This is a genomic window from Streptomyces rhizosphaerihabitans, from assembly GCF_025399795.1.
GTDB lineage: Bacteria > Actinomycetota > Actinomycetes > Streptomycetales > Streptomycetaceae > Streptomyces > Streptomyces rhizosphaerihabitans.
Map to the genome: position 1 here is coordinate 170016 of NZ_JAODTZ010000006.1, position 57671 is coordinate 227686.

Genomic DNA, 57671 nt, shown 5'->3' on the forward strand with positions numbered 1-57671 from the left:
GGCCCAGCCCAGCATGTTGGCCACGAGGTTGAGCGACTCGGAGGCGTTCTTGGTGAAGATCACCTCGTCGCGGCTCGGCGCGTTGATGAACGCGGCGACCTTGTCGCGCGCGCCCTCGTACAGCGCCGTGGCCTCCTCGGCGAGCACATGCACACCGCGGTGGACGTTGGCGTTGTAGCGCTCGTAGTAGCCACTGAGGGCGTCCAGTACCTGGCGCGGCTTCTGCGAGGTCGCCGCGTTGTCCAGGTACACCAGCTTCTTACCGTCGTGGACCTGGCGGTCCAGGATGGGGAAGTCCTTGCGGATCGCCTCGGTGTCGAGGAGGCCCGGCAGCTGTGTCACGCGGATACGCCACCCTTCGCGTCGAGTGCGTACGACTCGTACCCCTCGTTCTCCAGCTTGTCCGCGAGCTCGGCGCCGCCGGACTCGACGATGCGGCCGCCGGAGAAGACGTGCACGAAGTCGGGCTTGATGTAGCGCAGGATGCGCGTGTAGTGGGTGATGAGCAGGGTGCCCACCTCACCGGTCTCGCGGACGCGGTTGACGCCCTCGGAGACGACGCGCAGGGCGTCGACGTCCAGGCCGGAGTCGGTCTCGTCGAGGATCGCGATCTTCGGCTTGAGCAGCTCCAGCTGAAGGATCTCGTGGCGCTTCTTCTCACCGCCGGAGAAGCCCTCGTTGACGTTGCGCTCGGCGAAGGCCGGGTCCATGGAGAGGCGCGCCATGGTCTCCTTGACCTCCTTCACCCACGTACGCAGCTTGGGGGCCTCGCCGCGGACGGCGGTGGCGGAGGTGCGCAGGAAGTTGGAGACCGAGACGCCGGGGATCTCGACCGGGTACTGCATCGCCAGGAACAGGCCCGCGCGGGCGCGCTCGTCGACGGACATCTCCAGGACGTTCTCGCCGTCGAGGGTGACGGTGCCGCTGGTGATCGTGTACTTCGGGTGGCCCGCGAGCGAGTAGGCGAGGGTCGACTTGCCCGAGCCGTTGGGGCCCATGATGGCGTGTGTCTCGCCCTGCTTCACGGTCAGGTCGACGCCCTTGAGGATCTCCTTCGTGGCGTTGTCGGCCTCGACGGTGACGTGCAGGTCGTGGATTTCAAGCGTTGCCATGGGTTCCTCAGGACTCCTGGTTGAGGGAGACGAGCACGTCGTCCCCTTCGATCTGTACGGGGTATACGGGGACGGGGCGCGTCGCGGGAAGGCCGGACGGCTTGCCGGTGCGGAGGTCGAACGCGGAACCGTGCAGCCAGCATTCGATCTGACAGTCCTCCACCTCGCCCTCGGAGAGCGAGACGTTCGCGTGCGAGCAGATGTCGTTGATCGCGAACACCTCCCCCTCGGTCTTCACGACCGAGACCGGCGTGCCGTCGAGTTCCACCCTTTTCGGGGTGTTCTCCTCCAGCTCGCTCAGCCCACAGACGCGCACGAAGGTGCCGGGCATCAGAGCGACGCCTCCAGCTCCTCGTCGATCTTCACGAGAAGGCGCTCTTCGATGTCGTCGACGCCGATCTGCTGGACCAGCTCGGCGAAGAAGCCGCGGACCACCAGACGGCGGGCCTCGCCGGCCGGGATGCCGCGGGCCATCAGGTAGAAGAGCTGCTCGTCGTCGAAGCGGCCGGTCGCGGAGGCGTGGCCGGCGCCGACGATCTCGCCGGTCTCGATCTCCAGGTTCGGCACGGAGTCGACGCGGGCACCGTCGGTCAGAACCAGGTTGCGGTTCATCTCGTAGGTGTCCGTGCCCTCGGCCTTGGCCTCGATGAGGACGTCGCCGATCCAGACCGCGTGCGCCCCCTCGCCCTGGAGCGCGCCCTTGTAGGCGACGTTCGACTTGCAGTGCGGGGTGTTGTGGTCGACCAGGAGGCGGTGCTCCTGGTGCTGGCCCGCGTCCGTGAAGTACAGGCCGAAGAGCTCGGCCTCGCCACCGGTGCCCGCGTAGGTGACGCGCGGGTGGAGGCGTACGAGGTCGCCGCCGAAGGTGACCACGAACGACTTGAAGGTGGCGTCGCGGCCGATCAGCGCGTTGTGCTGGCCGACGTGGACCGCCTTGTCGTCCCAGTCCTGGACGGAGACGACGGTCAGCTTGGCGCCGTCGCCGAGGACGTAGTCGACGTTGGCGGCGAGGACCGCGTCACCGGTGTGGTCGATGACGACGACGGCCTCGGCGAAGGCTCCCAGTTCGACGACCTGGTGGCCGTAGGCGACCCCGCCCTGGCCGTGCACGGCGATCCGGATGGGCTCGGTGAGCACCGTCTCCTTGGGGACGGTGACGACACCGGCCTTCTCGAAGGCCGAGTACGCCTGGGCGGCGACGCGGTCCACCGGGGTGCCGGCCTTTCCGATCCGCACGTCGTCGCGGGTGACCGTCTCGACGGTGACGCCCTCGGGGGCCTCGACGTCGATCCGTACGCCTTCGCCGGTGGCGACGGCGGTGCCGTCGTGCAGCCCGCGCAGGCGCTCCAGCGGGGTGAAGCGCCATTCCTCCTCGCGGCCGTGGGGGACCGGGAAGTCCGCCACGTCGAAGGACGGGGGCGCGCTCATGCGCGTGGCGACGGTCGACTCGGCGGCCACCGCGATCTGGCCCGCGGTGGTGGAGCCCACGGGGATATTTTGAGCCTCAGCCATGGCTGTCGGTCTGCTCTCTTCCTACGTCAGAATTCGCTAGCTGCTGGTGCGGAGGACGGTTGTCAGCCGACCGCGCCTTCCATCTGCAGCTCGATCAGCCGGTTGAGCTCAAGGGCGTACTCCATGGGCAGCTCCTTGGCGATCGGCTCGACGAAGCCGCGCACGATCATCGCCATCGCCTCGAACTCGGTCAGACCGCGGCTCATCAGGTAGAAGAGCTGGTCGTCGGAGACCTTGGAGACGGTCGCCTCGTGGCCCATGGACACGTCGTCCTCGCGGACGTCCACGTACGGGTACGTGTCCGAGCGGGAGATGGTGTCGACGAGCAGCGCGTCGCACAGCACGTTCGACTTGGAGCCGTGGGCGCCCTCGCCGATCTCGACGAGACCGCGGTAGGACGTACGGCCGCCACCGCGTGCCACCGACTTCGACACGATGTTCGAGGAGGTGTTCGGCGCCATGTGGACCATCTTGGAGCCGGCGTCCTGGTGCTGCCCCTCGCCCGCGAAGGCGATGGACAGGGTCTCGCCCTTGGCGTGCTCGCCCATCAGGTAGACGGCCGGGTACTTCATGGTGACCTTGGAACCGATGTTGCCGTCGATCCACTCCATGGTCGCGCCCTCGTACGCCACGGCGCGCTTGGTGACCAGGTTGTAGACGTTGTTCGACCAGTTCTGGATCGTCGTGTAGCGGCAGCGGCCGCCCTTCTTCACGATGATCTCGACCACCGCGGAGTGCAGGGAGTCCGAGGAGTAGATCGGCGCCGTACAACCCTCGACGTAGTGCACGTAGGCACCCTCGTCGACGATGATCAGGGTCCGCTCGAACTGGCCCATGTTCTCCGTGTTGATACGGAAGTAGGCCTGGAGCGGAATCTCGACGTGCACACCCTTCGGCACGTAGATGAACGAGCCGCCGGACCACACCGCGGAGTTCAGCGAAGCGAACTTGTTGTCACCCACCGGGATGACGGTGCCGAAGTACTCCTTGAAGAGCTCCGGGTGCTCCTTGAGCGCCGTGTCGGTGTCCATGAAGATGACACCCTGCGCCTCGAGCTCTTCATTGATCTGGTGGTAGACGACCTCGGACTCGTACTGGGCCGCGACACCGGCGACGAGGCGCTGCTTCTCCGCCTCGGGGATGCCGAGCTTGTCGTACGTGTTCTTGATGTCCTCGGGCAGGTCCTCCCAGGACTCCGCCTGCTTCTCCGTGGAGCGCACGAAGTACTTGATGTTGTCGAAGTCGATGCCCGACAGGTCGGAACCCCAGTTGGGCATGGGCTTCTTCTCGAAGAGGCGCAGGCCCTTGAGACGGAGCTTGGTCATCCACTCCGGCTCGCTCTTCTTCCCGGAGATGTCGCGGACGACGTCCTCGTTGATGCCGCGCTTGGCAGAGGCACCGGCCGTGTCGGAGTCGGCCCAGCCGTATTCGTACTTGCCCAGGCCATCGAGTTCGGGGTGGGCAGTCTCCGTGGGGAGCGTCATGCGGGGTTCCTCCCGGCCGTGCTTGCAGATGCGTTATGGGTGGTTTGCGAAATCTTGGGGATGAACGTCGTGCACACCCCGTCGCCGTGGGCGATGGTGGCCAGCCGCTGGACATGCGTGCCGAGCAGCTGGGAGAAGAACTCCGTCTCCGCCTCGCACAGCTGCGGGAACCGCTCGGCGACATGCGCGACCGGGCAGTGGTGCTGGCAGAGCTGCTCGCCGACCGGTGCGCTGCGCGCCGTGGCAGCGTACCCGTCGGCACTCAGCGCCTTGGCCAGCGCTTCCGTGCGCTCCTCGGGGGTCGCGGCCTCGATGGCCTCGCGGTACGCCCCGGCCTGCGCGGCGATCCGGGCGCGGGCGAAGGAGAGGATCGCCTCGTCCCCGCCCTCGCGTTCGGCGATCCAGCGCAGGGCGTCCTCGGCGAGCTTGTCGTAGGACTGGTCGAAGGCGTCCCGGCCGCAGTCGGTCAGGGCGAACACCTTGGCGGGTCGGCCGCGCGTACGCGCTCCGTAGATCCGCTGCTCACGTGCCTCCACGACGTCGTCGGCGACGAGCGCGTCGAGATGGCGGCGCACGGCGGCCTGGGTCAGCCCCAGGCGGCCCGCCAGGTCGGCGACGGTCGACGGGCCGTGGTCCAGGACGGACCGCACGACCCGGTTGCGCGTCGAGCGCTCACCGGTCGCGAGTTCCTCCTGCGGGGCCCCCGTGGGGGTCTCCCGAGCCTCGCCAACGTATTTCACAACACCATTGTTGCGTAATTCCTCAGGGCCTGACAAGCCGCACCCTCCGGGGCGGGCGGTGCACTGCATCACTTAGGTATACCTAACGTGACCTGGGCGAACGATCTTTGATCGATCAACTCGGTGGCGTACGGACCGTCTCTCGGGGAGACTTCCGGACCATGCCCACACCCCCTCCGACCGGCCCACTCGTCACCCGGGACACCCTTGCCGGGGACGTTCGCGCCCTGGGCGTACGACCAGGAGAAACGCTTCTTGTGCACTCCTCGCTCAGCGCCCTCGGATGGGTCAACGGCGGCCCCGTGGCCGTCGTGCAAGGACTGCTCGACGCCCTCGGTCCGGACGGCACCCTGGTGGTCCCGACGCAGTCCGGCGACCTCTCCGACCCGGCGCTGTGGAGCCGCCCGCCGGTCCCCGAGGAGTGGTGGCCGGCCATTCGGGCCACCATGCCCGCCTACGACCCCCGTGTGACACCCTCCCGCGGGGTCGGCGTAATACCCGAGACCGTCCGCAACTGGCCCGGCGCCCTGCGCAGCGCGCACCCGGAGACCTCGTTCGCCGCGGTGGGCCCGGGTGCGGCGGCGGTCGTCGACGGGCACGCGGTCGACTGCCGGCTCGGCGAGCGCAGCCCGCTGGCCCGCCTGGAGGCCCGCGGCGCCCGCGTCCTGCTGCTCGGCGCGGGCTACGACACCTGCACCAGCTTCCACCTGGCCGAATACCGCGTCCCCTCGCCGGTCGTGGAGGTCGGACGACCGTCCCCGACGGGCTGGGTGAAGGTGCGGGAGGTGTCGATCAGCTCCGAGCTGTTCGAGGAGCTGGGCGCCGACTTCGAGCGGGACCGTCCCGTCGTACGGGGCACCGTGGGCGCGGCCGGGGTGCGGCTCTTCCCGGTGGCCGACGCGGTGGCGTACGCGGAGCGGTGGCTGCCGCTGCACCGGCCACGGGACCAGTACGTCGACGCGACCCCGGCCCCCGGCGGTTCCGGGACGCGCGGACGTCCCTAGACTTGCGCCTCATGCGAAGCGAGCCCGTGGTCCAGGTCCAGGCCCTGGTGAAGCGGTACGGCACGAAGACCGCGGTGGACGGCCTCGACCTGGTGGCCACGGCGGGCGTCACCGCCGTACTCGGACCCAACGGCGCGGGCAAGACGACCACGGTCGAGACCTGCGAGGGATACCGCAGGCCGGACTCCGGCACCGTGCGCGTCCTGGGCCTCGACCCGGCGAGACAGTCCGGTGAGCTGCACTCCCGTATCGGCGTGATGCTCCAGTCCGGAGGCGTCTACTCGGGCGCCCGCGCGGACGAGATGCTCCGCCATGTCGCGAAACTGCACGCCCATCCCCTGGACGTGGACACGCTCATCGAGCGGCTCGGCCTGGAGGGCTGCGGCCGGACGACGTACCGGCGGCTGTCCGGCGGCCAGCAGCAGCGCCTCGCGCTCGCCATGGCGGTCGTCGGCCGCCCCGAGCTGGTCTTCCTGGACGAGCCGACCGCCGGCCTCGACCCGCAGGCCCGCCGCGCGACCTGGGACCTGGTCCGCGACCTGCGTTCCGACGGTGTCTCGGTGATCCTCACCACGCACTACATGGACGAGGCCGAACAGCTCGCCGACGACGTCGCGATCATCGACGCGGGCCGGGTCGTCGCCCAGGGCTCCCCCGAGGAGCTGTGCCGCGGCGGCGCCGAGAACACCCTGCGCTTCACCGGCCGCCCCGGGCTCGACGTGGGCTCCCTGCTGAAGGCCCTGCCCGCGGACAGCACGGCGGCCGAGCTGACGCCGGGCGCCTACCGGGTCGGCGGCAAGGTCGACCCGCAGCTGCTGGCGACCGTGACGTCCTGGTGCGCCCAGCACGGTGTGATGCCGGAGAAGATCTCCGTCGAACGCCACACCCTGGAAGACGTCTTCTTGGAACTGACCGGCAAGGAACTGCGCTCATGAGCCAGGCACAGCTTGGAACAGACCGGCAAGGAGCCGCTTCCGTGACCACCGCCGGTACGTACGCCCCGAAGCCGGGCGCCGCCCCGCTGCCCCGCATGATCCGTGCGCAGGCCGCGCTGGAGACGAGGATGCTGCTCCGCAACGGCGAGCAGCTCCTCCTGACCGTCGTGATCCCGACGCTGCTGCTCGTCCTGTTCAGCTCGGTCGACATCATCGACACCGGCGCGGGCGAGGCGGTCGACTTCCTGGCGCCGGGCATTCTGGCGCTCGCCGTGATGTCGACGGCGTTCACCGGCCAGGCCATCGCCACGGGCTTCGAGCGCCGGTACGGCGTCCTGAAGCGACTGGCCGCCTCCCCGCTCCCCCGCTGGGGCCTGATGACCGCGAAGACGGCATCGGTCCTGGTCACGGAGATCCTTCAGGTGATCCTCCTCACCGTGATCGCCTTCGCGCTGGGCTGGTCGCCGCACGGCAACCCGCTCGCCGTCCTGCTCCTGCTGGCCCTCGGCACGGCGGCCTTCTCCGGGCTGGGCCTGCTCATGGCGGGCACGCTCAAGGCCGAGGCGACGCTGGCCGCCGCCAACCTCGTCTTCCTGCTGTTCCTGGTCGGCGGCGGGGTGATCGTGCCGATGGACAAGTTCCCCGCCGGCGCCCAGGACGTGCTCGGTCTGCTGCCGGTCTCGGCGCTCTCCGACGGCCTGCGGGACGTGCTCCAGCACGGCGCCGGGACGCCCTGGGCCGACCTCGGGATCCTGGCGGTCTGGGCGGTCGTGGGGCTCGGCGCGGCCGGGAGGTTCTTCCGCTGGGATTGAAACCTCCCCTTCCCTGACGGGAGGGGATTCCTGGCTCAGGCCGCCTCCTGGAGCAGCGCTCCAGGAGGTCTTGCGCCCTCAACACCAGCCGGGTCGAGACCAGCCCGGACGAGCATCACGCGTGCGGAGTTCTTGTCCCTGGGAGACACGGCTCCACACGCGGTGCAGCTATAGGTACGTTCGGACAGCGGCTGGGGGTCCCCCCACGTCCTTAAGGCAGTGGGGGAGCGTGCTTGGTTCTCGCTCCGCACTGTGCGCAGTCCATGGTGGTGTGCGCGGGGTGCACGAGGCGGACGTCCCGCCCGTGCTTGCGACCCATCTCCAATAGGGCCTGTTTGGTGGTGCCGATGGCGGCGTCGGCGGCCTTGCGGGCCATGGTGGTCCGGCTGAGGAACCTCGGCCGGACGTCCTCCACCGCGATGGCGTCGTGATCGCGCACGACCTTCTTCGCCCATTTGCGTCCGGTGTCCTGCCGCTGCCGCGCGATCTTCCGGTAGGTCTTCGCACGCAGCTTCGTCGCCTCGCGGTAGCCCCTCGACGCCGCCTGCCCCTTCTCAGGTCTGCGGCGGGCCGTCATCCGGTCGTACCGGGTCAGCTTCGCCTTGGCCTTCGTGCCGTGTTCGGCGTGGGGGAGGTCGTGGGCGTCCGAGGTGGTGGTGGCGGTCTGCTTCACACCCCAGTCGATCCCGATCACACGACCGGTGGCGGGCAGCGGCCGGACTTCGGCGGGGACGACGAACGAGGCGTGCCAGTGGCCGAGGCCGTCGCGGTACACGCGCACGCTGGACGGCTCGGCGGGCAGGTCCCGTGACCACACCACGGTCAGGACAATGTTCCCGGCCAGATGCAGGCGTCCGTCCTTGAGCCGAAAGCCGCGCCGGGTGTAGTTCAGCGTCGGATCACACCCGTGCTTCTTCTTGTGCCCGGGCATCCCGGCCCGGCGCCTGACCGGCAGTCGGTCCCTGATGTCCTTCAGCGCCTTGGCGCGAGACCTGCCGAAGTCCCGGACAAGCTGCTGCTGCGGCACCGACGAGCCCGCCGCCAGCCACGGCGTCACGGCACGGGCCCCGGTCAGCATCCTGTCCAAGACGGCGGGGCCGCACTTCTCCCCCTCGCGGTGGGCCTTCCTGTGAACGCGCGACGCACTCGTTCCAGATCCACCGGCACCGGTCCCACTCCGCCAGTAGCGCCGTACGAGCCGTCGACGACACCCGGAGTCGGTACGTATATCGGATATACCCGCACTCCCCGACCCCCTTCCCTCCCGACACCGCATCTCCCTCCCCACGCGTCCCGACCTCCATTCACCCGGAACCGGCTTTCACCACGAGACCGTACGTACGACATGCGCACACCCGTACCCGCATCACGACACAGCCACCACAACCAGCGAACATGGGCACACCCGTTCGCCCCGCTTGCGGGCAGGTCTGCCGGCGCTCCGCGCCCCAGATGACCAGACACAGCCACGCTGCCGTCACGGGACGTGATTCCTCTCTGGGGCGGGGACCCTCGTGAAAGCGTGCACAAGCGGCCCCCTACGATGGTGCGCGTGCAGAACCTGACCCGAGCCGACGCCCTCAGCGCGGTGCGCAACCCGCTCGCTTTCATCGCCGAACGCTGGACCCCGACATCCCGGACGGTGCAGCGCGCGGCCCTCGCCGCGCTCGTGATGGCGGTCGTCATCGTGGTCACCGGCGGTGCCGTGCGGCTGACCGGCTCCGGCCTCGGCTGCCCGACCTGGCCCAAGTGCACCGACGACTCGCTCACGGCGACGAGCGCGATGGGCCTGCACGGCGCCATCGAGTTCGGCAACCGCATGCTGACGTACGTGCTGTGCGCCGCCGTCGGGTGGGCCATCATCGCCGCCCGCTCGCAGAAGCCGTGGCGGCGCAGCCTCACCCGGCTCGGCTGGGCCCAGTTCTGGATCGTCATGAGCAACGCGATCCTCGGTGGCATCGTCGTCCTGGTCGGCCTCAACCCCTACACGGTCGCCGCCCACTTCCTGCTCTCCACCGCGCTCATCACCGTCGCCGCGTTCATGTGGCAGCGCACCCGCGAGGGCGACGCGGCCGCGCGGCCGCTCGTCGGCAAGTCGGTGCAGCAGCTCGTGTGGTTCCTGGTGGCCGCCGCCGTCCTGCTGATCGCGGTCGGCACGGTCGTCACCGGTGCAGGCCCGCACGCGGGTGACTCCAGCAAGGTCGACCGCATCCACGTCAGCTGGGAGAACGTCGCCAAGCTGCACGCCGTGCTGGCCTGGATCGTCGTCACGCTGACCTTCGCCCTGTGGTTCGTCCTCAAGGCGGTCGACGCTCCCCAGGGTCCCCTGCGGCGTACCCGCGACCTGTTCCTGATCCTCCTGTCCCAGGGCGTCATCGGCTACGTCCAGTACTTCACCAGCCTGCCCGAGGCCCTGGTCGCCCTGCACATGCTCGGCTCCTGCCTGGTGTGGATCGGGGTGCTGCGCGTCCTGCTGGCCCTGCGCGAACGTCCGGAGATCGTGGCGGATCTGCCGGGTCCCGCGACGCAATCGGCACTCACGCGCGCGTAGTCCCTTCGCGGGTCGCCCTCGCGGTGCCTTCGCGGGACACCGCTCGTGCGCGGCCCCTTCGCGGGGCGCCCTCGCCCACCGCTCCGTACACCGGACGCCTTCACGCGCGCGTGAACCCCTCGCGGACCTTCCTCACGCGCGCGTGGCTCCCCCGCGGACCTTCCTCCACCCGCTCGTGGAACCCTCGTACCTGGTCACCAGGCCGTCGATCGCGGGGCCGAGGAAGTCCCTCGTCAGTTCGGCCCGGCGCCGCGCCCACGCGCGGGTGGGTGGCGCCGCGTCCCCGTAGCGCCTGCGCCCGATGTCGTCGACGACCTCCGCCGGAGCCCCGAGCCCGGGGAGCAGGCCGAGGGCCTCCCCCTTGGAGATCAGCCGCCCGTCCCGCAGTGTCACCGTCGCCCGGGCGAAGGTGACCGTGCCCAGGTCGACCCACACGTCCCGGGTCCACAGCCTGGCCCTGTCCACCGTGGGGCGCCAGTACTCCTTCTGGTCCCGGACGACGAAGGCGCGCAGCTCCCCCTCCGGAACGGGTGGCAGCAGGTCCGCCGGGGGTACGCCGTGCAGGACGCGTCCGAACGCGTGCAGCTCACGACGGGTGACCGGGGTGACGGGCCGGTACATCGGGCCGTTGTGGGCCCAGGTGATGTACGACCGCTCGGCGCCGGCTGCCGTCCCGGGCGTGAGGTAGCTGCAGTGCAGCTTCCCGGCCAGCGGCTCGTCGGCACACAGCCGCCGGTGCAGCCGGATCAGTTCGCGTACGGTGCCGAACCGGACGGGGTCGTCCAGCACGGCGACCAGGTCGAGGTCGCTGCGCCTCTCCTGGTAGTCGCCACCGGCCAGCGAGCCGTGCGCCCACAGGGCGACCGGATCGAAGGCGCGCAGATCGGCGAGAAAGCGGTCGAGCAGCCGGACGGTGGCTTCGTCGGTCATCCGGACAGTCTGATGCCGCCCTGCGCCCCGGGGAAGAGCACGCGACCGCTTCCGGCGATCACACCCGCCGGGCTCACTCCACCGCGTACACCCGCCGGGCGTTACCCGCCGCGATCAGGGCCGCCACCCGCTGGGCGTCGGCCGGCGACCATGCCCCCTCGGCGACCCAGTTGCCGAGCACCCGTGCGAGTGCCTCGCGGAAGAGGTGTGCTCCGATCACATGGAGTTCGGGCAGACCGTGTGCTCCGCTGGAGAAGAGGAGTTTGCCGAAGGGGGCGAGTTCCAGGATCTCGGCGAGGACGGCCGCGGCCCGCGCGCCGGTGCGGACGAGGGCGGCGCCCAGGTCGGCGTACACATGCGGGAAAACCCCGGTGAGGTGGGCCGCGTGCCGGTGGTACGGGTAGCCGTGCAGCAGGACCAGGTCGGTGCCGAGACCTGCCGTGGCACGGGCGAAGTCGGTGAGCAGCACGGGATCGGTGCGGTCGATGCGCTGTCCGGGCTCTCCGAGTCCGGCGTGCAGCTGCAGAGGCAGGCCCGACGCGACCGCGATCCACAGCAGATGGCGGAGCAGGACGGGATCGGTGAGCGTGCCGCCCACCCGGCGGCCCGCGAGCCAGCGGCCCGCCGCGCCCCGTACCTCCCCCGGTCCCGGCGGTTCGGGCGCCAGTGCCAGACCGTGCCGCACGCCCGCCACGGAGGTGAAGGCCACCGCGTTCACGGCGGCTCCGTGGACGGACTCGGCGAGATTGGCGAGAAAGGACTCGACGGTTCCCGAGGTGTCGGCGACCTGTTCGGCGAGCAGCTCGAGACGGACGATCTCGTGCGCCCTGGCGGCTCCCGTGGAGGCCATCTCGCCCGGCCCGGTCAGGTCGCCGGGCAGCCCGGTGTCGACGAGATACGTGGTGATGCCGCTGCCGCGCAGCAGTCTGCGGCCCGATTCCAGTACGCCGAGTTCGCGGCGCCGGGCCAGATAGTGGGCGGGCGTGCAGTGCGGTTCGAGCCCGAGCAGGGGTGGACACCAGCGCCGTACGGCGAACCCGGTCTGGGTGTCGAAGAACGTGGTACCGGCGGCCGGTGGCCCCTCGGTTCTGGTGAGCTGGGCCTCGAACGTGCCGAGGCCCAGCTCCGTCCGCAGTACGCCGTGGCAGTACTGGTCCACCAGGGACGGCGTTTCGATCATCCGGACTCCCCGCGAATGGACCGTTGCTTTTCAGGTCCTAACGGCTGAGCCGGGTGTCAGGTGTTGGTCGCACACACCCCGTGCGAACCGCCGATGATTGTCGGCCGTCCGTGCGACGGGTGACCCGTCAGTCGTTGGAGGGGCCACCGAGCTGGATGCCGGCCATGCGCTTCCACTCGTACGGCCCGGTCTTCACCTTGGCCGCGAACTCTCCGTCGAAGGCCTCGTGCACGGTGATCCCGGCCTTCTTCACGGCGTCCTCGGCGATCTCGTAGCTCGTCGCCACGAGGTCGCCCCAGCCGCCGTCCTCGCCGACGAGCACGATGCGGGCGCCGCGCTGTCCGATGTACGCGACCTGCGCCTCGGCCCCGCCGTGCTGCTTGGAGAAGGCGGCGATCCGCTGCGCGAGCTTGGCGGCGGCACGCTCGGCCTTGGGGTCCTGGACGGTGCCGGGGGTCTCGTCGATCTGCTGGGTGTCTGCCATGGCCAGGATGCTACCGACGGGTAGATCGAACGGCGACGGGAGGGGTGCGTGGCCTTGGCCACGCACCCGGAGGCTGTCGGCTTCGAAGCCCTCGGCTCCACTCGGGCCGGGGACAGGGAGCAGAAAGCAGACGGTCTAGCGGAGGAAGGGGTCCACCGCGACGGCCACGAAGAGGATCGACACGTAGGTGATCGACCAGTGGAAGAGCCGCATCTCCTTGAGCTTGCCGCCGGTCACCTCGGACTTGGCCCGGTTCTGCAGGCCGTGCGCCTCCCACAGCCAGAACCCGCCCGCGCCGAGCGCGACCACGGTGTAGAACCAGCCCGTGTACCCGAGCGGGGTGAGCAGCAGCGAGACCGCGACCATCACCCAGCTGTAGATGACGATCTGGCGGGCGACGACCTTGTTGCTCGCGACGACGGGCAGCATCGGCACGCCCACACGCGCGTAGTCGTCCCGCACCTTCATGGACAGCGGCCAGTAGTGCGGCGGCGTCCAGAAGAACATGACGAGGAAGAGGACGACCGGCGCCCACGACAGGGAGTTCGTGACGGACGACCAGCCGATGAGCACGGGCAGGCAACCGGCGATGCCGCCCCACACGATGTTCTGCGAGGTACGGCGTTTGAGGATCATCGTGTAGACGACGACGTAGAAGAGGAGCGCTCCGAGCGACAGCCAGGCGGACAGCCAGTTGACGGCCAGACCGAACAGCAGGGTCGACACGACGGCCAGGGCGATGCCGAACGCGAGGCACTCGCGGGGGCTGACCATGCCGGTGACGAGCGGGCGCTGCGAGGTGCGCTCCATGAGGGCGTCGATGTCGCGGTCGATGTACATGTTCAGCGCGTTGGCGCCACCCGCGGACAGATAGCCGCCGAGGCAGGTGAGCAGGACCAGCTTCAGGTCGGGCACGCCCTGCTGGGCCAGGAACATCACCGGAACGGTGGTGATCAGCAGCAGTTCGATGATCCGCGGCTTGGTCAGCGCCACGAACGCCTTCAGACGGGCCCCGAATGGCCGCTGACCCCGGCTGCTGCTCGTCCCGAGCTCCCCCACAGCCTTAAAGGCGTGGGAGGTGCCCCCACCCGCTGGACGGGATTCGACGGCCGTCACGCACACCCCTGACAGAGACATCCCAGCAAGCCCCGGGAGTGAATTCCCCGTAAAGGCTCGCGCGTACCACGCCACTGTAGACGTTGCCCAGACCCCGGCATTCGCGGGGGTGCGCTCGTGTTGAGCGGTGCCGCTGGAAGAGCTGATCGACACTCGATTGAGCACTCGGACGAGCGGCTCCGTATTCACTTGCCTAACAAGGAACGCCCCAGTCGGGAGGCGGATCCCGATGAGTCCCGGCAGTCTGGAATGACTCGAAAAAACGCACGTACTCACGGGGGTAGGCTCGACAACGGCCGGGGCGCCCAGTGCACCGGCATATCGACATGTGTGACATGTGGAGAGGAGCCCTGACCCAGGGTGAGCACCAAGCCGACCACCACAGACCTCGAGTGGACCGAGCTGGACCAGCGGGCCGTCGACACCGCCCGCGTCCTGGCCGCCGATGCCGTACAGAAGGTCGGCAACGGCCATCCCGGTACGGCCATGAGCCTGGCGCCCGCCGCCTACACCCTCTTCCAGAAGGTGATGCGGCACGACCCGGCGGACACCGACTGGGTTGGACGCGACCGCTTCGTGCTGTCCGCCGGCCATTCTTCCCTGACCCTCTACACCCAGCTCTACCTGGCCGGGTTCGGCCTGGAGCTGGCGGACCTCGAGTCCTTCCGGACCTGGGGCAGCAGGACCCCCGGGCACCCCGAGTACGGTCACACGCCGGGCGTGGAGACCACGACCGGTCCGCTCGGCCAGGGTGTCGCCAACGCGGTGGGCATGGCGATGGCCGCCCGCTACGAGCGCGGTCTGTTCGACCCGGACGCGCCGCAGGGCGAGTCCCCGTTCGACCACTTCATCTACGCGATCGCCGGTGACGGCTGTCTCCAGGAGGGCATCTCCGCGGAGGCCTCCTCCATGGCAGGACACCAGCGGCTCGGCAACCTCGTCCTGCTGTGGGACGACAACCACATCTCGATCGAGGGCGACACCGAGACCGCGGTCTCCGAGGACACGGTCAAGCGCTACGAGGCGTACGGCTGGCATGTGCAGCGTGTCGCCCCGAAGCCGGACGGCGACCTCGACCCGCACGCCATCTACAACGCCATCGAGGCCGCGAAGAAGGTGACGGACAAGCCGTCGTTCATCGCGATGCGCTCGATCATCGCCTGGCCCGCCCCGAACGCGCAGAACACCGAGGCCGCGCACGGCTCGGCGCTCGGCGACGACGAGGTCGCGGCCACCAAGCGCATTCTCGGCTTCGACCCGGAGAAGTCCTTCGACGTCGCCGCCGAGGTGCTGGCCCACACCCGCCAGGCCCTCGACCGGGGTGCCCAGGCCAAGGCCGAGTGGGAGAAGGGCTACGCCGCCTGGCGTACCGCCAGCCCGGAGCGCGCCGCGGAGTACGACCGCATCGCCGCGACCGAGCTGCCGGCCGGCTGGGAGGAGAAGCTCCCGGTCTTCGAGGCGGGTACGGGTGTCGCCACCCGCGCCGCGTCCGGCAAGGTGCTGCAGGCCCTCGGCGCGGTCATCCCCGAGCTGTGGGGCGGCTCCGCCGACCTGGCCGGCTCGAACAACACCACGATCGACAAGAACAGCTCGTTCCTCCCGGCCGACAACCCGCTGCCGGAGGCCGACCCGTACGGCCGCACGATCCACTTCGGCATCCGCGAGCACTCCATGGCCGCGGAGATGAACGGCATCGCGCTGCACGGCAACACCCGCATCTACGGCGGCACCTTCCTGGTGTTCTCCGACTACATGCGCAACTCGGTCCGCCTGTCGGCCCTGATGCACCTGCCGGTGACGTACGTCTGGACGCACGACTCGATCGGCCTCGGCGAGGACGGCCCCACCCACCAGCCGGTCGAGCACCTCGCCTCGCTGCGCGCCATCCCCGGCCTCAACGTCGTCCGTCCCGCGGACGCCAACGAGACGGCGATCGCCTGGCGCGAGATCCTCAAGCGCTACACCAAGGTGTACGGCAAGGGCGCCCCGCACGGTCTCGCGCTGACCCGTCAGGGCGTGCCGACGTACGAGGCCGACGAGAACGCCGCCAAGGGTGGCTACGTGCTGTTCGAGGCCGAGGGCGGTTCGCCCGAGGTCATCCTGATCGGCACCGGCTCCGAGGTGCACGTGGCCGTCGAGGCGCGCGAGCAGCTCCAGGCCGCGGGCATCCCCACGCGGGTCGTGTCCATGCCGTGCGTGGAGTGGTTCGACGAGCAGGACCAGGGGTACCGGGACAGCGTCCTGCCGCCTTCGGTGAAGGCCCGTGTCTCGGTCGAGGCCGGAATCGGTCTCACCTGGCACCGATTCGTCGGGGACGCCGGACGCATTGTTTCGCTGGAGCACTTCGGTGCTTCGGCCGACGGCAAGGTGCTCTTCCGCGAATTCGGTTTCACTGCCGAGAACGTCGCCGAAGTCGCCCGGGAATCGATCGCCGCAGCCCAGCGCTGACGCCGACAAACGACACGTAGGAGATGCAATTTCCATGACAGACGCACTCAAGCGCCTCTCCGAGGAAGGCGTCGCGATCTGGCTGGACGACCTGTCGCGCAAGCGGATCACGTCCGGCAACCTTGCCGAAGTGATCGACCAGCAGCACGTCGTGGGCGTCACCACCAACCCGTCGATCTTCCAGAAGGCGATCAGCAGCGGAGACGGTTACGAGCAGCAGGTTTCCGAACTCGCCGCCCGCAAGGTCACCGTCGAGGAAGCCATCCGCATGATCACCACGGCGGACGTCCGCGACGCCGCCGACATCCTGCGCCCCGTCTTCGACGCCACCGGCGGCCAGGACGGCCGGGTCTCGATCGAGGTCGACCCGCGTCTGGCGCACAACACCACGGCGACCATCGCCGAGGCCAAGCAGCTGGCCTGGCTGGTGGACCGCCCCAACACCCTCATCAAGATCCCGGCCACCAAGGCGGGTCTGCCGGCGATCACCGAGGTCATCGGGCTCGGTATCAGCGTCAACGTCACGCTGATCTTCTCGCTGGAGCGCTACCGCGAGGTCATGGAGGCCTTCCTCGCCGGCCTGGAGAAGGCCAAGGAGCGCGGCCTGGACCTCTCGAAGATCCACTCCGTGGCGTCCTTCTTCGTGTCCCGCGTGGACACCGAGATCGACAAGCGGCTCGACGCCCTGGGCACGCCGGAGGCCAAGGCCGCCCGCGGCAAGGCGGGCGTCGCCAACGCCCGGCTCGCCTACGAGGCGTACGAGGAAGTCTTCTCCACCGACCGCTGGGCCGTCCTCGACCGGGCGCAGGCCAACAAGCAGCGTCCGCTGTGGGCCTCGACCGGCGTCAAGGACCCGGCGTACAAGGACACCCTGTACGTCGACGAGCTGGTCGCGCCGAACACCGTGAACACCATGCCGGAGGCCACGCTGCAGGCCACCGAGGACCACGGTCGGATCACCGGCAACACCATCGCCGGTACGTACGAGCAGTCCCGCGCCGAACTCGACGCCGTCGAGAAGCTCGGGATCGCGTACGACGACGTGGTCCAGCTCCTTGAGGACGAGGGCGTCGAGAAGTTCGAGTCCGCCTGGAACGACCTGCTCAAGTCGACCGAGGCGGAGCTCCAGCGCCTCGCCCCTTCGGAGGGCTGAAATCTTGTCGAGCAGCAACCCGCTGCGTGACCCCGCAGACCGACGGCTCCCGCGTATCGCGGGGCCGTCGGGCCTGGTCATCTTCGGCGTCACGGGCGATTTGTCACGTAAAAAGCTGATGCCCGCGGTGTATGACCTCGCCAACCGGGGACTGCTGCCGCCGGGCTTCTCCCTCGTCGGGTTCGCCCGTCGCGAGTGGGCCCACGAGGACTTCGCCCAGGAGGTCCACGACGCGGTCAAGGAGCATGCCCGAACGCCCTTCCGCGAGGAGGTCTGGCAGCAGCTCGTCCAGGGCATGCGTTTCGTCCAGGGCACCTTCGACGACGACGACTCCTTCGAGCGGCTGCGCTCCACCATCGACGAGCTGGACAAGGCACAGGGCACGGGCGGCAACTTCGCCTTCTACCTGTCCGTGCCGCCGTCCGCCTTCCCGGTGGTCATCCAGCAGCTGAAGAAGCACCGGCTGGCGGACCAGTCGAACGGCTCCTGGCGGCGCGCGGTCATCGAGAAGCCCTTCGGTCACGACCTCAAGTCGGCCGAGGAGCTCAACTCGATCGTGCACGAGGTCTTCGCCCCGGACCAGGTCTTCCGCATCGACCACTACCTGGGCAAGGAGACGGTCCAGAACATCCTGGCGCTGCGCTTCGCCAACACGATGTTCGAGCCGATCTGGAACCGGTCCTTCGTCGACCACGTGCAGATCACCATGGCCGAGGACATCGGTATCGGCGGCCGGGCCGGCTACTACGACGGCATCGGCGCCGCCCGTGACGTCATCCAGAACCACCTGCTCCAGCTGATGGCGCTGACCGCGATGGAGGAGCCCTCCTCCTTCGACGCGGACGCGCTCGCCGCGGAGAAGACCAAGGTGCTCGGCGCGACCAGGCTGCCGAAGGACCTGGGCAGGAGCACGGTCCGCGGCCAGTACGCGACGGGGTGGCAGGGCGGAGAGAAGGTCGTCGGCTACCTCCAGGAAGACGGCATCGACCCCAAGTCGAAGACCGACACCTTCGCCGCGATCAAGGTGGAGGTGGACAACCGCCGCTGGGCCGGGGTCCCGTTCTACCTGCGCACCGGCAAGCGTCTGGGCCGCCGTGTCACCGAGATCGCGGTCGTCTTCCAGCGCGCCCCGCACTCCCCCTTCGACCACACGGCGACGGAGGAGCTGGGCCAGAACGCGATCGTCTTCCGCGTCCAGCCCGACGAGGGCGTCACGGTCCGCTTCGGCTCCAAGGTTCCCGGCACCTCCATGGAGATCCGGGACGTCTCGATGGACTTCGCGTACGGCGAGTCCTTCACGGAGTCGAGCCCGGAGGCGTACGAGCGTCTGATCCTCGACGTGCTGCTCGGTGACTCGAACCTCTTCCCGCGCACCGAGGAGGTCGAGCTGTCCTGGAAGATCCTCGACCCGATCGAGCAGTACTGGGACAAGCACGGCAAGCCCGCGCAGTACCCCTCGGGCACCTGGGGTCCCGTCGAGGCGGACGAAATGCTCGAGCGAGACGGACGGAGCTGGCGTCGCCCATGAAGACCGATCTCACGGACACCACGGCCAGCAAGGTCAACAAGGCGCTCGTCCAGGGCCGCCGCGCCATCGGCACCCCCGCCGTCGGCATGGTGCTCACCCTCGTCATCGTCACCGACGAGGAGAACGCCTACGACGCCCTGAAGGCCGCCAACGAGGCCTCGCGCGAGCACCCCTCGCGCACCCTCGTGGTCATCAAGCGCGTCTCCCGCTCGCCCCGCGACCGCACGAAGTCGCGCCTCGACGCCGAGGTGCGGCTCGGGGCGGAGGCGGGCACCGGCGAGACGGTGGTGCTGCGCCTGTACGGCGAGGTGATCAACCACGCCCAGTCGGTGGTCCTGCCGCTGCTGCTGCCGGACGCGCCCGTCGTCGTCTGGTGGCCGGTGAACGCGCCGCTCGACCCGGCGAAGGACCCGCTCGGCTCGCTCGCCCAGCGCCGGGTGACCGACACCTACGCCGCCGAGGCTCCGGTACGGGAGCTCAACGCCCGCGCCGAGGCCTACACCCCGGGCGACACGGACCTGTCGTGGACCCGCATCACGCCCTGGCGTTCGATGCTGGCCGCGGCCCTGGACCAGGTCACCTGCGACGTGGACGCGGTCGAGGTGGAGGGCGAGGAGTTCAACCCGAGCTGCGAGCTGCTCGCGATGTGGCTCGCGGACCGGCTGGAGGTCCCCGTCAAGCGCTCGCTGTCCTCGGGCCCCGGTCTCACCGCGGTGCGGCTGGAGACGAGCTGTGGCCCGATCGTCCTGGACCGCGCCGACGGCACGCTCGCGACGCTGTCCATCCAGGGGCAGCCCGACCGTGCGGTGGCGCTCAAGCGCCGCGACACGGCCGAGCTGATGGCGGAGGAGCTGCGCCGCCTCGACCCGGACGACACCTACGCCTCGGCGCTGCGCTACGGGGTGAACCGGCTGAACACGGCGACGGACACGGCCGAGGCCGGGTCCTCGGGCGGTACCGCGACCGCCACGAAGGCGGCCCCGGCCGCCAAGGACTCCCCCGCCGGGGTGGCCGAGAAGGCGCTCGCCAAGAAGGCCGCGGCGGACCGGGCGGCCGCCGAGTGAACACCCCGCAGCTCGTCGTCCACCGCGACAAGGAACTGATGGCCCAGGCCGCGGCGGCGCGGCTGATCACGAAGATCGTGGACGCGCAGGCCTCGCGCGGCTACGCCTCGATCGTGCTCACCGGCGGGCGCAACGGCAACGGGCTCCTCGCGGCACTCGCGTCCGCGCCCGCTCGGGACGCGGTCGACTGGGCGCACCTCGACCTGTGGTGGGGCGACGAGCGGTACCTCCCCGAGGGCGACCCCGACCGCAATGACACGCAGGCCCGCGCGGCCCTGCTCGACGCGGTACCGCTGGACCCGGCGCGGGTGCACTCGATGCCCGTGTCCGACGGTCCGTTCGGCGCGGACGTGGAGGCGGCGGCGGAGGCGTACGCGGCGGAGCTCGCGAAGGCCGCCGGGCCGGAGAACCACGGCCCGGTCCCGTCCTTCGACGTCCTGATGCTGGGCGTCGGCCCGGACACCCATGTGGCCTCGCTCTTCCCGGAGCTGCCCGCGGTGCGGGAGACGGAGCGGACGGTGGTCGGTGTGCACGGAGCGCCCAAGCCGCCGCCGACCCGGATCTCGCTGACCCTGCCCGCGATCCGCTCCGCCCGCGAGGTGTGGCTGCTCGCGGCCGGCGAGGACAAGGCGCAGGCTGCCGCCATCGCCCTGTCCGGCGCGGGTGAGATCCAGGCCCCGGCCGCCGGGGCGTACGGCCGCTCACGCACCCTGTGGCTCCTGGACGCGGCGGCGGCATCCCAGCTGCCGCGGTCGCTCTATCCACCGGCTTCCGCCTGAGCAGGGGTGGGCGGGGTCGGTCCGACCCCGCCCACCCCTGCCCACCCGGTCCGGTCAGCGGGCCGCGTTGATGCGGTCCTGTCCGCCCTCCAGTCGGCCCTGCCGGTGCAGTTCCGCGATGTCGGCCGCCAGGCAGTCGCGGATGTCCTTGCCCGTGCGGCGCCAGCCGAAGAACTCGCACGCCTGCTTGATCAGCTCGTCCTCGGACATTCCAGGGCACTCGGCGGCCAGCTCGCACAGCGCGACGTGCCGCTCGGCGGGGGCGATGTGCACGACCTTGCGGATCGTGTCGCCGTCCTCGGGATGCCGAGCCCTGACCACGTCGTGGCCCTCCGTGTCGAAGAACGCTCCGTCCATCGAGACGAGACCCGAGCGGACCAGGGTGTGCGCCACCTCCCGGACGTTGTCCCGGATACGGCTGCCCGCCCGGGCGACGCCCCAGGCCTCGCGGGCACGCTGCACCAGCAGATCCTCGTGGATCGGCCCCTCGGCCTCGATGACCTGTGCCAGCAGCTTGCGCAGCGTGGGCCGGGCCTCTGGCGTGTGCAGTTCGTGGCGGGGCCGCACCACGACCGCCTCGGTCCGGTACGGGGTGCTCCACTCCCGTTCCGCGCCGCTGTCGACCGGCACACGTTCGTACTCCGGCTCCGCCGGTTCGGGCGTGCGCGGGAGAGGCGGCGCGGCCGACCGCGCTCCGGCGCCTTCCACGGAGACCGGCGCCGACTTCGGTTCGGTCCGTCCCCCGGAAGGCGCGCCTTCTCCGGACGGTGTCCGTTCCCCGGAGGGTGACGGCGGCGCGGCCGGCGTCGTGACCGACGTGGTGAGCGGCCCCTGGACGATCGCCTGTTCGACCGCCTCCCGCAACCGCAGCTCCGCGGCGGCGCGCCCGCGGTACCAGTCGGTGCCCCAGATGCGGTGGAGACGCCAGCCGAGCCCGTTCAGTACCTGCTCACGCAGCCGGTCCCGGTCCCGGGCCGCCTTCGAGGAGTGGTACATGGCACCGTCGCACTCGATACCGAGCGCGTAGGCGCCGGGCAGTTGCGGATGGCGCACGCCGAGGTCGATGCGGTAGCCGGCGACGCCGACCTGCGGCTGGACCCGGTAGCCCCAGTCCCGCAGGACCGCGAGGACGGACTCCTCGAACGGGCTGTCCGGCTCGGCGTCCGTCTGGACGACGTCGCGGGCGAGGACGGACGGCCCGTTCTCGGCGTACTCGAGATAGCGCTTCAGGTACTGCACGCTCTCGTTGGGGCTGTCGGCCAGGCTCGTACCCCGGAAGGACGAGACGACTTCCATGCGGTAGCGGGCGCGGGTCACCGCCACGTTGAGGCGGCGCCAGCCACCGCCCTTGTTGATCGGGCCGAAGTTCAGCCCCAGCTTGCCGTGTTCATCAGGGCCGTACCCCACGGACATGATCATCACATCGCGCTCGTCACCCTGGACGGATTCCAGGTTCTTGACGAAGAAGCCGTCGAGACGGTCCTCGGTGAAGCAGTGGTCGAGGTCGGGCCGCGCGAGCCGCGCCTGCTGCACGGCCTGGTCGATCGCCGACGCCTGGGCCTGGGAGAGCGCGACGACGCCGAGGGTTCTGCCGGGCCGGGTGTCGAAGTGGTGGAGGACGCGTCGGGCGACGAAGTCCGCTTCGAGGCGGTTGTCACGCCGCCCGCCCCTGTCGTACACACCGTCGGCCTTCAGGAAGGCGACACCGACGTCGTTGCCCTCGTCCAGCGCTCCGGGGAAGGTCACCATCGCGTTGCCGTAGAACTCGCGGTTGCTGAAGGTGATCAGGTTCTCGTGACGGCTGCGGTAGTGCCAGGACAGCGGCAGTTCGCGCATGGCGCCGGCCTTGCAGGCATGCAGCAGGGATTCGAAGGAGTCCGGTACGTCCTGCGCGTACTCGTCGGTGTCGTCGTCCACCGAGGAGTCGAAGAACGAGGTCGGCGGCAGCTGCTTGTCGTCACCGGCCACGACGAGGGTGCGTCCCCGGTAGACGCAGTTGACCGCGTCGCTGGGCCGGACCTGGGACGCCTCGTCGAAGACCACCACGTCGAAGTGGAAGTCCGGCGGCAGGAATTGACTGACCGTCAGCGGGCTCATCATGAAGCACGGCTTGATCGACTGAACGACGTCGCGAGTCCTGCCGAGCAGTTCCCGTACCGGCATGTGGCGGGTCTTCTTCTCCGCCTCCCGGACGATGACGGCGCCCGCTCCCCCGGCGAACCTGCGTGGGCGCCGCTTGTTGCAGGCCTCGATGACGGCGCCGCCCGCGGCGGCGATCAGCCTGCGGTCGGCCTCCTGGAAGTCGGTGACCCGCGCGTCGAGGTCGTCGGAGCGGGAACTGCGCAGGCGCTTGTCCGTGGCGAGGATGCCGTCGGCCCAGGCACGCAGCAGCGCCTGCTCGACGACATCGGCCAGCCGGCCGGGTTCGACACCCCGCTCGGCCGCGCTCACCACGAGGTCGTCCGCACTGTGCCGGGCGAGCACGGCGAGGCCGTCGACGTAGGCGTGCCACACCTGTGGGCCCTGCTCGTCGCCGCGGAGGACCGCGATCACCTGGTGGGCCTGGTCGAAGAGGCCCAGGAGGCCGGGCGAGAGCTGGGTGCGGCGGGCGGTGTCGAACAGATCGAGCAGGGTGTTGACGGACCGGGTCCAGCGATCGGCCCGAGCGCCGACCGTGGCACACCAGGCGCCGAGCGAGTGCCGGACGTTCTCGGCGAGCAGCTCCGGGAGCCGGTCCGCGTCGGCGTCGCAGGCGAGCCGCTCGGCGAGCAGGTCGCGGCGGTCGGCGTCCTGGCTCAGTACGGCGATACGGTCGGCCGTGGACAGCGCCAGGTCGAGATCCGCCAGGGCCTCCCGGGTGCGCGGGACATACCGGCCGAGGAGGGCGGTGTGACGGTCGGTCAGGCGGGCCAGCGCGGCCGCCGCGTCGCGCCACGCGAGCGCCTGCTCCAGCCGGCCCGGCAGCTGCTTGCCCCAGACACCGCTGCGCGTGAGCGCGGTCACGGCGTCGCGGTCGGCCTTGTACTGGGCCGAGAAGCGTCCCATCAGACCGCGGTGCCGATTCGCGAACCGGTCCACCAGGTCCGGCAGTTCGGCGCATGCGAGCACCTGCTCGCCGAAGACGTCCGAGGCCGTGCCACGGGCCGCGGCCTCGGCGTCCAGGGCTTGGCGCAGCTCCCCCGCCGCCGCGTGTGCCTGCCGCAGGACCTGGGCGTCGAACCATCCATGCGGCGGCCGGTGGGCGGCGCTCGTCAGATCGGCCAACTCGCACAGGGCGAAAGCCGTTTCGGCACGGTCCGCCTTCGGCAGGCCGAACAGGTCGGCGAGCTGGGCCACTTGTGCCGACACATCGTCGGGCAGGCCTCCGTCCACCGGTGCCGCCCCCTCCGGCGGGGTCTGCGAGTCCGGGAGACCCTCCCGCAAGGACCGCACCGCCTGCCGGACTTCGCGTACCGACCGGGGTTCGTCCTGCGTCGCCGCGAAGGGACGGCGGCCGGTCGCCGTCAGCAGGGCGTCCAGGGCGTCCGCGGCTTCGGAGACCACCTGATGCGCGCAGGCGCCGGTCAGTCCGCGCCAGGGGAAGGACTCCCCTTCGGCGGCCGGGCGCCAGGCGCGGCCGATCGTGCGGGAGGCCGTGGCGAGTTCCTGCAGGGCACCGGCGGTCAGACCGCGGACGACCTTGGCGTTCTCCGCGGCCAGCGGCAGCTTCGGAGTGCCGGACTGCTCCAGCAGGACCAGGCGCCCGAGCACGTCGTGCAGGCTGCGCCCCAGCGGTTCCCGGGTCTCGTTCATGGCGGCGGCGTACGCGGACAGTTCTTCGCGCAGCTTGCGGGCCCGCTCCAGTTCGTGCTCGGCGGCGCCGGTGACGCGGACCTCGGTGGTCAGCACCCGGGCGAGTTCGGTGGCCACCGCTTTCTTGCTCGTGTCACCGCTGTGCAGTGCCATCACGAAGTCGCCGAGGCCCACGCCGCGCAGCCGGTTGCGTACGACGTCGAGCGCCGCGGCCTTCTCGCTGACGAACAGCACGCTGCGTCCGGCGTGCATGAGCGCGGCGATCATGTTGGTGATGGTCTGGCTCTTGCCGGTGCCGGGCGGGCCGCTCATGACGAAGGACCGCTGGTCGAGGGCGGCGGCGATGCACTGCCGCTGCGAGGCGTCGGCGTCGAGGACCAGGGGTGTCCGCTCGGGCAGCTGGACGTCGTCGATGCGGTCCAGGTCCGCCGGTTCGAAGGCGATCAGGTCGTCGGGCAGGCCGGCGTCGGGGCCGAGCGCGACGGCCCGGACCAGCGGATGGCCGAGCACCTGCTCCTCGTTCTGCTGGAGATCCTGGTACATGGCCTCCCGGTGCGAGGCGAACAGCCCGAGCACCACCCGCTCGTCCACCGACCAGCCCTTCAGGCCGGCCGCGACCGACCGGGCGGCGGAGATCACGGCGCGCAGATCCGTGACATCCGTGGCGGTGACCGGGCTCCAGTCCACCCCGAGCCGCTCCAGCTTCACGGCGAGCGCCGGATTGTGGATACGGTCCTGGTCGTCGGCCAGGTGGAGGCGACAACGCCGGTTGCTGTCCCTGCGCAGTTCGACCGGGACGAGGAGCAGCGGAGCGGCGCTGCTCTGATCGGCGTCGGCCTCACGCCAGTCGAGCATGCCGACGCCGAGCCAGAGCACCCACAGGCCGTAGTCGTTGTACATCTGGCCGGACTTCTGGCGCAGTTGGTACAGCGAGCTGTCGAGCGAGGCCTGGGTGGCCTTCTGCGTGACCAGCCCCGTCCGGGGCCGTCGGCCGGCGGCCCCGGTTCCTTCGTCGGCCGTCCCCTCCTCGCCCGCCTCTTCGGCGTCCGCCGTCTCGTCGACGGCAGCGAAGTCCCAGCCCTTGGCGAGATCGGAGAGGAGAACGCCGGCGGAGGGCGTGGTGATCTCCAGGGTCGCCGTTCTGGTGTGCCGGAAGTTGAGCAGCCGGTTGCGCCCGCCCATGTCCAGCAGGGAGTTGCGCCAGCCGTCGAGAACGGCCTTCAGCCGGTCGAGACCGGGATCGCTGACAGAAGCGGACACGGTCCGGGACTGATCGGGCATACGGTGAATACCTCCTGAGCACCATGCACAGGGGTCGCCGCCGTCACAGGCCCCCCTGGAGGTATCTCCCTATCAGCTCATTTCTCCCGGCACACCGAAGATCACCAACACGGTATGTGTTTGTTGTGAAGAATTCGAACATGTGATGTGGGGGTGTACGGGATCGCCCCCGGTTCACTTGACAGAACCCGCCATCACCCCCTGGACGAAGTGCCGCTGGAAGGCGAAGAAGACCGCCACCGGGACCACCAGGGACAGGAACGCCCCCGGGGCCAGCACATCGATGTTGCTTCCGAACTGCCGGATCTGTGACTGGAGTTCGACCGTGAGCGGCTGTGCGGAGCTGTCGGCGAAGAGCAGGGCGACCAGCATGTCGTTCCAGACCCAGAGGAACTGGAAGATGGCGAGGCTGGCGATGGCCGGCCGTCCCACCGGGAGCACCAGCCGGGTGAAGATGCGCCACTCGCTTCCCCCGTCCATGCGCGCGGCCTCCAGCATCTCCTTCGGCATCTCCGCGAAGTAGTTGCGCAGCAGGAAGATCGCGAACGGCAGGCCGTACGAGACGTGGAACAGGACGACGCCGGGGATCGTGCCGAACAGCCCCAGCTGCCCGAAGAGTTTGGCCACCGGCAGCAGGCCGATCTGCACCGGCACCACCAACAGCGCGACCACCAGCAGGAAGACGGCGTCGCGCCCCGGGAAGTCCAGCCAGGCGAAGGCGTATCCGGCGAGCGCGGCGATGACGACGACGAGGACGGTCGCCGGGACGGAGATCAGGACGGTGTTCCAGAAGGCCTGTGTCATCCCCGCGTTGCCCAGCAGGGCGGAGTAGTTGTCGAAGGACAGCTGCCCGGGGCTCTTCAGCGCGGTCCACCAGCCGCCCTGCGCGGTGTCCTTGGCCGACCGCAGCGAGGACAGGAAGAGACCCGCGAGCGGGGTGAGCCACACCAGGCCCACGACGACGAGAAACGCCTGCACCAGGCTGCTGCCGAGTCCTCGCCTGAGCGCGTTCATCGTTGACTCCCTCGGAAACGGCGGACGTTGAAGATCATGGCGGGGATCACCAGGAGCAGAAGCAGGACACCGAGCGCGCTGCCGAGGCCCTGGTTGTTGCCGCCGCCGAAGGACACCAGCCACATCTGGGTGGCGAGTACGGTGGCGTCCTCCTGCACCGGGCCCGGCGCGATGATGTAGACGAGGTCGAAGACCTTCATCACGTTGATGACGAGGGTCACGAAGACGACGGTCAACACCGGGGCGAGCAGCGGGACCGTGATCCGGCGGAAGATCTGCCACTCGTTCGCCCCGTCCATCCGGGCCGCCTCCAGCGCGTCACGCGGCAGCGCGGCCAGCCCCGCGCCGATGAGCACCATGGCGAAGCCGGTCCAGATCCACAGGTAGGCGCCGATGACGGCCGGCGTGACGAGCGCGGGTCCCAGCCAGGACACGCCCTCGTACGGCGGGGCGAAGTTCGACGCGGGCAGCCGCACGGTGTACGGGCCCGGGCCGAGGTCCTTGAAGCGGAAGGAGCCGTCGGCCGCGGTGGTGGTGCTCGCGACCGCGTGACCGTCCCGTACCGCCTCGACCGTCATCTCGGGCAGTCCGCTCTCCTTCCGGTCGGCCTTGCCCTGCACCCCTCCCCCGCCACGGGTGAAGTCCAGGTAGACGGCACCGCGCAGCTCGCCGGACACCGCCGGGCGCCGGGCGGCGGCGTACGCGGGCCGCGCACCCTGCGGCAGGTCCTCGGGGAGTACGCCGACCAGGCCGAGGGCGATGGTGTGGCCCGGCGAGGTGGGATCGGTCGTGCCGTACGAGCCGTCGGCTCCCTTGGTGAGGCCCTGGCCCTCGCGGGCGCGGGCGGTCGGGTACGTCGAGGTTCCCGTGAAGGCGTCGTGCACGGAGACTGCGGCGGCGTTCAGCACGCCCTTGTCTGGGTCCTCGTCGTAGGCGAGCCGGAAGATGATGCCCGCGGCGAGGAAGGAGACCGCCATCGGCATGAACAGCAGCAGCTTGAACGCCGTCGCCCAGCGCACCTTCTCGACGAGGACGGCGAGGACGAGGCCGAGGCCCGTGAGCAGGGTCGGCGCGACGACGACCCAGATCGCCGTGTTGCGGACGGCCTTGATCGTGGCGGGGTCGCGGAACATCTCGGTGTAGTTGTCACCGCCCACGAACCGTGTGCCGGAGGCGTCGAAGAAGCTGCGGCCCACGGAGAACAGCACGGGGTAGACGACGAGCGCGCCGAGCAGGAGCAGTGCGGGCAGGACGAAGGCGAGGGCGACGACCCGGCCGCGGCGCCGGGCCCGCCGTCTGCGGTCGGCCGGGGCGACCGGCGGCGGGCTCGCCTCTTTCAGGAGCGTGGCGGTCATGTGCGATCAGCCCTTGTACGCCTTGGCCGCCGCGCTCTCCAGCTCGGCCGCGGTCCCCTTCGGGTCGGACGGGTCACGCAGGAAGTCCTGGAGGATCTTCCACTCACCGGCGCCCTTGGTGCCGCCGAACGCGGCCGGGGCCTGGTCGGACATGTCGAAGCGGACGGAATTCCCGGCCGCGACAAGGGACTTGGCGGTCTCACGGGTGACGTCGTCACCGTACGAGGAGAGGTCGAGCTTCTTGTTCGGGGACAGGAAGCCGCCCGCCTTGGCCCAGACCGCGGACGCCTCGGGGGTCGTCAGGTACTCCAGGAAGCGCATGGCGGCCTTCTGGTTCTTGCCGTCCTTGAGGACGACGGCCGCGTCGCCGCCGCTGACCACGGGGGCCTTGCCGCCGCCGACCGCCGGGAAGGGGAAGAAGTTCGCGTCCTCGCCGATCTTCCGGCCGAACTGGTCCTTGGCGACCCCGGCGACGAAGTCGCCCTCGAAGACCATGCCGGCCTGGGGCTTGGGCCCGAAGACCTTCTCGACGGAGCCCGGGAAGTCGGTGTTCAGGGCCCCCTTCTGGCCCCCGGCCATCAGCTGCTTGTCCTTGAAGAGCTTGCCGAGGGTGGTGAGGGCCTCGACCACGGTCGGGTCGGTCCACTTGATCCTGTGGGTGGCCAGGGCGTCGTACTTCTCGGGCCCGGCCTGGGAGAGGTAGATGTTCTCGAACCAGTCGGTGAGCGTCCAGCCGTCCTGTCCGGCGACGGAGAAGGCGGCGAGACCCGAGTCGGCGACCGTGTGCCCGGCCTTCAGCATCGCGTCGTAGGTCGTCGGCGGCTCGACGCCCGCCTGGTCGAGGGCATTGGGGCTGTACCAGACGGTGGACTTGTGCGCGGCCTTGAAGTAGAGGCCGTACAGCGTGCCGTCGACGCTGCCGTAGTTCTTCCACACGCTCGCGTAATTGGCGTCGACCGCCGCTCCGGCCGTCTTGGACAGCGGTTCGAGCCAGCCCTGCTTCGCGAACTGCTGGAGCACGCCGACCTGCGGGACCATCACCACGTCGGGGGCCTTGCCGCCCTCGATCTTGCTGCCGATGACGGTGGAGACGTTGTCGCCGGTGGAGACGAACTGCGTCTTGGCGCCGGTCTTCTCGGTGAAGGCGTCCAGCACCTTCTGGAAGTTCTTCTGCTCGCTGCCGGACCAGACACCGGCCACGGTGATCGTCTGGCCGTCGAGCGACTTGCCGCCGCCGCCTGCGGAGACGGGGCCGCCTCCGCAGGCGGTCGCGCCGAGCGCCAGGGCGAGGGCGGTGCAGCTCGCGAGCAGGGTCGTACGTCGTCGCATCATCGTTGATGTCCCTTCGGGGAAATGGGTGTTGACGGATCGTCAAGGAGTGGGGAGGAGCGGAGAGTGCGGCTCGGAGGGAAGGTCGTGGACCCGAACTCGGTCGGAGGGCTCAGGGGTTGGTGGAGTCGCTGATCCACCAGGCGGCCGTCGAGCCGGGCAGGACGCCGGGCGCGCAGGGGCCGCTGGAGAGCAGCGGGGTTCCGGAGACCGGCGCGGGCGTGGGTGACGAGCCGAAGTTGACGGCGCACACCAGGCCGTCGCCCCGGACGAAGCCGAGGACGCCGGGCTGGGTGTCCAGCCAGCGCAGCTCGCCCTCCCCCAACTGGGGGAGTCCGGAGCGCAGTTGGAGTCCGTCGCGGTACAGGTGCCAGAAGGAGCGGGTGTCGGCGAGGGCGCGGTCGGTCGCGTACTCGGCGAAGTAGGCGGGCTGCGGCAGCCACGGCTTGGCGCTCTCCGCACCCGAGGTGAAGCCGAACGGCGACGCGTGCCCCGACCACGGCAGCGGCACCCGGCAGCCGTCGCGGATGCGTGCGCGGCTTCCGGTGCGGCGGTATATCGGATCGGTGAGCACGTCGTCGGGAAGGTCGACGACCTCGGGCAGGCCGAGCTCCTCGCCCTGGTAGATGTACGCCGCTCCGGGCAGCGCCAGCATCAGCAGCGCGGCGGCACGGGCGCGGGCGGCACCCAGACCGCTGCCCTCGGTGCCCAGTTCGCCGTAGCGGGTGACCGTGCGGACCTGGTCGTGGTTGTTGAGCACCCAGGTGACCGTCGAGCCGGTGCCGGCGATGTCCTGCATGGCCTCGGAGATGACCTTGCGGAAGGCGTCGGCGCTCCAGGGCGCGCTCAGCAGGTCGAAGAAGAAGGCCTGGTGCAGCTCGTCGTGGCGTACGTACCGGGCGTGTTCGCGGGCGGTCGGCACGGAGACCTCGCCGACGAGCAGCCGTTCCCGGCCGTCCTCGGCGGTGTACTCCTCGCACACCGACCGCCAGTGGCGCCAGACATCGTGCACCTCCGGCTGGTTCCAGGCGAGCGGGTTGACCGAGTCGCGGGTGCGGGCGTCGGCCTCGGGGTCGGGCGAGTCCGGCAGGCCGGGGTGCTTGTAGAGCCCGGCGGCCACGTCGATGCGGAAGCCGTCGACGCCCCGGTCGAGCCAGAAGCGCAGTACGTGGTCGAAGTGGCTGCCGACCTCGGGGTTGCGCCAGTTCAGGTCGGGCTGCTCCGGCGTGAACATGTGCAGGTACCACTGTCCGGGGGTGCCGTCCCGCTCGGTGACCCTGCTCCAGGCGGGGCCGCCGAACATGGCGTGCCAGTTGTTGGGCGGTTCGGCGCCGTCCGGTCCCCGGCCGTCGGCGAAGTGGAAACGGGCGCGGGCGGTGCTGCCGGGCGCCGGGTCCAGCGCCTCACGGAACCACGGGTGCTCGCTGGAGCAGTGGTTGGGGACGATGTCCAGGAGCACCCGGACGCCGAGGCGCCGGGCGTCCGTCATCAGCAGGTCGAACTCGGCGAGGTCGCCGAACAGCGGGTCCACATCGCAGTAGTCGGCGACGTCGTAGCCGTGGTCGTGCTGCGGCGAGGGGTAGAAGGGGCTCAGCCAGATGCCGTCGACCCCGAGCTTCTTGAGATACGGCAGTCCGGCCCGGACGCCGGCGAGATCACCGATGCCGTCCCCGGTGCTGTCCAGAAAGCTCCGGACGTACACCTGGTAGATCACTGCGTCGCGCCACCAGCGGTGCGTGTTGAGCGTCACCCGTTGACCTGTCTGTGCGTGCTTCGGTTATGCATGCATGTTAGGTAGGCATGTCGAGGAGATGTCAACGAGTAGACAGGAGGTAGCGGGAAGCTGGCCCTTTAAATACGCATTTTTTGACCCACCCCATCCGAGATGAGACGGCGGCGTTACCTAACATGTAACTAGGAAGGGGTCGCTGGATGCGACGAAGAAGGGGCTCAGCCCCGATGCGAGATGTCGGCCAGTTCGCGCGCCAGCCGGCGCACGGCGGCCTCGGGCGTCTGGTGCCCGGTCATCGCGTCGTGCACCACGGCCTGCACGACGAGGCTCACCTGGTCGTAGCGGGGGCTCTTGGGGCGCGGCGCCGCGGCGAGCACACCGGCCCGCAGCGTCGGCAGGTACGGGAACTCCCGGACCAGTTCCGGATCCTGGTAGAGGTCGGCCCGTACGGGTGGCAGCGCGCCCTTGGTCAGGACTTGACGCTGCACCCGTTCACTCGTGAGATACGCGATCAGGCGGGCAGCGGAATCGGGGTGCCTGGCCTGCGCGTTGACCGCGAGGTTGGAGCCGCCGAGCACGCTCGTCCCCGGCCCGTCGGGGCCCGGCAGCGGAACCGCGCCGATCTTCCCCGCGACGGCCGATCCCGGGGCGGAGGCGCTGACATAGGCGTAGGGCCAGTTGCGCAGGAAGAGGAGACGGCCGTCCTGGAAGGCCTGTTTGGACTCCTGCTCCTTGTACGTCAGCGCCTTTTTCGGTATCCAGCCGTCGCGGACGCCGTCGGCGAGGAAGCCGATGCCCTCACGGGCCGCCGCGGAGTCCACCGTGACGCGCTCGCCCTCGTCACCGAGGATCGTGCCGCCCGCCGAATAGACCGCCTCGGCGGCGTTCACGGTGAGGCCCTCGTAGGGCAGGAACTGGCCCGCGTAACCGTCGAGTCCGTACTTCGGCGCGATGGTCTTCGCCTGTTTCTCCAGCTCGGCCCAGGTGCGCGGCGGCGCGACACCCTCCTTGGCCAGGATGTCCTTGCGATAGAGGAGCAGTCCGGCATTCGTGACGTACGGGACGGCGTACAGCTTGCCGTCGTACCTCGCCGTGTCGACCACCGGCGGCAGGAAGCCGTCGAGCGGGAAGCGGTCGCGGGGCAGCGGGGAGATCCAGCCCGCCGCGGCGAACTCCGAGGTCCACGCGACATCGATGTTGAGGACGTCGAAGCGCCTCCGGTCACCGCCGCGCAGGTCGGTGGTCATCTGCGCGTGGGTCTCGTCCGCGGAGTCCGGGAGTTCGACGAGGGTGACCTTCTCGCCGGGGTGCGCGCGGTTCCAGCCGTCGAGCAGCGGCCCGAGATAGTTGGTGAGGTCACCGGCGGTGGCCAGCGTCAGCGGACCGCGTCCGCCCCCGCGCGCCCCGTCGGCGGGCGAACCCGAGGCGACGTAACCGGACAGGACCACCGCGACGACCAGGAGGCCCCTACCGGCGGCGCGTATCCACCGCATAGGTTCCTCCCTGTACACCGGCACCGGGCACCTTCGCCCGGAGTCAGAGGCCATGTATACCTGTTAGGTATGGGCGATACTAGGGCCTGCGGCACATTGGCCTCCGGTTCATGGGTGTTCGGCACATGGGCCCGCAACACATGACGAGCATGCCGTGAGCGGCCGGGACGCCCCGGGGGCGAACCGAGAAAAAGAGAGAAGAGGGGGAGGAGAGCACGAGTGCGGCTGCCCCTCCTGGCCCTGCTGGCGCGCGGCCCGGCCCATGGCTACGAGCTCAAGCAGGACCTTGAGCAACTGCTGGGCTCCGCGTACCCTCAGCCGAACGTCGGCCAGATCTATGTGACACTCGGCCGCCTCGAGAAGTCGGGACTGATCGAGGGCGAGGAAGTCGAGCAGTCGAGCCGGCCCAACAAGAAGATCTATCACCTCACCGACGCCGGGCGTGAGGCGCTGCGCGCCTGGTACGAGGAGACGGCGGACGAACCGCGGGTACGGGACGAGTTCTTCATGAAGCTCGCGCTCGCGCCGCAGACCGGTCTCGCCGACCAGATCGCCCTGATCAACAAGCAGCGGCGCCGGTATCTGAACACCATGCGCGAACTGTCGAAGCTCGCCACGACCGAGAACCGGGACAACCGCATCTCCCAGCTGCTCATCGAGGGCGCCATGCTGCATCTGCAGGCCGACCTCGACTGGCTGGAACGCTGCCAGGAGGAGTTGGAGGAGCAGGAATGAGCCGCACCCCTCCCGCGCCGCGCGCCGAGAACCCGTCGCCGCGTGCCGGCGAGCCCGCTGTGCTGCGCGCGGAGGGCCTGGTCAAGACCCATTACGGCGAAGGGGCTCCCGCACACGCCGTGCGCGGCGTCGACCTCTCCGTACGGCGGGGCGAGTTCGTGGCCGTCACCGGCCCTTCCGGCGCCGGGAAGTCGACCCTGCTGCATCTGCTCGGCGGGCTCCAGAAGCCGGATTCCGGCAGCATCTGGCTGGACGGCGTCTGCACGGACGGATACGGCGAGGCCCGCTGGGCGATCGAGCGCCGGCGCCGCATCGGCATCGTGTTCCAGTTCTTCAACCTGGTGTCGAATCTGTCGGTGGCCGACAACGTCGAGCTGCCCGCCCTGCTCGCGGGGGTCTCCCCAAGGCAGGCGCGCGCCGAGCGCGAGCAGCTGCTCGCCGAGCTGGGACTTCAGGGCAAGGAGCGCAGCATGCCGGGCGAGCTGTCCGGCGGTGAGCAGCAGCGCGTCGCGCTGGCCAGGGCGCTGGTCAACCATCCGCCCCTGCTGCTCGCCGACGAGCCCGCGGGCAGCCTGGACAGCAAGGGCACCCGGGAGGTGACCCGGCTGTTGTCCCGTTTCCATCAGCGCGGCCAGACGATCGTGCTGGTCACCCACGACGCGCGGCTCGCGAGCGCCGCGGACCGGGTGATCAGCTTCTTCGACGGCCGTATCGCCGACGACGCGGAACTCGACGGCGCGCCGTCGCGGGGCCTGGGGATATCCGGCGTGCTGGAACTGAAGGACTGAGCGGCATGCGCAACCTCTTGTTCGCCTCCCTCGCACCGGCGCCCCCGCTTGCCCGCGCCACCACCCCGACACCCCCGGCCCCGCTTGCCCGCGCCACCACCCCGACACCCCCGGCCCCGCTTGCCCGCGCCACCTTCCTGATACCTGCGGCCCCCGTCGCCTCCCCCGCGTCCTCGACCTCCGTGCGCCCGGTCATTTCCCCTGCGCCCCGGGCCTGCGTCGCTCCCTCCGCCCGCGAACCGAGAGGCTGAGCGGGAATGCGTGCCACGTTGCGCTGGGCGCACGCCGATCTGCGCACCCACCGGGGTGAGGCGCTGTTCATCGTGCTCGCCACCGCCGGGATCGTCGCCTCGTTGCTGCTGGCCACCGCGCTCTTCGGCTACGCGACCAACCCGTGGCAGCGGGTGTTCACCCAGTCGCACGGCGCGCACGTGTGGATCCACACCGGACCGTCCTCGGACGCGCGCAGACTCGCCGAAGTGGACGGAGTGGACTCCGTCGCGGGGCCCTACCCCACCGCCTCGACCGCCGTCGAGTCGCGGGGAACCCGCGCCGTGGTCGAACTGCGCGGCGCCACCGAGCTGCCCGCCACGGGGCGCCCACTGCTCGCCTCCGGACGCTGGCTCGACCCCACCGAGGCGGACGGCGTGGTGCTGGACAGCAGCCTCGCCCGGGCGCTGTGGGCCGAACCGGGCGACACCCTCACCGTTCCCGGCACCACCCGGAAGCTGACCGTGCTGGGCGTGGCCGACAGCGCCGAGCCCCGGTACAGCCCGGGCGAGCGGCCGGGCCTGGTGTGGACCCTCCCGTCGGCGGTGCGAGGCACCGCCGGGCGCGCCGGACAGGTGATCGGACTGCGGCTGACCGATCCCGGCGACACCGACTACGCGGTCCAGCGGGCCGTCACCCTCCTCGGCGCCGGCGCCGTCACCGAGGTCTCCTCCTGGCAGCAGGCGCGTGCCGAGGCGCAGGGCGACGACCGTCTGCTCGGGCAGGTTCTCGGCCTGTTCGGCCTGGGCGCGCTCGTCGCCGCCGGGCTCGCCGTGCACGGTGCGATCGGCACCCGTATCCGTGGCCATCTGCGGGACATCTCGGTGCTGAAGGCGATCGGCTTCACGCCGGGCCAGGTGGTACGGATCTTCCTGTTGCAGCACGTGGCGTTCGCGCTGCTGGGCGCCGTGCTCGCGGGTGCGCTCACGCAGGCTCTGGGCAGCCGGGTCCCGGGGCGTCTCGGGGACGCGGTCGGTGTGTGGCAGGGACTGCCGGGACACACCGCGGCGCTCTTCTCGGTGCCCGCGGCCGCGGTGCTGTTCATCGCCGCGACGACCGTGCTCGCCGCGTGGCGGGCCGGACGGGTGTCACCCGTGCCGGGGCTGCGCGCCACGGCCCCGCTGGGTGGCGGGCTGCCGCGTCTGGCACGCGGGGCGCTGGGGCTGCGGCTGCCGTCCGCGTTGGTCCTGGGCTGGCACAAGGCGTTCACCCGTCGGCCGCGCTCGCTGGCCACGGTCGCCCGCCTCGCGCTGCCGCTGCTGCTGATCGTGGTGGCCATGAGCGCCTGGACGACCATCGACCGCTTCCACAGCAGGCCCGAGCAGCTCGGTCTCGCGGCCGCACTCACCGTCCGGCCGGACGGGAGTCTGAGCGATTCCGGCGTACGGGCCCTGCTCGACCGGAACCCGCAGGTCACCGGGGTCCACCCGGGCATCCAGGTGCCCGCCCTGGTCCCCGGCCAGACCGGCACCATCGCGCTGCGCGGGCTCGGCACACGCCAGGACCCCTACCCGTTCTCGCTGGCCGAGGGCCGCCCCGCGCGGGGCTCCGACGAGGCGGTGGCCGGTCAGGGCCTGCTCGACCTGCTGGACGTGCGGGTCGGCGACTGGGTGCGCATGACCGTGGGCGCTCAGCCGCAGATCCTGCACATCGTGGGCCGGAGCATCGAACCGGAGAACGGCGGCCGGGTCATCTCCACCTCGCTCGACACCCTCCGTGAGAACGACCCGGGACTCCGGCCGACCCTCTATCAGCTCCAGCTGCGCCCCGGCGCGGACCCGCACCGGGTGGCCACCGAGCTGGCCACTGCAGCGCACGGACGCTTCGACGTGCACGCCGTGACCAACCCGGCCGACGGGCTCTCGCCGCTGCGCGGAGTCGTCGTGGGACTGATCGCCGTACTGGCCCTGATCGGGCTCATCGAGCTGCTCACCGCGATCGGCGGCACGGTCCGCGAGGGCGAGCGGGATCTGCTGGCGCTGAAGGCGATCGGACTGACGCCGCGGCAGATCACCGCGATCACCGTGACGGCCACGGGGTGCACGGCTTTCGCGGCGGTCCTCGTCGGTACGGCTCTGGGGCTGCCACTCGCGCACTGGCTGATCGATGCCCAGGGAAGGTCGAGCGGCATCGGCGCGGGCGTCGCGCGGGGACCGTCCGCGCTGCTTCTGCTGCTGTTCGGCGGCGCCGCCGTGCTGGGCGCCGCCGCACTCGCCGCCCTGCCGGCCGCCCGAGCGGCCCGCCGCCGGCTGGCGGACACCCTCAGCACGGCGGCCTGATCCCGGTCAGGTCCCGTACGGTCCTTGCCCGTAGAGGTTCTGCCGCGCGCCCGGCCCGGGCGGGTGCCCCTGGGGGTGGCGGGCGTCCGGACCGCTCTGCGGATAGGGGCCCGACGGGCTGCCGTAGTGGTACGGGTTGTACCGGTTCCCGGGCGGGAAGGGCGTCGCCTGCGGGGGAACGAAACCGCCGGGCGGCGGGTAGGCGGGCGGAGCCACGGGACGCGGGATCGGCAGGGCCGCGGGATGTGCGCGCAGCCTGATCCCGTAGCGGCGGCGGAGCCTGTTCATCTCCAGGAAGGAGATGGCGGTCACCGTCACCGGCGCGCCCAGGATGAAGACGATGCCCAGGCTGAGGCTGAGCCCGTGCAGATCACCGGTGACCAGGTCGGGAACGGCCATCAGCCAGGTCGTCACCGAGGCCAGCAGCGGCGGCAGACAGCGGTGCACGGCCGCGGAACCGAAGTAGTTCCCGGACAGGTGCACCGCCGCGTAGACCAGGATCCCGGTGAGCCAGAGTGCCGCGAACCCCAGCAGCACCAGCGCGACGCCTCCGAGAGAGGTCGACAACTGCCAGAGGAACACCGTGACCACGACCAGGCCGACGAAGAGCAGCAGCAGCTTGAGCGAGTCGAGGAGCGGGCCCCGCAGCTGCCGGACGGTACCGGTGCGCCGCCACACGAAGAGCATCACGCCCACGGTCAGCGGCGTGATGAACAGCAGGACGGCGGACGCCGTCAGCATGTTCCCCAGCACTTCCGTGGTGTCGAACTTGTGCTGCACGAAGGTGTACACGCCGAAGGCCGCGACCGCTCCGGCGATGACCCGCACGCGCTTGAGCCGCTCCACCGACGGATCGGCCGACTCCGGAATCCACGCCGGGTGGAACACGGCCTTCGCCACCCGTTTGGGCCGCAGAAGGGTCCTGACCGTCAGTCTGTCGCTCGTCCATCTCCCCCGTGAACCGGCCAACTTCCGCTCCCCCGAACGATCGTCATCGTGACCACCGGGGACTGTACGGGAAGCGGGCGGACTCCCGCCGCCCGCTTCCCCGCATTCGGGACCTAACGGCCGCGCAGCGTCCGGTACTTGGCGACCAAGGCCTTGGTCGACTCGTCCAGTCCCGGCACGTCCGCGCCGTCGGTCAGGGCGGGCTCGACACGCTTGGCGAGCACCTTGCCGAGCTCGACGCCCCACTGGTCGAAGGAGTCGATGTTCCAGATCGCGCCCTGGACGAACACCTTGTGCTCGTAGAGGGCGATCAGCTGACCGAGGACCGAAGGGGTCAGCTCCCTCGCCAGGATCGTGGTCGTGGGGTGGTTGCCCTCGAACGTCTTGTGCGGAACCAGCTCCTCGGGCACCCCCTCGGCACGTACCTCGTCCGGGGTCTTGCCGAAGGCCAGCGCCTGCGTCTGCGCGAAGAAGTTCGCCATCAACAGGTCGTGCTGGGCGACCAGGCCCGGCAGCAGGTCGGCCACGGGCTCGGCGAAGCCGATGAAGTCGGCGGGGATCAGCTTCGTGCCCTGGTGGATCAACTGGTAGTACGCGTGCTGCCCGTTGGTGCCGGGTGTGCCCCACACCACCGGGCCGGTCTGCCACTCCACCGGATGTCCGTCACGGTCCACGGACTTGCCGTTGGACTCCATGTCCAGCTGCTGCAAGTAGGCGGTGAACTTGGACAGATAGTGCGAGTACGGCAGCACCGCGTGCGCCTGCGCGTCGTGGAAGTTGCCGTACCAGACACCCAACAGGCCGAGCAGCAAAGGGACGTTGGCATCGGCGGGCGCGGTACGGAAGTGCTCGTCGACCAGGTGGAACCCGTTGAGCATCTCGCGGAAGCGGTCCGGGCCGATCGCGATCATCAGCGAGAGGCCGATCGCCGAGTCGTAGGAGTAGCGGCCGCCGACCCAGTCCCAGAACTCGAACATGTTGGCCGTGTCGATCCCGAAGTCGGAGACCTTCTCCGCGTTCGTCGACAGCGCCACGAAGTGCCGCGCCACCGCCTCCTGCCCGGCCTTCAGACCGGTCAGCAGCCAGTCGCGCGCCGAGGTGGCGTTGGTGATCGTCTCGATCGTGGTGAACGTCTTCGAGGCGATGATGAACAGCGTCTCCGCCGGGTCCAGGTCCCGCACGGCCTCGTGCAGGTCCGCACCGTCCACGTTCGAAACGAAGCGGAGCGTGAGGTCGCGGTCGGTGAACGAGCGCAGCACCTCGTACGCCATCGCCGGACCGAGGTCGGAGCCGCCGATGCCGATGTTGACGACGTTCTTGATGCGCTTGCCGGTGCAACCGGTCCACTCGCCCGAACGGACCCGCTCGGCGAAGCCCGCCATCTTGTCGAGGACCGCGTGCACGGCCGGCACCACGTTCTCCCCGTCGACCTCGACGACCGCGTCCCGCGGCGCCCGCAGCGCGGTGTGCAGCACCGCCCGGTCCTCGGTCGTATTGATCTTCTCGCCCCGGAACATCGCGTCCCGCAGAGCGAAGACGCCGGTCGCCGCAGCCAGCTCGCGCAGCAGCCGCAGCGTCTCGTCGGTGACCAGGTGCTTGGAGTAGTCGACGTGCAGATCGCCGACCTGGAGCGAGTAGCCGGAGCCGCGAGCGGGATCGGCCGCGAACAGATCGCGCAGATGGGTGTCCGCGAGCTCCTCGCGGTGCTTGGCCAGAGCGGTCCACTCGGGTGTCTGGTTGAGCCGGGTACGGCTTTCTGCGTTCATCTCGGACTTCCGCCTTCTTTCCTGCCTGTGCTGCGTACCTTGCCCCGCTGCCGGTCCCAACCTAATTGATCAGGGCTGGACACGAGCTGTCGTAGTGCGTCCCCCGGCTCAACAACAGATACGTCCCGCTTGACCGCAGGTGTCAGCGGGAAGACGGCGAACGTGAAGAGCGCGGCCGCGAACCGTGCCGGTCCGTTCGGCCCGCGGGCCCCCGCGCCCGCGCCGCCCGGCAGGATCTCCGAGGGGGGCGCCCGAGGCCGCGACCGGGCGGAACGCCGGGCCGAGCGACCCGGCATGAATTCCGGGCCGCGCTGCTGCATCAGCGTGACCTGGCCGGCGCTCCCCGTGGTGTTCGTCGGGCCGGGCAGCAGCAAAGCCGCCTGACGGGTACACCGTCATCCCGCGCCGCTGGTCGCCCCGGCCGCCGGTACAGCACCGCGACTCGGGCGCGGCACAGGAATCCGTCCACGGTACGAAGCCCCGTCGACGGTACGAGGATCCGGGCGCGGCGGGACAATCGGCACGCGGCACGGGCATCCAGGCGCGGCGGACCCGGCGACTGGGCGGTGACCCGGCCGCGAAGCCGCCGCGAAACGGTTCCGGCCAGACACCTGTGGGTGCCCGGCCGGCTCTCAACTCCTAGATTTCGCCCCGCAGTTTGGCGAGCGCCTCGGCGAGGATCGCCTCGCCGTCCGCGTCGCTGCGTCGCTCCCGCACATACGCGAGGTGCGTCTTGTAGGGCTCGGTACGCGGCGGGTCCGGCGGATTGTCCCGGTCCTGTCCGGCGGGGAAGCCGCAGCGCGGGCAGTCCCAGGTGTCGGGAACCTGCGCGTCGCTGGCGAAGCTGGGCTGCGTCTCGTGCCCGTTGGAGCACCAGAAGGAGATGCGCAGCCGCGGCGCGGACTCGCCGCGCTCGGCCTCGCCCATCGGCCCCGCCCCGACCCGGCTTCCTCGGATCGCGTTGCCACTTGCCACGGTCGTAACTCCCTGCGTGATGGTGCCGCGAAGCGAGTCGGCGTGACGCTTCGCTGCGAGCGCCTCAGTCTACGTAAGGCCCAACGCGCGTCCAGTGATTGGAGTTACATCCCCACCCCTAGACGCAAGCCCCATGATAGGCGGCGCTTGGAGGCGCGTACCGGACATGGGGCCTTACGTGCGGAATGTGCTTGCGTAATGTGCAGGTGCGCTGCCGTACCGATGTCGATCGGTGATCAGTTGTTGATCTTCATCAGGACGCCGAGCACGACAATGCACGCGAACCAGAGCAGACCGATCATCAGGGTGATGCGGTCCAGGTTGCGCTCGGCGACCGAGGAGCCGCCGACGGACGACTGCATGCCGCCACCGAACATGTCGGACAGGCCGCCGCCCTTTCCCTTGTGCATCAGCACCAGCAGCATCAGCAGCAGGCTGAAGACGATCAGGGCGATCGAGAACCCCAAAACCACGGCTGGACCAACTTCCTCGGAACTGGATGGACGACGGGGGCCCGGTGCAACGGCACCAGACCCCCGCAAGGGTACGACGAATCGCCGCTACCGCATACTTACTGGTCGCGGAACCGGACGATCTTGACGAACTCGTCGGCGTCGAGCGCCGCGCCACCGACCAGAGCGCCGTCGATGTCCGGCTTCGCCATGATCTCGGCGACGTTTCCCGACTTGACCGAGCCGCCGTACTGGATACGGACCTTGTCGGCCAGTTCCTGGGAGTACAGCTCGGCGAGCTTGGCGCGGATCGCGGCGCAGACCTCCTGCGCGTCGTCGGCGCCGCAGACCTTGCCGGTGCCGATGGCCCAGACGGGCTCGTACGCGATCACGACGGACTCGGCCTGCTCGGCCGGGAGGTCCTTCAGACCGCCCTCGACCTGCGCGAGCGTGTGCGCGACGTGGTTGCCCGCCTCGCGGACGTCCAGCTCCTCGCCCACGCACAGGATCGGGGTCAGACCGTGCTTGTAGGCGGCCTTGACCTTGGCGTTCACGATGTCGTCGGTCTCGTTGTGGTACTGGCGGCGCTCGGAGTGGCCGACGGCCACGTACGTGCACTTCAGCTTGGCCAGCATCGAGCCGGAGATCTCGCCGGTGTAGGCACCGGAGTCCTGCGCCGAGAGGTCCTGGGCACCGTACTTGATCTTGAGCTTGTCGCCGTCGACCAAGGTCTGCACGGAGCGCAGGTCGGTGAAGGGCGGCAGGACGGCGACCTCGCAGGCCTCGTAATCCTTGTCCGCCAGGGCGAAGGCGAGTTTCTGGACGTGGGCGATGGCCTCGAGGTGGTTGAGGTTCATCTTCCAGTTGCCCGCCATCAGCGGCGTGCGCGTGCTCATCTAGGTCAGTCCTCCAGTGCGGCGAGGCCGGGGAGCGTCTTGCCCTCGAGGTATTCGAGGGAGGCGCCGCCACCGGTCGAGATGTGGCCGAATGCGGTCTCGTCGAAACCGAGGGTGCGCACCGCGGCGGCGGAGTCACCACCGCCGACGACGGTGAAGCCCTTGGACTCGACGAGGGCCTGGGCGACCGCCTTGGTGCCCTCGGCGTAGTCGGGGTGCTCGAAGACGCCCATGGGACCGTTCCAGAACACGGTCTCGGCGTCGGCGAGCTTGGTCGCGTACAGGGCGCCGGTCTTCGGGCCGATGTCCAGGCCGAGCTGCCCCTCGGGCATCCGGTCGGCGTCGACGGCGGTGTGCTCGCTGGGCGCCTTGGCCTTCAGGTCCGGGAATCCGGGGGAGACCACGACGTCGACCGGGAGCATCAGCTCGACGCCCAGCTTCTCGGCGCGCTCCATGTACTCGGTGACGGCCGGGATCTGGTCCTCCTGCAGCAGGGAGGCGCCGACCTCGTAGCCCTTGGCCTTGAGGAAGGTGAAGGCCATGCCGCCGCCGATCAGGATGCGGTCGGCCTTGCCGAGCAGCTGGTCGATGACGGCGAGCTTGTCGGAGACCTTGGAGCCGCCGAGCGCGACGACGTAGGGCCGCTTGACGTCCTCGGTGAGCTTCTTCAGGACGCCGACCTCGGTGGCGATGAGGTAGCCGGCGTAGTGCGGAAGACGGGCCGGGAGGTCGTACACCGAGGCGTGCTTGCGGTGCACGGCGCCGAAGCCGTCGCCCACGTAGACATCCGCAAGGGCCGCGAGCTGGTCGGCGAACTCGCCGCGCTCGGTGTCGTCCTTGGACGTCTCACCGGCGTTGAAGCGGAGGTTCTCGATGACCGCGACCTGGCCGGGCTCCAGGCCGTTCACCGCGTCGTGGGCGGCGGGGCCGACCGTGTCCTGCGCGAACGCGACCGGCGCGCCGAGCAGTTCACCGAGCCGCTCGGCGGGCTGGAGCAGCGAGAACGCCGGGTCCGGGGCGCCCTTGGGGCGGCCCAGGTGCGAGGCGACGATGACCTTGGCGCCCGCCTCGGCCAGGGCCTTGACGGTGGGCAGGACGGCGCGGATGCGGCCGTCGTCGGTGATGAGGCCATTGGCCAGCGGCACGTTGAGGTCGGCGCGGACGAAGACCCGCTTACCGGCCACGCCTTCGGCGAGAAGCTCGTCGATCGTCTTCATAAAGGGACTCCTAGGGAAGGCTCTTCAGATCCGAGAGGGCTGATCGATCACTACGTAGCGCAGGGCCCGGACAGCGCGGCGTCGCGCTGCCCGAGCCCTGGCTCACATCGAGGTGCCTGCTCTGGGAGTTAGAGCTGGCCGCCGACGAAGACCGTGAGGTCGACGAGGCGGTTGGAGTAACCCCACTCGTTGTCGTACCAGCCGAGGATCTTCACCGTGTTGCCCTCCTGGACCATGGTCAGGGAGGAGTCGAAGGTGCAGGAGGCCGGGTCGCCGACGATGTCCGAGGAGACGATCTGGTCCTCGGTGTACGTCAGGAAGCCCTTGAGGTCGCCGTCCTCGGAGGCCTTCTTGAACGCGGCGTTGACCTCGTCCTTGGTGACCTCACGCTGCAGCGTCACGACCAGGTCGGTGGCCGAACCGGTCGGGACCGGGACGCGCATGGCGATGCCGTCCAGCTTGCCCTTGAGCTGCGGGAGGACCAGGGCGGTGGCCTTGGCGGCACCGGTCGTGGTCGGGATGATGTTCTCGGCGGCGGCGCGGGCGCGGCGCAGGTCCGAGTGCGGGAAGTCCAGGATGCGCTGGTCGTTCGTGTACGCGTGAACCGTCGTCATCAGGCCCTTGACGATGCCGAAGTTCTCGTCGAGAACCTTGGCCATCGGCGCCACACAGTTGGTGGTGCAGGAGGCGTTGGAGATGATGTTGTGGTTCGCCGGGTCGTACTGGTCCTGGTTGACGCCCATCACGATGGTGATGTCCTCGTCCTTGGCCGGAGCCGAGATGAGGACCTTCTTGGCGCCGCCGGCGATGTGCTTCTCGGCGTCGGCCTTCTTCGTGAAGATGCCGGTCGACTCGATGACGATGTCGACGCCCAGCTCGCCCCACGGGATGTCGGCGGGGTTGCGCTCGGAAAGGACCTTGATCGTGTGCCCGTCGACGGTGATCGTGTCGGCGGTGTGCGACACCTCGGCCTTGAGGCGGCCCAGGATGGTGTCGTACTTGAGCAGGTGGGCGGTGGTCGCGGTGTCACCCAGGTCGTTGACAGCCACGATCTCGATGTCAGCACCCTGCTCCAGCAGCGCGCGGAAGTAGTTACGACCGATGCGGCCAAAGCCGTTGATGCCTACGCGGATCGTCACGAACCGATCTCCTCGTTAGGTACGCCGACTCAGATGTCGGCGAGTTGTATGGGATGTCCCCGACCGAGTCCGACCCTACCTCTCTGGAGCCCCCGGAGTGACATCGAGTAGGGCCATACACGGCAGGGCGATCCGTACCCGTCAGTAGGGTACGGATCGCCCGCGCTGTTCATGCGATTGTCACGCACAGTCAGCTGTTCAGTGCCGAGAGCGCCTTCCCGATCAGAGCCGCGCGGTCGGCCGCCGAACTGACGTGTTCCAGGCCGAAGCCCAGCAGTACGGAGTCGTCCGTGGTGACCGCTCCATACGTCTTGAACAGTTCTCCGGTGCGCGCCCAGTCCCGCAGGACGGCCGGGCTGCCCGCGGGCGGGCCGGCGACGCTCCAGGGACCGAGGGAGGACTCGAAGCCCTCCGTCTCGGTGGCGGTGCCGCCGACCACGAGGGAGGCGTCGTCGACGAGGAGGCCGTGGCCGCCCGAGCTCGGGTCCGTGATGTAACTGAACGAGACCTCGATCGACTTGCCGGCGTACGCGCTCAGGTCGAAGCCGACCTGCTGCCAGCCGCTGGAGGCGCCGGTGAAGCTGTTCCACGCACCGCTGGTACCCGTGGCGGTGCAGCCTGCCGCGCCGACGGTCAGGTAGTGCTTGATCCACGGGTGTTCCCGGGCGAGGAAGCCGGCCTCGCACTCGGTCGGGACCGTGGCCGAGGTGGCCCCGCCCGCCTCGGGAAGCGTGGTCCAGTCGTCGGCCCCGGTGGTGTGGACCTCGACGATCGCGTGGTCGTAGCCGGGCTCGGTGTCCCACAGGATCTGGGAACGGAGTGTCGGCTTGTCGGCGGCGGCGACCCCGGTGAGGTCGATGGTGCGGGTGAGGCGCTTGTAGGCGTCGTCGGTGTGGACCGCGGCGGCCATGTACGAGCCCGCGTACGGCCCGTACGGGTTGACGGTCCCGCTGAACTGGCCCGCTCCCGCGCTGGAGGAGAACTGGGGGTACTGCGCCGCGGTGAGCGAGTCCGAGGTGACGCCGTAGGTGCCCGCCGCGTTCAGCGGGTTGCCCGGGGCGGCGCCGAGCGTTCCCGTGGCGCCGGCGAGCTCGCCCGAGCCGGTGAAACCGCTCGCGCCGGGAGTGGACGTACGGGAGTAGGCGCCCAGGTAGTACTGGCTGAAGTCGTTCGAGAGGGTGCCGCCGCCGAGGTCGACGCTGCCGCCGGCCAGTTCGCCCGCCTCGACCAGCTTGCCGCCCTCGTTGAGGAACGCCCGCAGCTGGAGCTGGGTGGCGTTGCCGGGCCGCAGGGCGCCGGTGTAGTGGACGACGGTCCCGAAGTGACCGAGGACGCCGAGCGCGTCCGGCGCGCCCTGGGTGGCGACGTCCCAGACGAGGGCCTTCCTGCCGTCGGCCTTCAGCGCGTCGACGTAGGTCTGCGCCTGTGTGGCGGTCGCGCCCTCCTCGGCGACCACGAGCACGTCGGCCCGGGGCCGCTGGGCCACGGTGTACGTGAAGTGCGTGCTGGAGGTGGGCTTTCCGCTCCTGGTCTCGCCGGTGAACCAGACCTCGACCTTGTCGCCCGGGTCGCCGTCCTTGACCTTGGCGCGGTACTCGTCGAAGTAGAGGTTGTCCGTGCCGCCGTAGGTCTCGCCGCCCCGCCAGGGCCTGAGCGCCATGTCGAGCGTACGGCCGCCGTTGACGCGGTACTTGAGTTCCTTGTCGCGTACGGACTTGCGGACGACGACGGAGACTTCCTGGTCGGCGCCCCGGGAGTACGACGTGGCGAAGGCGGCGGGGGTGAAGTCGGGGGCGTCGAGGCCGACCGAGGAGGACGGCTGGTCGGGGTGGGCCGCGGTCTCGGCGACGGAGAGCGCGAACGGGACGTTCTTCTCGAACTCCTGCTCGATCAGCTTCTCGTCGTCCGGGAAGGTGAAGACGGAGGCGCAGTCCGCCGCGTTCCAGGCGTCGTTCGGATCGAGGCCGGACGCCGTCTGGCAGGTCGACATCTCAGGGGTGAACATCGCCATGCCGTTGACGTTGCCCGCGTGGCCGTCCGCCTCGCCGTTGGTGGTGTACAGCTCCGAGGAGACCTGCGGGTGGTAGCCCGGGATCGCGGAGTTCTCGGGGGTTCCCGCCAGCGCCTTGTAGAGCACGTCGTCAGGGGTGGGTGTCGCCACCTGCCAGCCCACTCCGTACAGCAGGAGTTCGGCGGCGGAGTGGTAGTTGATTCCGTACGTGAAGCCGACGCGCTTCTCGAAGGCGTCCAGCGCCCTGGTCTCGGGCTCGGAGCCGGGGCTCGCGCCGCGGTAGGTCTCACTGGTGGGGTTGGGGGACGAACCCTCGTCGTCGTAGCCCCACTTGTAGGCGAAGTTGCGGTTGAGGTCGACGCCGTCACCGGTGGAGATGACGCCGTCGCCGTTCACGTCCCGCAGGTTCTTGCGCCACTGGCGGGCGTCGGCGTCCTTGAACGTGTAGTCGTAGCCGTCGGGGTTGGCCGACAGGACGAACCACAGCTCGGTGGAGTCGACGATCTTCTTGATGCGTTTGTCCGTGGCGTAGTTGTCCAGGTAGTAGTGCATCAGCCGCCGCGTCATCTCGGGCGTGATCCACTCGCGCGCGTGCTGGTTGGACATGTACAGCACCGACGGCTTGGCGCCGTCCCTGGTCTTCTTCGCGCCCTTGGTCAGTTTGAGCGCGAGGATGTCCTGGCCGTTCAGGGTCTTGCCGATGGAGACGACCTTGGTCAGGCCGGGGTTGGCCTGACCCGTCCTGATGATCTCCTCCTGGAGGTTTCCCTTCCCGCTGTACGGGCGGAACACTCCCTGGGCTGCATCCTCGACCCGGTCCTCCGCCTTGGCGGAGAGCGTGTGCTCGGTGAGGTCGACGCCCTGCTTCTCCAGCTTCCTGGCCTGCTGGTCGGTGACGTAGACCTCGACCGTGCTCCTGCCGTTCTTCCAGGTCGTGTCGCCGAGCTCGTGACCGTCCTGGCCGGCCGCGAGCAGCAGGGGTACCTGCTGCTTCGTGACCTCGGCGCGGAACACCTTCACGGCGTTCGCGTCGGGCTTGGGTGAACTGTCATTCTGCGCCTGGGCGATCGGCGCCACGGCCGCACCGCCCAGCAGGAGCGCGCCGGTAGCGAGGATCGCGCTCGCTCTTCGTCTCATGAGCCCCCCTTGCACTGGTCCGCCACAGCAGCGAACAGATGCCAGGCTCATGACACTTCAAGGTCAAGTCAAGGGCGCCTCGCGGGCGGACGAACACCGATGCCGACGTCCCAAGTGGGCGTCGGCACCGGCATATTGAGCTTCTGTCAGGTAATCCCGCACGTTTTTCACGTCGCCCCGCGGGTCCAGGTCAGCCCGCGAGGTTGTCCGCCATCTCCTCGGACAGACACGACTCCGTCCCGGGGATCCCGAGGTCCTGCGCCCGCTTGTCGGCCATCGCCAGCAGCCGGCGGATACGGCCCGCGACGGCGTCCTTGGTCAGCGGCGGGTCGGCGAGGGCGCCCAGCTCCTCCAGGGAGGCCTGCTTGTGCTCCATGCGCAGCCGTCCGGCGGCGGCGAGATGCTCGGGCACCTCGTCCGCGAGGATCTCCAGGGCGCGCTGGACGCGGGCCCCGGCGGCGACGGCGGCGCGCGCCGAGCGGCGCAGATTGGCGTCGTCGAAGTTGGCGAGCCGGTTCGCCGTGGCGCGGACCTCGCGGCGCATCCGCCGCTCCTCCCAGGCCAGCACCGACTCGTGCGCGCCGAGACGGGTCAGCAGCGCGCCGATCGCGTCGCCGTCGCGAACGACCACCCGGTCCACTCCGCGCACCTCACGGGCCTTCGCCGCGATCGACAGCCGGCGGGCGGCGCCGACCAGCGCGAGCGCGGCCTCCGGTCCCGGGCAGGTCACCTCGAGAGACGAGGAACGGCCGGGCTCGGTGAGCGAGCCATGAGCCAGGAAGGCCCCTCGCCAGGCCGCCTCGGCGTCGCAGGTGGCCCCCGAGACCACCTGCGGCGGCAGCCCCCGGATCGGGCGGCCCCGCCCGTCCACGAGCCCGGTCTGGCGGGCCAGCTGATCACCGCCCGCGACGACGCGGACCACGTAGCGCGAGCCGCGGCGCAGCCCGCCGGGCGCCATCACGATCAGTTCGGAACTGTGGCCGAAAATCTCCAGAACGTCCCGCTTCAGGCGGCGCGCCGCCATGGCGGTGTCCAGCTCCGCCTCGATCACGATCCGGCCGCTCACCAGGTGAAGGCCGCCGGCGAACCGCAGAATCGCGGAGACCTCCGCCTTCCTGCAGCAGGTCCGGGTGACGGGGAGCCGGGAAATCTCATCCTTCACCGCTGCCGTCATCGCCATGGGCCGATCCTTCCATGCATCCGAAAAATACGGTCGTACGCGGCGGCCAACAGCTCCGGGTCGTGCCGCGGAGATCCGTCGGTCCGGGCCACCGGCGCCAGCTCGACCGCGGCACCGAACCGCTGGGCGGCGTCGGCGAGAGAGTCGCGGTCGGGCACGGCGGCCTCGTCGGCCAGCACCACGTCCAGGGCGAGTTTAGGGGCGTGTCGTCCCAAAACCTCCAAATGACGCTGCGGGGAGAAGCCTTCGGTTTCTCCGGGCTGCGGGGCGAGGTTCAGGGAGAGTACCCGGCGCGCCCTCGTCCGGCTGAGGGCGTCCAGGAGTTCGGGCACCAGAAGATGCGGGATCACCGACGAGAACCAGGAGCCGGGGCCGAGCACCACCCAGTCCGCGTCGAGGACCGCGGCCACGGCCTCGGGCACGGCCGGCGGATCGTGCGGTACGACGTGCACGGACTGGACCTCGCCGGGCGTGAGCGCCACATTCGCCTGGCCCCGGACCGTCTCGACCTCGTCGGGCCGGTCGGGGTCGTGCCCCTTGACCAGGGCCTGGAGCTCCAGGGGCACGGCGGACATGGGCAGCACCCGGCCGTGCGCGCCCAGCAGCCTGCCGACCAGGTCGAGAGCCTGGACATGGTCGCCGAGCTGCTCCCACAGGGCGACGATCAGCAGATTGCCGACCGCGTGTTCGTGCAGATCGCCCTTGGACTGGAAGCGGTGCTGGATCACGCGGGCCCAGGTCTGGCCCCAGGCGTCGTCGCCGCACAGCGCCGCCAGCGCCTTGCGCAGATCACCGGGCGGGAGGACACCCAGCTCGTCGCGCAGGCGGCCGCTGGAGCCGCCGTCGTCGGCCACGGTGACGACGGCGGTGAGGTCGCCGGTGATCCGGCGCAGCGCGGCGAGCGAGGCGGACAGCCCCCTGCCGCCGCCGAGGGCGACGACCTTGGGCTGGGAGCCGCGGCGGCGCGGCTTGGCGCCGCGCGCCACGACCGGCTGGTTGGCGCGGTCGCCGGGGATCTCCCGGCGCAGCCGGCTCAGCCGCAGGGCAGTACGTCCGGTCACTCGCGCCCCATGTCCCGATGCACGAGCACGGTCTCCACGCCCTGGGAGGCGAGGCGGGCAGCAAGCTTCTCGGCGGTCGCCACCGAGCGGTGCTTGCCGCCCGTACAGCCGACCGCGATGGTCACATAACGCTTGCCCTCGCGCCGGTATCCGGCGGCGATGAGCTGGAGCAGCTCGGCGTAGCGGTCGAGGAACTCCTTGGCGCCGGGCTGGTTGAAGACGTACGCCGAGACCTCTTCGTTCAGGCCGGTGAAGGGGCGCAGCTCGGGGACCCAGTGCGGGTTGGGCAGGAAGCGCATGTCCACGACCAGGTCGGCGTCGACCGGGAGGCCGTACTTGAAGCCGAAGGACATGACGGTGGCCCGCAGCTCGGGCTCCTCATCGCCCGCGAACTGGGCGTCCATCTTGGCGCGCAGCTCGTGCACGTTCAGGCTGGAGGTGTCGATGACCAGGTCGGCGTCGCCGCGCAGCTCGCGCAGCAGCTCGCGCTCGGCGTCGATCCCGTCCACGATGCGGCCGTCGCCCTGGAGGGGATGCGGTCGGCGCACGGACTCGAAGCGGCGCACCAGGGCCTCGTCGGAGGACTCCAGGAAGACGATCCGCCGGGTGACGCCCTTGGACTCCAGGTCGGCGAGGGATTCGCGGAGGTTGTCGAAGAACCGCCGGCCGCGTACGTCGACGACGACCGCGATCCGTGCCACATTGCCCTGGGAGCGGGCGCCGAGTTCCACCATGGTGGGGATCAGGGCGGGCGGCAGGTTGTCGACGACGAACCAGCCGAGGTCCTCCAGACACTTGGCGGCCGTGGACCGGCCGGCTCCGGACATACCGGAGATGATCACCAGCTCGGGAATGACGGCGTCCGGAACTCCCGTTCCTGCCGTCTCGATGCCCGTACCCACCTGTTCTCCGTCTTCCCGTGGTGCTTCCCGCTCCGTGCGGTCTTCGCTTGTTTCCGTGTGTTCGTCCTGGCCCTGCGCCGGACGTTCCTCTTCACGCGCGTCGTTCTCGGTCATGTCTCCTGCCCCCGTCGCTCGTCCGAGGCGCCCGCGGTCACGGGCTCCTCCGCGGGGCCCGCCGTCGTTTCGGGCGCCGCGTGTTCGTCGTCTTCCATGATCTCTCCGGTCGCCGTGTTCACGGCAGGTACGGCCGGAGCCGCCTCGGCGAGGGCCACGGCGATGGTCTCCGCCGTCTTTCGTCCTATACCGGGAACCTCGCAGATCTGGTCGATCGTCGCGGACCGGAGCTTCTTCACGGAACCGAAGTGTTTGATCAGTGCCTGCTTGCGCGACTCGCCCAGGCCCGGCACGTCGTCCAGGGGGCCCGCCCTGAAGCGCTTGGCCCGCTTGGCGCGCTGGTAGGTGATCGCGAAACGGTGGGCCTCGTCCCTGACCCGCTGGAGCAGATACAGGCCCTCGCTGGTGCGCGGCAGGACCACCGGGTCGTCCTCGTCCGGCAGCCACACCTCCTCCAGGCGCTTGGCGAGTCCGCATACGGCGATGTCGTCGATGCCCAGCTCGTCGAGGGCCCGCTGGGCGGCGGCGACCTGCGGCCGGCCACCGTCGACGACGACGAGCTGCGGGGGGTAGGCGAAGCGCTTGGGTCGGCCGTCGTCCTCGGAGAAGGCACTCACCGAGAGGGGGCTCTCGGGGAGAGTGGTCCCGGGGAGAGTGGTCTCGGGGTGAGGGACCCCTGGACGCGGGGTCCCGGAGGCGGGGGTCTCGGCGAGCGGGATCCTGGGAACAGCGGTCTCCGAGGCCTCCGCGGCGGTGTCCTCGCCGTCCGTCCACTCCCCCGTCTTCTCCTTCTCGACGAGATAGCGCTTGAAGCGTCGGGTGATCACCTCGTGCATGGAGCGGACGTCGTCCTGGCCGGCGAAGCCCTTGATCTGGAAGCGCCGGTACTCGCCCTTGCGCTGGAGCCCGTCCTCGAAGACGACCATCGAGGCCACCACGTCGTCGCCCTGGAGGTGCGAGATGTCGTAGCACTCGATCCGCAGCGGCGCGCTGTCCAGGTCGAGCGCCTCGGCGATCTCCTCCAGGGCCCGCGAGCGCGTGGTCAGGTCGGAGGCGCGCCTGGTCTTGTGAAGGGCGAGCGCCTGGAGCGCGTTGCGCTGCACGGTCTCCATGAGCGCCTTCTTGTCACCGCGCTGCGGGATGCGGAGCGACACGTTCGATCCGCGGCGCGCAGTGAGCCACTCCTGAACGGGCTCCACCGGCTCGGGCAGCGCCGGGACCAGCACTTCCTTGGGGACGGAGTCGCCCGTCTCCTCGCCGTAGAGCTGCTGGAGCGCGTGCTCGACGAGGTCACCCGTGGTGACCGCCTCCACCTTGTCCGTGATCCAGCCCCGCTGACCGCGCACGCGTCCGCCGCGCACATGGAAGATCTGTACCGCGGCTTCCAGCTCGTCCTCGGCGACGGCCATGAGGTCGGCGTCGGTCGCGTCGGCGAGGACGACCGCGCTCTTCTCCATGGCCTTCTTCAGGGCCTCGATGTCGTCACGCAGCCGGGCCGCGCGCTCGTACTCCATCTCCTCGGCCGCGTCCATCATCTGCTGTTCCTGCCGGCGGATGTACGTCCCCGTACGCCCCGCCATGAAGTCGCAGAACTCCTCGGCCAGGTCGCGGTGCTCCTCGGGCGAGACCCGGCCGACGCAGGGCGCGGAGCACTTGCCGATGTAACCGAGGAGGCAGGGCCGGCCGGTGCGGGAAGCGTTCTTGAAGACACCGGCGGAGCAGGTGCGGACCGGGAAGACGCGCAGCAGCAGGTCGACGGTGTCGCGGATGGCCCACGCGTGGCCGTAGGGACCGAAGTAACGCACGCCCTTCTTCTTGTGGCCGCGCATCACCTGCACGCGCGGGAACTCCTCGTTCATCGTCACGGCGAGGTAGGGGTAACTCTTGTCGTCGCGGTACTTGACGTTGAACCGGGGGTCGTACTCCTTGATCCAGGAGTACTCCAGCTGAAGGGCCTCGACCTCCGTGGACACGACCGTCCACTCCACCGACGCGGCCGTGGTGACCATGGTGCGGGTGCGCGGGTGGAGATTCGCCAGGTCCTGGAAGTAGCTCGCCAGGCGCTGGCGCAGGCTCTTCGCCTTTCCGACGTAGATCACCCGGCGGTGCTCGTCGCGGAATTTGTACACCCCGGGGGAGTCCGGGATCTGTCCCGGCTTGGGGCGGTAGCTGGAGGGGTCGGCCATGTCACACACCCTACTGGCGCGGGCCGACAGTGCGGTCGGCTCCCGGCCCGCCTGTGGACAGAACGCAAGGGACCACGCCGGTGCGGCTTCGGGAACATCGGCCGGTGGTGAAGGCGGCGATCGTCCCGGCCGCACGACGGTGATCGTCACGGCCCGCCGGGAGGCGGACTCCGCCCGGAACGCTCCGGCCCGGCTTCTCGACGGTTCCCTCGCAGGGTCAGCCGCGGCGTCGGCGCAGGGCCCGCGAGACGCTCAGGACGAGCGCGACGAGGGCGCCCACCCCGGCCGTCGCCGAGGCCACCACGACGAAGGGGTCGACCGGATCCGCACCACCGGTACGGGCACCTCCGCGCCTGGGTCCTCTGTCCCCGCCAGGGCCCCGGCCGTCCCCGTGCTCTCCGCGCTCCACCCGGGTTGCGCCGGACCCGGCCACCCGCGGTACGCCGGGTCCGGCCACCCGGAGTGCGTCGTGTCCGGCCATCCGGAGCCCGTCGTGTCCCGCAGCGGCGCCGAGGCGCGTGAACGCGGACCCCGGAAGTCCGCCCGCGTGCACGGACGTGCCCAAGTGGGCGGCCGCGCGCCCGACCGCCGCGGTCGCCGGGATGGCGCCCAGGGCGGCCAGAACCGCGGCGAGGGCGACGAATCGTCGTCTGTGGCGCATCGTGTTTGCTCCCGAGTGGGGGTCGAGGAGGGAAGGAGCGCGTCCGGGGGGCTGCGGTGAGCCATGTTGAGCATCAGGTGTTGTCGGGACTTGGTCAACACGCTTCAATGCGGGGGAACTCGGGGCGTGAACGGCGAAACCCGCCTGTGAACAGCCCCCGCGTGCCCAGCGGGCAGCGCCGACGAACCGCTCGAACGGCCTGACCAGCCGTAGTGAACATCCACAGAAAGGCCCCTGCATGCCGCACGGCACACAGCACGCGGACGTCGCCACGGCGGAACTGGAAACGGCCCTGCGGGGCGGCCCCTTCCATGTCGCTCTGCGCGCCGCGATCACCGCCCGCGGGCTGCCGCTGCAACGCGTCCAGCACCATCTGTCGCGGTACGGCGTCAAGGTCGGGGTGACGAGCCTGAGTTACTGGCAGCAAGGCGCCCGGCGCCCCCAACGCCCCGAGTCGCTGCGGGCCGTCCGCGCCCTGGAGGAGATACTCCAGCTGCCCGACGAGTCCCTGATCAGGCTGCTGGCCGAGGCCGAGGAGCGCTCGGATCCGGAGCGCCCCACGGGGCGTTCCTACCGCTCCCTGGTGGAGGCCTCCGGTGTCCTGGAAAGGCTGCTGGCCGAACTGGAGTCCCCGCTCGACGGCGGACTGCACACGATCGGCCATCACGAACAGGTCCGCATCGGCGCCCATCGTGAACTGCTGGGCCGCGAATCGCACCACATAGTGCGCGCCCACAAGGACGGCGTGGACCGCTATGTGGCCATCCACCACGGCGACCCCGGGTGCGCACCGGAGCGGACGGCGGTCCGGGCTCTGGAGAACTGCCGTACGGGCCGGGTGCGCTGGCACCGCGACACCGGCGTGCTCGTCGCCGAACTGCTCTTCGACACCCGACTGCGGGCAGGCGATACGTTCCTCTTCCGCTATGCGTTCGAGGACGGCACCGCCGGGGCGTCGAGCGAGTACGTCCGCGGGTTCGGCTTCGCGGGCGGACAGTACGCGCTCCAGGTGCACTTCACCGAGAACGCGCTGCCCGTGCGCTGCCACCGCTTCACCCAGCACTCGGCGGCCGCGCCGCGCAGTGGCCGCCAGGAACTGACGCTGAGCGGCCACCACCGCTCGGTGCATCTGGTCGAGCCGCGTGTGCGGTCGGGGATCGTGGGGATCGGATGGGACTGGGAGTGACCGCACGCACGGGTGCGGTCCCCGGGCCGGTCCGGCCCGCACTCGGACTTGACGCACCCGGCCCGCACCTGAGCTCAGGCACCCGGCCCGGCGACGATCTTCCCGTTCCTCTCCTCGACGGACAGCTCGTGGAGCGGCACGGTGGCCGGTGCCCGCAGCACCTTGCCCGTCGAGGCCTCGAACTCGCTGCCGTGACACGGGCACACGAGCGTCGTGCCCTCCAGCTTGTTGATGGCGCACCCGGCATGGGTGCAGATCGAGCTGAACGCCTTGAGCGAACCGTTCTCGGCACGGCTGACCACGACGTTCTGGTCCTGGTACAGCTGAGCACCACCCTTGGCGACCTCGCTGTCCGCGCCCAGCACGACGGGAGCGGTCGGTGTCGCGGGGGTTCCGCCGCCACTGCCACCGGAACACGCGGCGAGGCCGAGTCCGGCGACCGGGGTGAGCGCCGCTCCCCGCAGGACGGTACGACGGCTCGCGGACGGACGGCCGGACATGGCATCTCCACTGGTCGAGGGTGCTGGCGGACGCTCCGCCGAGCGCGACGAGGGGGCCGAACACGGCAAAGGGTGTCGCGCACCGACGATACCGGCACAGATCGTTCCGCCCGATGCGGGGCGGGCCGACGCGAGGAGACCCGTAAACGCCTGACGTAAACGCATGCGTAAGCGTTTACGTCAAGCGCCGACTGGGGTACGTTCGCCCTCGGACGACCGGGTTCCGTTCGCGGGCCGGCACCCATGTTTTGTTCACGGACCAGCGCCCAGGTTCCGTTCGCGGGCCGGCACCCCGTTTTGTTCTCGGGCGAGCGCCCAGATTTTGCTCACGGGCGGGCACCACGGTTCCAGGGGAGGGGAGCGCCATGGCGACGATGGTCGATGTGGCCCGGCGGGCGGGCGTGTCCATCGCGACCGTCTCGCACGTCCTCAACAACACCCGTCCGGTCCTGCCCGGGACACGCCAGGCCGTTCTCGACGCGATCGACGAACTGGGCTACACGCCCAACACCCTCGCCCGTTCGCTCGTCACCTCACGTACGCGGTCCATCGGGCTCGCGGTGTCGGCGATCAGCAACCCGTACTTCACGGAGATCCTCCAGGGCGTCGAGGCCGGAGCCCTGGAACACGGCTACGGCCTGCTGCTCGCCGATCCGCACGACGACCCCGAGCACGAGCGCAAAGTCGTCCAACTGCTGCACGAACGACGGGTGGACGGAATGATCATCGCGCCGTCGGCGACCCCGGACGCCCTCCTGCGCCACCTCGGGCAGCACGGCGTACCCACCGTCTTCCTGGACCGGCTCGTGGACCCTCCCGCCGGGAGCGGTTTCCGCCACGACCAGGTCTGCGCCGAGAGCACCGGCCCCATGGCGAGCCTGGTCGCGCACCTCGCCGAGCGAGGACACCGGCGTATCGGACTGGTCGCGGGACTGCCCGGACTCAGCACCACGGCCGAGCGGATCACCGGCTACCGGCACGGCCTCGCGCACGCCGGACTCCCCTACGACGAACGGCTCGTGGCGCACGGCCACTCCCGCACGGAGACGGCCGAGGAGGCCACCCACCGGCTGTTGTCCCTCGGGGCGCCGCCCGGCGCGCTCGTCACCGCCAACAACGCCATGACCATCGGGGTGCTGCGGGCCCTGCGCGAACGGGGTCTGTCCGTGCCCGACGACATCGCGCTCTGCTGCTTCGACGACTTCTCCTGGGCGGACCTGTTCACGCCCCGGCTCACCGTGATCGCCCAGCCCAGCAAGGAGCTCGGTGCCACGGCCGTCCGGCTGCTCCTGGAACGGCTGGCGTCGCCGCACCTGGAGAGCCGCACCGTCCGGCTTCCCTCCGCCTTCGTCCACCGCACCTCGTGCGGCTGCCCCGAGAGCGCCGTACACCCCGAAACCCTTGGGACACCGAGGAAAGGACCCGAGTCGTGATCGTCGTCGCCGGTGAGGCCCTGATCGATCTGGTGCCGCAGGACGCGGGCGCGCTGGCGGGCCTGCTGCCTCGTCTCGGCGGCGGGCCCTACAACACGGCGGTGGCACTCGGCCGCCTCGGCTCCCCCACCGCCTTCTGCTCCCGCGTCTCACGCGACGCGTTCGGCGAGGCCCTCCTGGCCGGACTGGGCGACGCGGGCGTCGACGTGTCGTCCGTGCAGCGCGGCGGCGAACCGACGGCCCTGGCCGTCGCCACGATCGGCGCGGACGGCTCGGCCGCGTACTCCTTCTACGTCGAGGGCACGGCGGACCGCCTCTTCGCGGCCCCGGACCGACTCCCCGACGCGGCGCGGGCGGTGTCCTTCGGTACCTGTTCACTCGTTCTGGAACCGGGCGCGAGCGCGTACGAGGAGCTGATGCGGACCGCCGCCGCGCAGGGCGTGTTCACGGCCCTCGACCCGAACATCCGCGCCGGCCTGATCCCCGACCCGGACGCCTACCGCGCCCGGTTCAGGAGCTGGCTGCCGTCGGTGTCCCTGCTCAAGCTGTCCGAGGAGGACGCCCGGTGGCTCGACGGCACACCGCGCGAGTGGCTGGCCGCCGGCCCCGCTGCCGTGGTGATCACCCAGGGCGGCGACGGTCTCACCGCGTTCACCCGGGACGGTTCGGTCCATTCCGTGCCCGGCGAACCCGTCGACGTCGTGGACACCATCGGCGCCGGCGACACCGTGAACGCGGCCCTGCTGCACGGCCTGGCCGCCCAAAATGCCCTGTCCCCGGCCGCACTTGCGGAGCTGGACCCCCAGGGCTGGACCGAACTCCTGCGCTTCGCGGCCCGCGCGGCGGCCATCACCTGCTCCCGCGCCGGAGCCGAGCCACCGTACGCCCGCGAACTCGGCGACCTGTAGGAACGCCCCGGCCGTCACCCGCCGTCCTCGAACCGTGATGGCGGGCGGCCGACTTCACACCACACGGCACCCCGCGGGGAGTTCCCGCGGGGTGCCGTG

At 70.2% G+C, this 57671-nt stretch carries 45 protein-coding genes and 1 pseudogene (1 of these 46 only partly in view); 15 read left to right on the plus strand and 31 right to left on the minus strand.

Annotated elements, in window-relative coordinates; translation table 11 throughout:
- The 6 genes from N4G66_RS08430 to N4G66_RS08455 all read right to left on the minus strand — a co-directional run.
- Positions 1-342, minus strand: partial view of a cysteine desulfurase gene (locus N4G66_RS08430; RefSeq protein ID WP_261703356.1) — the start only. The gene continues 915 nt to the left of window position 1, outside the view; the window shows 342 of its 1257 coding nt (coding positions 1-342); it begins with the start codon at positions 340-342; its stop codon lies off the left edge, out of view.
- Positions 339-1112, minus strand: a complete 774-nt coding sequence (sufC, locus tag N4G66_RS08435) for a Fe-S cluster assembly ATPase SufC (protein ID WP_261703357.1) — start codon at positions 1110-1112, stop codon at positions 339-341. Before sufC ends, N4G66_RS08430 begins: the two co-directional genes overlap by 4 nt.
- 7 nt (positions 1113-1119) lie before the next feature.
- Positions 1120-1443: a bifunctional 3-phenylpropionate/cinnamic acid dioxygenase ferredoxin subunit gene (locus tag N4G66_RS08440; RefSeq protein ID WP_261703358.1), complete on the minus strand. Its 324-nt coding sequence runs from the start codon at positions 1441-1443 to the stop codon at positions 1120-1122.
- Positions 1443-2624, minus strand: a complete 1182-nt coding sequence (gene sufD, locus N4G66_RS08445) for a Fe-S cluster assembly protein SufD (RefSeq protein WP_261703359.1) — start codon at positions 2622-2624, stop codon at positions 1443-1445. The genes N4G66_RS08440 and sufD overlap by 1 nt, the downstream gene beginning before the upstream one ends.
- A 62-nt stretch (positions 2625-2686) precedes the next feature.
- On the minus strand, positions 2687-4108 hold the full coding sequence (gene sufB, locus N4G66_RS08450; RefSeq protein ID WP_261703360.1) for a Fe-S cluster assembly protein SufB: 1422 nt from the start codon (positions 4106-4108) through the stop codon (positions 2687-2689).
- Positions 4105-4848: a helix-turn-helix transcriptional regulator gene (locus N4G66_RS08455; protein WP_261703361.1), complete on the minus strand. Its 744-nt coding sequence runs from the start codon at positions 4846-4848 to the stop codon at positions 4105-4107. Before N4G66_RS08455 ends, sufB begins: the two co-directional genes overlap by 4 nt.
- A gap of 161 nt (positions 4849-5009) precedes the next feature.
- On the opposite strand from N4G66_RS08455, the gene N4G66_RS08460 reads away from it, so the two are divergent.
- The 3 genes from N4G66_RS08460 to N4G66_RS08470 are packed head-to-tail and all read left to right on the plus strand — an operon-like array spanning position 5010 to position 7599.
- On the plus strand, positions 5010-5852 hold the full coding sequence (locus N4G66_RS08460; RefSeq protein WP_261703362.1) for an aminoglycoside N(3)-acetyltransferase: 843 nt from the start codon (positions 5010-5012) through the stop codon (positions 5850-5852).
- A gap of 11 nt (positions 5853-5863) precedes the next feature.
- Complete coding sequence (locus N4G66_RS08465) at positions 5864-6787, plus strand: ABC transporter ATP-binding protein (protein ID WP_261703363.1); 924 nt, start codon at positions 5864-5866, stop codon at positions 6785-6787.
- Complete coding sequence (locus N4G66_RS08470; RefSeq protein WP_391858776.1) at positions 6784-7599, plus strand: ABC transporter permease; 816 nt, start codon at positions 6784-6786, stop codon at positions 7597-7599. The genes N4G66_RS08465 and N4G66_RS08470 overlap by 4 nt, the downstream gene beginning before the upstream one ends.
- Positions 7600-7634: 35 nt before the next feature.
- Here N4G66_RS08470 and N4G66_RS08475 read toward each other — a convergent pair.
- Positions 7635-8903 (minus strand): annotated as a pseudogene (locus N4G66_RS08475) (RNA-guided endonuclease InsQ/TnpB family protein).
- Between the two features lie 239 nt (positions 8904-9142).
- On the opposite strand from N4G66_RS08475, the gene N4G66_RS08480 reads away from it, so the two are divergent.
- Complete coding sequence (locus tag N4G66_RS08480) at positions 9143-10150, plus strand: COX15/CtaA family protein (protein WP_261703364.1); 1008 nt, start codon at positions 9143-9145, stop codon at positions 10148-10150.
- Between the two features lie 132 nt (positions 10151-10282).
- Here N4G66_RS08480 and N4G66_RS08485 read toward each other — a convergent pair whose 3' ends face one another.
- From N4G66_RS08485 to N4G66_RS08500, 4 genes are all read right to left on the minus strand, one after another.
- On the minus strand, positions 10283-11080 hold the full coding sequence (locus tag N4G66_RS08485) for a nucleotidyltransferase domain-containing protein (RefSeq protein ID WP_261703365.1): 798 nt from the start codon (positions 11078-11080) through the stop codon (positions 10283-10285).
- Between the two features lie 73 nt (positions 11081-11153).
- Positions 11154-12260, minus strand: a complete 1107-nt coding sequence (locus N4G66_RS08490; RefSeq protein WP_261703366.1) for an amidohydrolase — start codon at positions 12258-12260, stop codon at positions 11154-11156.
- A gap of 127 nt (positions 12261-12387) precedes the next feature.
- Positions 12388-12744 carry a hypothetical protein gene (locus tag N4G66_RS08495; protein WP_261703367.1) on the minus strand — a complete coding sequence of 119 codons (357 nt, stop codon included), beginning with the start codon at positions 12742-12744 and terminating at the stop codon, positions 12388-12390.
- A gap of 135 nt (positions 12745-12879) precedes the next feature.
- Positions 12880-13866 (minus strand): heme o synthase, encoded by a 987-nt coding sequence (locus N4G66_RS08500; RefSeq protein ID WP_391858779.1) that lies wholly within the window; start codon positions 13864-13866, stop codon positions 12880-12882.
- A 354-nt stretch (positions 13867-14220) separates the two neighbouring features.
- Here N4G66_RS08500 and tkt point away from each other — a divergent pair, with 354 nt between their 5' ends.
- The 5 genes from tkt to pgl are packed head-to-tail and all read left to right on the plus strand — an operon-like array spanning position 14221 to position 20832.
- Positions 14221-16308, plus strand: a complete 2088-nt coding sequence (tkt, locus tag N4G66_RS08505) for a transketolase (protein ID WP_261703369.1) — start codon at positions 14221-14223, stop codon at positions 16306-16308.
- 34 nt (positions 16309-16342) lie between these two features.
- Positions 16343-17461 carry a transaldolase gene (gene tal, locus N4G66_RS08510; RefSeq protein ID WP_261703370.1) on the plus strand — a complete coding sequence of 373 codons (1119 nt, stop codon included), beginning with the start codon at positions 16343-16345 and terminating at the stop codon, positions 17459-17461.
- Between the two features lies 1 nt (position 17462).
- Complete coding sequence (gene zwf / locus N4G66_RS08515; RefSeq protein ID WP_315903622.1) at positions 17463-18989, plus strand: glucose-6-phosphate dehydrogenase; 1527 nt, start codon at positions 17463-17465, stop codon at positions 18987-18989.
- The gene (gene opcA / locus N4G66_RS08520) at positions 18986-20053 is read left to right on the plus strand and encodes a glucose-6-phosphate dehydrogenase assembly protein OpcA (RefSeq protein WP_261703372.1); all 1068 of its coding nucleotides are present in this window, start codon (positions 18986-18988) and stop codon (positions 20051-20053) included. Before zwf ends, opcA begins: the two co-directional genes overlap by 4 nt.
- A complete protein-coding gene (pgl, locus tag N4G66_RS08525) occupies positions 20050-20832 on the plus strand; it encodes a 6-phosphogluconolactonase (protein ID WP_261703373.1) in 783 nt (260 codons plus the stop codon). The genes opcA and pgl overlap by 4 nt, the downstream gene beginning before the upstream one ends.
- 54 nt (positions 20833-20886) lie before the next feature.
- Here the strand turns inward: pgl and N4G66_RS08530 are convergent, their stop codons facing one another.
- The 6 genes from N4G66_RS08530 to N4G66_RS08555 all read right to left on the minus strand — a co-directional run bounded on the left by N4G66_RS08530 (position 20887) and on the right by N4G66_RS08555 (position 32828).
- A complete protein-coding gene (locus tag N4G66_RS08530; protein WP_261703374.1) occupies positions 20887-25905 on the minus strand; it encodes a DUF3320 domain-containing protein in 5019 nt (1672 codons plus the stop codon).
- A gap of 174 nt (positions 25906-26079) precedes the next feature.
- The gene (locus tag N4G66_RS08535) at positions 26080-26919 is read right to left on the minus strand and encodes a carbohydrate ABC transporter permease (protein ID WP_261703375.1); all 840 of its coding nucleotides are present in this window, start codon (positions 26917-26919) and stop codon (positions 26080-26082) included.
- A complete protein-coding gene (locus N4G66_RS08540; RefSeq protein ID WP_261703376.1) occupies positions 26916-28274 on the minus strand; it encodes an ABC transporter permease subunit in 1359 nt (452 codons plus the stop codon). The genes N4G66_RS08535 and N4G66_RS08540 overlap by 4 nt, the downstream gene beginning before the upstream one ends.
- 6 nt (positions 28275-28280) lie before the next feature.
- Complete coding sequence (locus N4G66_RS08545) at positions 28281-29606, minus strand: ABC transporter substrate-binding protein (RefSeq protein WP_261703377.1); 1326 nt, start codon at positions 29604-29606, stop codon at positions 28281-28283.
- Between the two features lie 109 nt (positions 29607-29715).
- Positions 29716-31353 (minus strand): glycoside hydrolase family 13 protein, encoded by a 1638-nt coding sequence (locus N4G66_RS08550; protein ID WP_261703378.1) that lies wholly within the window; start codon positions 31351-31353, stop codon positions 29716-29718.
- A 200-nt stretch (positions 31354-31553) separates the two neighbouring features.
- Entirely contained in the window at positions 31554-32828 is a 1275-nt protein-coding gene (locus tag N4G66_RS08555) for an ABC transporter substrate-binding protein (RefSeq protein ID WP_261703379.1), read from the minus strand.
- Positions 32829-33047: 219 nt separating this feature from the next.
- On the opposite strand from N4G66_RS08555, the gene N4G66_RS08560 reads away from it, so the two are divergent.
- From N4G66_RS08560 to N4G66_RS08570, 3 genes are all read left to right on the plus strand, one after another.
- Positions 33048-33563, plus strand: coding sequence for a PadR family transcriptional regulator (locus N4G66_RS08560; RefSeq protein WP_261703380.1), 516 nt, complete (start codon positions 33048-33050; stop codon positions 33561-33563).
- Positions 33560-34351, plus strand: a complete 792-nt coding sequence (locus N4G66_RS08565; protein WP_261703381.1) for an ABC transporter ATP-binding protein — start codon at positions 33560-33562, stop codon at positions 34349-34351. The genes N4G66_RS08560 and N4G66_RS08565 overlap by 4 nt, the downstream gene beginning before the upstream one ends.
- A gap of 257 nt (positions 34352-34608) precedes the next feature.
- The gene (locus tag N4G66_RS08570) at positions 34609-36900 is read left to right on the plus strand and encodes an ABC transporter permease (RefSeq protein WP_261703382.1); all 2292 of its coding nucleotides are present in this window, start codon (positions 34609-34611) and stop codon (positions 36898-36900) included.
- A gap of 6 nt (positions 36901-36906) precedes the next feature.
- On the opposite strand, the gene N4G66_RS08575 is transcribed toward N4G66_RS08570, so the two are convergent.
- The 13 genes from N4G66_RS08575 to N4G66_RS08635 form a co-directional block, all read right to left on the minus strand.
- Positions 36907-37800 carry a hypothetical protein gene (locus N4G66_RS08575; RefSeq protein ID WP_391858777.1) on the minus strand — a complete coding sequence of 298 codons (894 nt, stop codon included), beginning with the start codon at positions 37798-37800 and terminating at the stop codon, positions 36907-36909.
- A gap of 161 nt (positions 37801-37961) precedes the next feature.
- The gene (gene pgi, locus N4G66_RS08580) at positions 37962-39614 is read right to left on the minus strand and encodes a glucose-6-phosphate isomerase (RefSeq protein ID WP_261703384.1); all 1653 of its coding nucleotides are present in this window, start codon (positions 39612-39614) and stop codon (positions 37962-37964) included.
- A 639-nt stretch (positions 39615-40253) separates the two neighbouring features.
- Positions 40254-40589 (minus strand): RNA polymerase-binding protein RbpA, encoded by a 336-nt coding sequence (locus tag N4G66_RS08585; protein WP_003957010.1) that lies wholly within the window; start codon positions 40587-40589, stop codon positions 40254-40256.
- 236 nt (positions 40590-40825) lie between these two features.
- Positions 40826-41062 carry a preprotein translocase subunit SecG gene (gene secG, locus N4G66_RS08590; RefSeq protein ID WP_261703385.1) on the minus strand — a complete coding sequence of 79 codons (237 nt, stop codon included), beginning with the start codon at positions 41060-41062 and terminating at the stop codon, positions 40826-40828.
- Between the two features lie 98 nt (positions 41063-41160).
- On the minus strand, positions 41161-41937 hold the full coding sequence (gene tpiA / locus N4G66_RS08595) for a triose-phosphate isomerase (protein WP_261703386.1): 777 nt from the start codon (positions 41935-41937) through the stop codon (positions 41161-41163).
- Between the two features lie 5 nt (positions 41938-41942).
- Positions 41943-43154 carry a phosphoglycerate kinase gene (locus tag N4G66_RS08600; protein ID WP_261703387.1) on the minus strand — a complete coding sequence of 404 codons (1212 nt, stop codon included), beginning with the start codon at positions 43152-43154 and terminating at the stop codon, positions 41943-41945.
- Between the two features lie 128 nt (positions 43155-43282).
- Positions 43283-44293, minus strand: a complete 1011-nt coding sequence (gene gap, locus N4G66_RS08605) for a type I glyceraldehyde-3-phosphate dehydrogenase (RefSeq protein WP_261703388.1) — start codon at positions 44291-44293, stop codon at positions 43283-43285.
- Positions 44294-44483: 190 nt separating this feature from the next.
- Positions 44484-47441 carry a M14 family metallopeptidase gene (locus tag N4G66_RS08610; protein WP_261703389.1) on the minus strand — a complete coding sequence of 986 codons (2958 nt, stop codon included), beginning with the start codon at positions 47439-47441 and terminating at the stop codon, positions 44484-44486.
- Between the two features lie 190 nt (positions 47442-47631).
- Positions 47632-48621: a DNA-binding protein WhiA gene (gene whiA / locus N4G66_RS08615; protein ID WP_261703390.1), complete on the minus strand. Its 990-nt coding sequence runs from the start codon at positions 48619-48621 to the stop codon at positions 47632-47634.
- On the minus strand, positions 48612-49682 hold the full coding sequence (locus N4G66_RS08620) for a gluconeogenesis factor YvcK family protein (protein WP_261703391.1): 1071 nt from the start codon (positions 49680-49682) through the stop codon (positions 48612-48614). Before N4G66_RS08620 ends, whiA begins: the two co-directional genes overlap by 10 nt.
- Entirely contained in the window at positions 49679-50698 is a 1020-nt protein-coding gene (rapZ, locus tag N4G66_RS08625) for an RNase adapter RapZ (protein WP_261703392.1), read from the minus strand. Before rapZ ends, N4G66_RS08620 begins: the two co-directional genes overlap by 4 nt.
- Positions 50695-52884 carry an excinuclease ABC subunit UvrC gene (gene uvrC, locus N4G66_RS08630; RefSeq protein WP_261703393.1) on the minus strand — a complete coding sequence of 730 codons (2190 nt, stop codon included), beginning with the start codon at positions 52882-52884 and terminating at the stop codon, positions 50695-50697. Before uvrC ends, rapZ begins: the two co-directional genes overlap by 4 nt.
- Positions 52885-53101: 217 nt before the next feature.
- The gene (locus tag N4G66_RS08635; RefSeq protein WP_261703394.1) at positions 53102-53545 is read right to left on the minus strand and encodes a hypothetical protein; all 444 of its coding nucleotides are present in this window, start codon (positions 53543-53545) and stop codon (positions 53102-53104) included.
- A 238-nt stretch (positions 53546-53783) separates the two neighbouring features.
- Between N4G66_RS08635 and N4G66_RS08640 the strand changes: the two genes are divergently transcribed.
- Positions 53784-54731, plus strand: a complete 948-nt coding sequence (locus tag N4G66_RS08640; protein WP_261703395.1) for a hypothetical protein — start codon at positions 53784-53786, stop codon at positions 54729-54731.
- A 74-nt stretch (positions 54732-54805) separates the two neighbouring features.
- Here the strand turns inward: N4G66_RS08640 and N4G66_RS08645 are convergent, their stop codons facing one another.
- A complete protein-coding gene (locus N4G66_RS08645; protein WP_261703396.1) occupies positions 54806-55231 on the minus strand; it encodes a Rieske (2Fe-2S) protein in 426 nt (141 codons plus the stop codon).
- Between the two features lie 365 nt (positions 55232-55596).
- On the opposite strand from N4G66_RS08645, the gene N4G66_RS08650 reads away from it, so the two are divergent.
- Positions 55597-56664, plus strand: a complete 1068-nt coding sequence (locus N4G66_RS08650) for a LacI family DNA-binding transcriptional regulator (RefSeq protein ID WP_261703397.1) — start codon at positions 55597-55599, stop codon at positions 56662-56664.
- Positions 56661-57572: a carbohydrate kinase family protein gene (locus N4G66_RS08655; protein ID WP_261703398.1), complete on the plus strand. Its 912-nt coding sequence runs from the start codon at positions 56661-56663 to the stop codon at positions 57570-57572. Before N4G66_RS08650 ends, N4G66_RS08655 begins: the two co-directional genes overlap by 4 nt.
- The last annotated feature ends 99 nt before the right edge of the window (positions 57573-57671 follow it).

Bases quoted from the DNA above. Each gene is read 5' to 3' on its own strand.
- sufC (WP_261703357.1), bottom strand. From the start codon at position 1,112: ATGGCAACGCTTGAAATCCACGACCTGCACGTCACCGTCGAGGCCGAC.
- N4G66_RS08440 (WP_261703358.1), bottom strand. From the start codon at position 1,443: ATGCCCGGCACCTTCGTGCGCGTCTGTGGGCTGAGCGAGCTGGAGGAG.
- sufD (WP_261703359.1), bottom strand. From the start codon at position 2,624: ATGGCTGAGGCTCAAAATATCCCCGTGGGCTCCACCACCGCGGGCCAG.
- sufB (WP_261703360.1), bottom strand. From the start codon at position 4,108: ATGACGCTCCCCACGGAGACTGCCCACCCCGAACTCGATGGCCTGGGC.
- N4G66_RS08460 (WP_261703362.1), top strand. From the start codon at position 5,010: ATGCCCACACCCCCTCCGACCGGCCCACTCGTCACCCGGGACACCCTT.
- N4G66_RS08465 (WP_261703363.1), top strand. From the start codon at position 5,864: ATGCGAAGCGAGCCCGTGGTCCAGGTCCAGGCCCTGGTGAAGCGGTAC.
- N4G66_RS08470 (WP_391858776.1), top strand. From the start codon at position 6,784: ATGAGCCAGGCACAGCTTGGAACAGACCGGCAAGGAGCCGCTTCCGTG.
- N4G66_RS08480 (WP_261703364.1), top strand. From the start codon at position 9,143: ATGGTGCGCGTGCAGAACCTGACCCGAGCCGACGCCCTCAGCGCGGTG.
- N4G66_RS08485 (WP_261703365.1), bottom strand. From the start codon at position 11,080: ATGACCGACGAAGCCACCGTCCGGCTGCTCGACCGCTTTCTCGCCGAT.
- N4G66_RS08490 (WP_261703366.1), bottom strand. From the start codon at position 12,260: ATGATCGAAACGCCGTCCCTGGTGGACCAGTACTGCCACGGCGTACTG.
- N4G66_RS08495 (WP_261703367.1), bottom strand. From the start codon at position 12,744: ATGGCAGACACCCAGCAGATCGACGAGACCCCCGGCACCGTCCAGGAC.
- tal (WP_261703370.1), top strand. From the start codon at position 16,343: ATGACAGACGCACTCAAGCGCCTCTCCGAGGAAGGCGTCGCGATCTGG.
- opcA (WP_261703372.1), top strand. From the start codon at position 18,986: ATGAAGACCGATCTCACGGACACCACGGCCAGCAAGGTCAACAAGGCG.
- N4G66_RS08530 (WP_261703374.1), bottom strand. From the start codon at position 25,905: ATGCCCGATCAGTCCCGGACCGTGTCCGCTTCTGTCAGCGATCCCGGT.
- N4G66_RS08535 (WP_261703375.1), bottom strand. From the start codon at position 26,919: ATGAACGCGCTCAGGCGAGGACTCGGCAGCAGCCTGGTGCAGGCGTTT.
- N4G66_RS08540 (WP_261703376.1), bottom strand. From the start codon at position 28,274: ATGACCGCCACGCTCCTGAAAGAGGCGAGCCCGCCGCCGGTCGCCCCG.
- N4G66_RS08545 (WP_261703377.1), bottom strand. From the start codon at position 29,606: ATGATGCGACGACGTACGACCCTGCTCGCGAGCTGCACCGCCCTCGCC.
- N4G66_RS08555 (WP_261703379.1), bottom strand. From the start codon at position 32,828: ATGCGGTGGATACGCGCCGCCGGTAGGGGCCTCCTGGTCGTCGCGGTG.
- N4G66_RS08565 (WP_261703381.1), top strand. From the start codon at position 33,560: ATGAGCCGCACCCCTCCCGCGCCGCGCGCCGAGAACCCGTCGCCGCGT.
- N4G66_RS08570 (WP_261703382.1), top strand. From the start codon at position 34,609: ATGCGTGCCACGTTGCGCTGGGCGCACGCCGATCTGCGCACCCACCGG.
- pgi (WP_261703384.1), bottom strand. From the start codon at position 39,614: ATGAACGCAGAAAGCCGTACCCGGCTCAACCAGACACCCGAGTGGACC.
- tpiA (WP_261703386.1), bottom strand. From the start codon at position 41,937: ATGAGCACGCGCACGCCGCTGATGGCGGGCAACTGGAAGATGAACCTC.
- N4G66_RS08600 (WP_261703387.1), bottom strand. From the start codon at position 43,154: ATGAAGACGATCGACGAGCTTCTCGCCGAAGGCGTGGCCGGTAAGCGG.
- N4G66_RS08610 (WP_261703389.1), bottom strand. From the start codon at position 47,441: ATGAGACGAAGAGCGAGCGCGATCCTCGCTACCGGCGCGCTCCTGCTG.
- whiA (WP_261703390.1), bottom strand. From the start codon at position 48,621: ATGGCGATGACGGCAGCGGTGAAGGATGAGATTTCCCGGCTCCCCGTC.
- rapZ (WP_261703392.1), bottom strand. From the start codon at position 50,698: ATGACCGAGAACGACGCGCGTGAAGAGGAACGTCCGGCGCAGGGCCAG.
- uvrC (WP_261703393.1), bottom strand. From the start codon at position 52,884: ATGGCCGACCCCTCCAGCTACCGCCCCAAGCCGGGACAGATCCCGGAC.
- N4G66_RS08635 (WP_261703394.1), bottom strand. From the start codon at position 53,545: ATGCGCCACAGACGACGATTCGTCGCCCTCGCCGCGGTTCTGGCCGCC.
- N4G66_RS08640 (WP_261703395.1), top strand. From the start codon at position 53,784: ATGCCGCACGGCACACAGCACGCGGACGTCGCCACGGCGGAACTGGAA.
- N4G66_RS08645 (WP_261703396.1), bottom strand. From the start codon at position 55,231: ATGTCCGGCCGTCCGTCCGCGAGCCGTCGTACCGTCCTGCGGGGAGCG.
- N4G66_RS08650 (WP_261703397.1), top strand. From the start codon at position 55,597: ATGGCGACGATGGTCGATGTGGCCCGGCGGGCGGGCGTGTCCATCGCG.